The 57,671-nt window shown below is 41.5% G+C and carries 51 protein-coding genes, 1 tRNA gene and 1 rRNA gene (2 of these 53 only partly in view); 18 read left to right on the forward strand and 35 right to left on the reverse strand.

Annotated features, from left to right (window positions below):
• Nucleotides 1–1,202 (reverse strand): 16S ribosomal RNA (locus A6749_RS06190); it reaches 348 nt to the left of the window's first position.
• A 339-nt stretch (nucleotides 1,203–1,541) separates the two neighbouring features.
• Entirely contained in the window at nucleotides 1,542–2,264 is a 723-nt protein-coding gene (locus tag A6749_RS06195; protein ID WP_066386261.1) for an MgtC/SapB family protein, read from the reverse strand.
• Between the two features lie 184 nt (nucleotides 2,265–2,448).
• Between A6749_RS06195 and A6749_RS06200 the strand changes: the two genes are divergently transcribed.
• A tRNA-Ala gene (locus tag A6749_RS06200) sits at nucleotides 2,449–2,521 on the forward strand.
• 56 nt (nucleotides 2,522–2,577) lie between these two features.
• Here the strand turns inward: A6749_RS06200 and A6749_RS06205 are convergent.
• Genes A6749_RS06205 through A6749_RS06215 form a run of 3 tightly spaced genes read right to left on the reverse strand, consistent with a single transcriptional unit; the run spans nucleotide 2,578 to nucleotide 5,839 of the window.
• Nucleotides 2,578–3,684 (reverse strand): M24 family metallopeptidase, encoded by a 1,107-nt coding sequence (locus A6749_RS06205; RefSeq protein ID WP_066386264.1) that lies wholly within the window; start codon nucleotides 3,682–3,684, stop codon nucleotides 2,578–2,580.
• Between the two features lie 24 nt (nucleotides 3,685–3,708).
• Nucleotides 3,709–4,713: a proline racemase family protein gene (locus A6749_RS06210; RefSeq protein ID WP_066386269.1), complete on the reverse strand. Its 1,005-nt coding sequence runs from the start codon at nucleotides 4,711–4,713 to the stop codon at nucleotides 3,709–3,711.
• A gap of 46 nt (nucleotides 4,714–4,759) precedes the next feature.
• Nucleotides 4,760–5,839: a M24 family metallopeptidase gene (locus A6749_RS06215; protein ID WP_066386275.1), complete on the reverse strand. Its 1,080-nt coding sequence runs from the start codon at nucleotides 5,837–5,839 to the stop codon at nucleotides 4,760–4,762.
• Nucleotides 5,840–6,101: 262 nt separating this feature from the next.
• Here A6749_RS06215 and A6749_RS06220 point away from each other — a divergent pair, with 262 nt between their 5' ends.
• Complete coding sequence (locus A6749_RS06220) at nucleotides 6,102–7,772, forward strand: peptide ABC transporter substrate-binding protein (RefSeq protein ID WP_066386278.1); 1,671 nt, start codon at nucleotides 6,102–6,104, stop codon at nucleotides 7,770–7,772.
• 42 nt (nucleotides 7,773–7,814) lie between these two features.
• On the opposite strand, the gene A6749_RS29365 is transcribed toward A6749_RS06220, so the two are convergent.
• Genes A6749_RS29365 through opp3b form a run of 4 tightly spaced genes read right to left on the reverse strand, consistent with a single transcriptional unit; the run spans nucleotide 7,815 to nucleotide 12,153 of the window.
• On the reverse strand, nucleotides 7,815–8,153 hold the full coding sequence (locus tag A6749_RS29365) for a DUF3899 domain-containing protein (RefSeq protein ID WP_066386279.1): 339 nt from the start codon (nucleotides 8,151–8,153) through the stop codon (nucleotides 7,815–7,817).
• Between the two features lie 45 nt (nucleotides 8,154–8,198).
• A complete protein-coding gene (locus tag A6749_RS29265; protein WP_084797647.1) occupies nucleotides 8,199–10,202 on the reverse strand; it encodes an ABC transporter ATP-binding protein in 2,004 nt (667 codons plus the stop codon).
• An 11-nt stretch (nucleotides 10,203–10,213) separates the two neighbouring features.
• Nucleotides 10,214–11,227, reverse strand: a complete 1,014-nt coding sequence (opp3C, locus tag A6749_RS06235) for an oligopeptide ABC transporter permease (protein ID WP_066386287.1) — start codon at nucleotides 11,225–11,227, stop codon at nucleotides 10,214–10,216.
• Nucleotides 11,227–12,153: an oligopeptide ABC transporter permease gene (gene opp3b / locus A6749_RS06240; RefSeq protein ID WP_066386288.1), complete on the reverse strand. Its 927-nt coding sequence runs from the start codon at nucleotides 12,151–12,153 to the stop codon at nucleotides 11,227–11,229. The genes opp3C and opp3b overlap by 1 nt, the downstream gene beginning before the upstream one ends.
• A 319-nt stretch (nucleotides 12,154–12,472) precedes the next feature.
• Between opp3b and A6749_RS06245 the strand changes: the two genes are divergently transcribed.
• The 5 genes from A6749_RS06245 (at nucleotide 12,473) to opp4C (ending at nucleotide 18,172) form a co-directional block, all read left to right on the forward strand.
• On the forward strand, nucleotides 12,473–13,462 hold the full coding sequence (locus tag A6749_RS06245; protein WP_066386290.1) for an ABC transporter ATP-binding protein: 990 nt from the start codon (nucleotides 12,473–12,475) through the stop codon (nucleotides 13,460–13,462).
• The gene (locus A6749_RS06250; protein ID WP_066386291.1) at nucleotides 13,441–14,469 is read left to right on the forward strand and encodes an ABC transporter ATP-binding protein; all 1,029 of its coding nucleotides are present in this window, start codon (nucleotides 13,441–13,443) and stop codon (nucleotides 14,467–14,469) included. The genes A6749_RS06245 and A6749_RS06250 overlap by 22 nt, the downstream gene beginning before the upstream one ends.
• Nucleotides 14,470–14,562: 93 nt before the next feature.
• Nucleotides 14,563–16,212, forward strand: a complete 1,650-nt coding sequence (locus A6749_RS06255; protein WP_066386295.1) for a peptide-binding protein — start codon at nucleotides 14,563–14,565, stop codon at nucleotides 16,210–16,212.
• A gap of 70 nt (nucleotides 16,213–16,282) precedes the next feature.
• Nucleotides 16,283–17,233 (forward strand): ABC transporter permease, encoded by a 951-nt coding sequence (locus A6749_RS06260; RefSeq protein WP_066386297.1) that lies wholly within the window; start codon nucleotides 16,283–16,285, stop codon nucleotides 17,231–17,233.
• A 12-nt stretch (nucleotides 17,234–17,245) separates the two neighbouring features.
• Entirely contained in the window at nucleotides 17,246–18,172 is a 927-nt protein-coding gene (gene opp4C, locus A6749_RS06265; protein ID WP_066386302.1) for an oligopeptide ABC transporter permease, read from the forward strand.
• Nucleotides 18,173–18,232: 60 nt separating this feature from the next.
• Here opp4C and A6749_RS06270 read toward each other — a convergent pair whose 3' ends face one another.
• The 5 genes from A6749_RS06270 to A6749_RS06290 form a co-directional block, all read right to left on the reverse strand.
• Nucleotides 18,233–20,278 (reverse strand): prolyl oligopeptidase family serine peptidase, encoded by a 2,046-nt coding sequence (locus tag A6749_RS06270; protein ID WP_066386304.1) that lies wholly within the window; start codon nucleotides 20,276–20,278, stop codon nucleotides 18,233–18,235.
• Between the two features lie 116 nt (nucleotides 20,279–20,394).
• Nucleotides 20,395–21,864 (reverse strand): alanine/glycine:cation symporter family protein, encoded by a 1,470-nt coding sequence (locus A6749_RS06275; protein WP_066386306.1) that lies wholly within the window; start codon nucleotides 21,862–21,864, stop codon nucleotides 20,395–20,397.
• Between the two features lie 166 nt (nucleotides 21,865–22,030).
• Complete coding sequence (locus tag A6749_RS06280; protein WP_066386308.1) at nucleotides 22,031–22,978, reverse strand: proline racemase family protein; 948 nt, start codon at nucleotides 22,976–22,978, stop codon at nucleotides 22,031–22,033.
• Nucleotides 22,975–24,015, reverse strand: coding sequence for a proline racemase family protein (locus tag A6749_RS06285; RefSeq protein ID WP_066386310.1), 1,041 nt, complete (start codon nucleotides 24,013–24,015; stop codon nucleotides 22,975–22,977). Before A6749_RS06285 ends, A6749_RS06280 begins: the two co-directional genes overlap by 4 nt.
• Complete coding sequence (locus A6749_RS06290; protein ID WP_066386312.1) at nucleotides 24,012–25,184, reverse strand: NAD(P)/FAD-dependent oxidoreductase; 1,173 nt, start codon at nucleotides 25,182–25,184, stop codon at nucleotides 24,012–24,014. Before A6749_RS06290 ends, A6749_RS06285 begins: the two co-directional genes overlap by 4 nt.
• Before the next feature lie 171 nt (nucleotides 25,185–25,355).
• Between A6749_RS06290 and A6749_RS06295 the strand changes: the two genes are divergently transcribed.
• The 4 genes from A6749_RS06295 to A6749_RS06310 all read left to right on the forward strand — a co-directional run bounded on the left by A6749_RS06295 (nucleotide 25,356) and on the right by A6749_RS06310 (nucleotide 28,927).
• Nucleotides 25,356–27,026 (forward strand): sigma-54 interaction domain-containing protein, encoded by a 1,671-nt coding sequence (locus A6749_RS06295; protein WP_066386314.1) that lies wholly within the window; start codon nucleotides 25,356–25,358, stop codon nucleotides 27,024–27,026.
• A 76-nt stretch (nucleotides 27,027–27,102) separates the two neighbouring features.
• Nucleotides 27,103–27,375 carry a (2Fe-2S)-binding protein gene (locus tag A6749_RS06300; RefSeq protein WP_066386320.1) on the forward strand — a complete coding sequence of 91 codons (273 nt, stop codon included), beginning with the start codon at nucleotides 27,103–27,105 and terminating at the stop codon, nucleotides 27,373–27,375.
• Entirely contained in the window at nucleotides 27,372–27,704 is a 333-nt protein-coding gene (locus A6749_RS06305) for a (2Fe-2S)-binding protein (protein ID WP_066386326.1), read from the forward strand. The genes A6749_RS06300 and A6749_RS06305 overlap by 4 nt, the downstream gene beginning before the upstream one ends.
• Nucleotides 27,701–28,927, forward strand: coding sequence for an NAD(P)/FAD-dependent oxidoreductase (locus A6749_RS06310; protein WP_066386328.1), 1,227 nt, complete (start codon nucleotides 27,701–27,703; stop codon nucleotides 28,925–28,927). Before A6749_RS06305 ends, A6749_RS06310 begins: the two co-directional genes overlap by 4 nt.
• A 68-nt stretch (nucleotides 28,928–28,995) precedes the next feature.
• On the opposite strand, the gene A6749_RS06315 is transcribed toward A6749_RS06310, so the two are convergent.
• Nucleotides 28,996–30,270: a DEAD/DEAH box helicase gene (locus tag A6749_RS06315; RefSeq protein WP_066386335.1), complete on the reverse strand. Its 1,275-nt coding sequence runs from the start codon at nucleotides 30,268–30,270 to the stop codon at nucleotides 28,996–28,998.
• A gap of 171 nt (nucleotides 30,271–30,441) precedes the next feature.
• On the opposite strand from A6749_RS06315, the gene A6749_RS06320 reads away from it, so the two are divergent.
• A complete protein-coding gene (locus A6749_RS06320; RefSeq protein ID WP_066386338.1) occupies nucleotides 30,442–31,017 on the forward strand; it encodes an RBBP9/YdeN family alpha/beta hydrolase in 576 nt (191 codons plus the stop codon).
• Between the two features lie 259 nt (nucleotides 31,018–31,276).
• On the opposite strand, the gene A6749_RS06325 is transcribed toward A6749_RS06320, so the two are convergent.
• The 4 genes from A6749_RS06325 to A6749_RS06340 are packed head-to-tail and all read right to left on the reverse strand — an operon-like array spanning nucleotide 31,277 to nucleotide 33,870.
• The gene (locus A6749_RS06325) at nucleotides 31,277–32,446 is read right to left on the reverse strand and encodes a cobalamin-independent methionine synthase II family protein (protein WP_066386341.1); all 1,170 of its coding nucleotides are present in this window, start codon (nucleotides 32,444–32,446) and stop codon (nucleotides 31,277–31,279) included.
• 57 nt (nucleotides 32,447–32,503) lie between these two features.
• Nucleotides 32,504–33,217 (reverse strand): sulfurtransferase TusA family protein, encoded by a 714-nt coding sequence (locus tag A6749_RS06330; protein ID WP_066386346.1) that lies wholly within the window; start codon nucleotides 33,215–33,217, stop codon nucleotides 32,504–32,506.
• Nucleotides 33,218–33,227: 10 nt separating this feature from the next.
• Nucleotides 33,228–33,590: a DsrE family protein gene (locus A6749_RS06335; protein ID WP_066386348.1), complete on the reverse strand. Its 363-nt coding sequence runs from the start codon at nucleotides 33,588–33,590 to the stop codon at nucleotides 33,228–33,230.
• Nucleotides 33,591–33,630: 40 nt separating this feature from the next.
• Nucleotides 33,631–33,870, reverse strand: coding sequence for a sulfurtransferase TusA family protein (locus A6749_RS06340; RefSeq protein WP_066386350.1), 240 nt, complete (start codon nucleotides 33,868–33,870; stop codon nucleotides 33,631–33,633).
• A gap of 134 nt (nucleotides 33,871–34,004) precedes the next feature.
• Here A6749_RS06340 and A6749_RS06345 point away from each other — a divergent pair, with 134 nt between their 5' ends.
• A complete protein-coding gene (locus tag A6749_RS06345) occupies nucleotides 34,005–34,889 on the forward strand; it encodes a selenium metabolism-associated LysR family transcriptional regulator (protein WP_066386352.1) in 885 nt (294 codons plus the stop codon).
• Nucleotides 34,890–34,911: 22 nt separating this feature from the next.
• On the opposite strand, the gene A6749_RS06350 is transcribed toward A6749_RS06345, so the two are convergent.
• The 3 genes from A6749_RS06350 to A6749_RS06360 are packed head-to-tail and all read right to left on the reverse strand — an operon-like array spanning nucleotide 34,912 to nucleotide 36,615.
• A complete protein-coding gene (locus A6749_RS06350; RefSeq protein ID WP_066386354.1) occupies nucleotides 34,912–36,048 on the reverse strand; it encodes a zinc-dependent alcohol dehydrogenase in 1,137 nt (378 codons plus the stop codon).
• A gap of 17 nt (nucleotides 36,049–36,065) precedes the next feature.
• Nucleotides 36,066–36,425 carry a spore coat protein gene (locus A6749_RS06355; protein ID WP_066386356.1) on the reverse strand — a complete coding sequence of 120 codons (360 nt, stop codon included), beginning with the start codon at nucleotides 36,423–36,425 and terminating at the stop codon, nucleotides 36,066–36,068.
• 13 nt (nucleotides 36,426–36,438) lie between these two features.
• The gene (locus A6749_RS06360) at nucleotides 36,439–36,615 is read right to left on the reverse strand and encodes a spore coat protein (protein ID WP_236719766.1); all 177 of its coding nucleotides are present in this window, start codon (nucleotides 36,613–36,615) and stop codon (nucleotides 36,439–36,441) included.
• A 165-nt stretch (nucleotides 36,616–36,780) separates the two neighbouring features.
• Between A6749_RS06360 and A6749_RS06365 the strand changes: the two genes are divergently transcribed.
• Genes A6749_RS06365 through A6749_RS28580 form a run of 3 tightly spaced genes read left to right on the forward strand, consistent with a single transcriptional unit; the run spans nucleotide 36,781 to nucleotide 37,448 of the window.
• On the forward strand, nucleotides 36,781–36,987 hold the full coding sequence (locus A6749_RS06365; protein WP_066386361.1) for a hypothetical protein: 207 nt from the start codon (nucleotides 36,781–36,783) through the stop codon (nucleotides 36,985–36,987).
• Nucleotides 36,984–37,289, forward strand: coding sequence for a spore coat protein (locus tag A6749_RS06370; RefSeq protein ID WP_127488368.1), 306 nt, complete (start codon nucleotides 36,984–36,986; stop codon nucleotides 37,287–37,289). Before A6749_RS06365 ends, A6749_RS06370 begins: the two co-directional genes overlap by 4 nt.
• A gap of 15 nt (nucleotides 37,290–37,304) precedes the next feature.
• Nucleotides 37,305–37,448 (forward strand): hypothetical protein, encoded by a 144-nt coding sequence (locus A6749_RS28580; protein WP_169809855.1) that lies wholly within the window; start codon nucleotides 37,305–37,307, stop codon nucleotides 37,446–37,448.
• Between the two features lie 68 nt (nucleotides 37,449–37,516).
• Here the strand turns inward: A6749_RS28580 and A6749_RS06375 are convergent, their stop codons facing one another.
• Together A6749_RS06375 and A6749_RS06380 are read right to left on the reverse strand one after the other, a co-directional pair.
• Nucleotides 37,517–37,702 (reverse strand): AMP-binding enzyme, encoded by a 186-nt coding sequence (locus tag A6749_RS06375; protein WP_066386364.1) that lies wholly within the window; start codon nucleotides 37,700–37,702, stop codon nucleotides 37,517–37,519.
• 78 nt (nucleotides 37,703–37,780) lie between these two features.
• On the reverse strand, nucleotides 37,781–38,032 hold the full coding sequence (locus tag A6749_RS06380; RefSeq protein ID WP_066386365.1) for a hypothetical protein: 252 nt from the start codon (nucleotides 38,030–38,032) through the stop codon (nucleotides 37,781–37,783).
• 184 nt (nucleotides 38,033–38,216) lie between these two features.
• Between A6749_RS06380 and A6749_RS06385 the strand changes: the two genes are divergently transcribed.
• Nucleotides 38,217–40,745: an EAL domain-containing protein gene (locus tag A6749_RS06385; protein WP_066386370.1), complete on the forward strand. Its 2,529-nt coding sequence runs from the start codon at nucleotides 38,217–38,219 to the stop codon at nucleotides 40,743–40,745.
• Between the two features lie 78 nt (nucleotides 40,746–40,823).
• Here the strand turns inward: A6749_RS06385 and serC are convergent, their stop codons facing one another.
• From serC to A6749_RS06405, 4 genes are all read right to left on the reverse strand, one after another.
• Entirely contained in the window at nucleotides 40,824–41,918 is a 1,095-nt protein-coding gene (serC, locus tag A6749_RS06390) for a 3-phosphoserine/phosphohydroxythreonine transaminase (protein ID WP_066386372.1), read from the reverse strand.
• 139 nt (nucleotides 41,919–42,057) lie between these two features.
• Nucleotides 42,058–42,996, reverse strand: coding sequence for a homoserine kinase (gene thrB, locus A6749_RS06395; RefSeq protein ID WP_066386374.1), 939 nt, complete (start codon nucleotides 42,994–42,996; stop codon nucleotides 42,058–42,060).
• Nucleotides 42,983–44,053: a threonine synthase gene (thrC, locus tag A6749_RS06400; RefSeq protein WP_066386380.1), complete on the reverse strand. Its 1,071-nt coding sequence runs from the start codon at nucleotides 44,051–44,053 to the stop codon at nucleotides 42,983–42,985. The genes thrB and thrC overlap by 14 nt, the downstream gene beginning before the upstream one ends.
• Before the next feature lie 2 nt (nucleotides 44,054–44,055).
• The gene (locus A6749_RS06405) at nucleotides 44,056–45,345 is read right to left on the reverse strand and encodes a homoserine dehydrogenase (protein ID WP_066386382.1); all 1,290 of its coding nucleotides are present in this window, start codon (nucleotides 45,343–45,345) and stop codon (nucleotides 44,056–44,058) included.
• A gap of 663 nt (nucleotides 45,346–46,008) precedes the next feature.
• On the opposite strand from A6749_RS06405, the gene serA reads away from it, so the two are divergent.
• Nucleotides 46,009–47,652 (forward strand): phosphoglycerate dehydrogenase, encoded by a 1,644-nt coding sequence (serA, locus tag A6749_RS06410; RefSeq protein WP_066386383.1) that lies wholly within the window; start codon nucleotides 46,009–46,011, stop codon nucleotides 47,650–47,652.
• 48 nt (nucleotides 47,653–47,700) lie between these two features.
• Here serA and A6749_RS06415 read toward each other — a convergent pair whose 3' ends face one another.
• The 7 genes from A6749_RS06415 to A6749_RS06445 all read right to left on the reverse strand — a co-directional run.
• Complete coding sequence (locus A6749_RS06415; protein ID WP_066386388.1) at nucleotides 47,701–48,825, reverse strand: HAD family hydrolase; 1,125 nt, start codon at nucleotides 48,823–48,825, stop codon at nucleotides 47,701–47,703.
• Between the two features lie 137 nt (nucleotides 48,826–48,962).
• Nucleotides 48,963–50,381, reverse strand: a complete 1,419-nt coding sequence (locus A6749_RS06420) for an NAD-dependent succinate-semialdehyde dehydrogenase (RefSeq protein ID WP_066400851.1) — start codon at nucleotides 50,379–50,381, stop codon at nucleotides 48,963–48,965.
• Between the two features lie 41 nt (nucleotides 50,382–50,422).
• Nucleotides 50,423–51,790 (reverse strand): 4-aminobutyrate--2-oxoglutarate transaminase, encoded by a 1,368-nt coding sequence (gene gabT, locus A6749_RS06425; protein WP_066386390.1) that lies wholly within the window; start codon nucleotides 51,788–51,790, stop codon nucleotides 50,423–50,425.
• Nucleotides 51,791–51,895: 105 nt separating this feature from the next.
• Nucleotides 51,896–53,272, reverse strand: a complete 1,377-nt coding sequence (locus tag A6749_RS06430) for a putrescine aminotransferase (protein ID WP_066386394.1) — start codon at nucleotides 53,270–53,272, stop codon at nucleotides 51,896–51,898.
• Nucleotides 53,273–53,512: 240 nt separating this feature from the next.
• Nucleotides 53,513–54,985, reverse strand: coding sequence for an aldehyde dehydrogenase family protein (locus A6749_RS06435; RefSeq protein WP_066400852.1), 1,473 nt, complete (start codon nucleotides 54,983–54,985; stop codon nucleotides 53,513–53,515).
• A gap of 216 nt (nucleotides 54,986–55,201) precedes the next feature.
• The gene (locus tag A6749_RS06440) at nucleotides 55,202–57,328 is read right to left on the reverse strand and encodes a sigma 54-interacting transcriptional regulator (protein WP_066386400.1); all 2,127 of its coding nucleotides are present in this window, start codon (nucleotides 57,326–57,328) and stop codon (nucleotides 55,202–55,204) included.
• Between the two features lie 122 nt (nucleotides 57,329–57,450).
• A protein-coding gene (locus tag A6749_RS06445) for a biotin/lipoyl attachment domain-containing protein (RefSeq protein ID WP_236719626.1) crosses the window boundary here: on the reverse strand, nucleotides 57,451–57,671 show its 3' portion. The gene runs 49 nt beyond the window's last position; 221 of the gene's 270 nt are visible here — the last part of the coding sequence; the start codon falls outside the window, past its right edge — the gene reads right to left on this strand; it ends in the stop codon at nucleotides 57,451–57,453.

A 57,671-nucleotide genomic window follows, 5' to 3' on the forward strand; every position in this document is an offset into this window, starting at 1 on the left:
ACGTCATCCCCACCTTCCTCCGGTTTGTCACCGGCAGTCACCTTAGAGTGCCCAACTGAATGCTGGCAACTAAGATCAAGGGTTGCGCTCGTTGCGGGACTTAACCCAACATCTCACGACACGAGCTGACGACAACCATGCACCACCTGTCACTCTGTCCCCCGAAGGGGAAAGTCCTATCTCTAGGAGTGTCAGAGGATGTCAAGACCTGGTAAGGTTCTTCGCGTTGCTTCGAATTAAACCACATGCTCCACCGCTTGTGCGGGCCCCCGTCAATTCCTTTGAGTTTCAGCCTTGCGGCCGTACTCCCCAGGCGGAGTGCTTAATGCGTTAGCTGCAGCACTAAAGGGCGGAAACCCTCTAACACTTAGCACTCATCGTTTACGGCGTGGACTACCAGGGTATCTAATCCTGTTTGCTCCCCACGCTTTCGCGCCTCAGCGTCAGTTACAGACCAGAAAGCCGCCTTCGCCACTGGTGTTCCTCCACATCTCTACGCATTTCACCGCTACACGTGGAATTCCGCTTTCCTCTTCTGCACTCAAGTCCCCCAGTTTCCAATGACCCTCCACGGTTGAGCCGTGGGCTTTCACATCAGACTTAAAGGACCGCCTGCGCGCGCTTTACGCCCAATAATTCCGGACAACGCTTGCCACCTACGTATTACCGCGGCTGCTGGCACGTAGTTAGCCGTGGCTTTCTGGTTAGGTACCGTCAAGGTACCGGCAGTTACTCCGATACTTGTTCTTCCCTAACAACAGAGCTTTACGACCCGAAGGCCTTCATCGCTCACGCGGCGTTGCTCCATCAGACTTTCGTCCATTGTGGAAGATTCCCTACTGCTGCCTCCCGTAGGAGTCTGGGCCGTGTCTCAGTCCCAGTGTGGCCGATCACCCTCTCAGGTCGGCTACGCATCGTTGCCTTGGTGAGCCGTTACCTCACCAACTAGCTAATGCGCCGCGGGCCCATCTGTAAGTGTCAGCCGAAACCGACTTTCAGCTTACCAACATGTGTTGATAAGAATTATCCGGTATTAGCTCCGGTTTCCCGAAGTTATCCCAGTCTTACAGGCAGGTTGCCCACGTGTTACTCACCCGTCCGCCGCTAACTTTTGGGAGCAAGCTCCCGCAAGTTCGCTCGACTTGCATGTATTAGGCACGCCGCCAGCGTTCGTCCTGAGCCAGGATCAAACTCTCCAAGAAAGTTGATTAGCTCATAAATGTTACGTTGGCTTCATCTCATAAAGAGATGAATAATTATTGTTTGTTGACGTTTTTGTTTGTTTAGTTTTCAAAGAACAATTGAGTTGGAATTATTTTTCTTATCCAACATTTTTTCTCAATCGCTCAAAAGCGACTTCTTTAATTTATCATATCCATCTTCTCAGTGTCAACAACTTTTTAAATTTGTTTTTTTCGTTGTTTTACTCTCTCTTGAAGAGGACGAGTCTTAATATATCATGTACAACAAATGATTGCAATATAATTTTTAAAAAAATTATAGAAAAATAAAAAGCCAAGAGATCATCTTGACTTTTATCCTCAGCTCTCAATTTGAACTTTTTGAACATTGCTTAAGTCTTGGAGGTTTTCCATAATTTCAATCTGATTAATTGTATTCGGCACTTTAACTTTAAAAGTATATTTCACAACTGAACCATCCCAATCACTATTTTCCATATTAAATTTTTGTACCTCAAGTTTCTTATCAAGAAATAGCTGATTGATTAGATGGAGATTCTCTTTTTCCCTGTTAATTACAATGGAGATTAAATAACTTTCCTGGGGTACATCTCTTTTTTTGAATAATACCTCTAACTTCGTTTCCAATTTATCTAAGAATAACAATGTTGTTATTATAATAACCGTCACCAATACCGCTTCGAAATACATTCCGACTCCAACCACAAGCCCCAGCCCGGCAACTGTCCAAATGCTTGCGGCCGTTGTTAGTCCTTTTACCGTGACCCCGCCATGGACTAAGATGGTGCCCGCACCAAGAAAACCGATTCCGGAAACAACATAACTGGGAATTCTACTTGGATCATACCTTGTCGACTGTGGATGAGAATTAATAAATTCTTCAAATCCAAATAATGATAGAAGCATTAATAAACAGGATCCTACACCTACTAGTATATGCGTTCTTAGTCCGGCGGGATGGTTTTTAAGCTCTCTTTCAAACCCAATAAATCCGCTTAATAAAACAATTAAGGACAACCGAATGATGATGATTGCCATTTCATTATTAAAAATACTATGCATGCCATACCCCTCCCCAGGTTCCATATCGTTATGTAATGGGTAATTCCCGCTTTTTATAAGTCTATTCTAATAAAGGTTTAACTATTTAGGAAATACTATAAATCGCGCTGACTCCTTCTTTTTTAAATTTACCTCTTGCAAGAAAGATAAATAGCAGATATAATAACTTTTGTATCAAAGATACGGGGGCTTAGCTCAGCTGGGAGAGCGCTTGCATGGCATGCAAGAGGTCGTCGGTTCGATCCCGATAGTCTCCATACTTTCAGATTAGGAAAGCCTGTCATATATATGACAGGCTTTTTATGTTTATACATTAATCTATGCTAGTTAATTCCGTTGGATAGGATGTCAATACTTCTGCTTCACCTTGTTGGTTTATATAAACATTTTCTTCGATCCGCACCCCGCCAAATCCCGGAATGTATATCCCCGGCTCAATCGTAAATAAATAACCTGGTTCTAAGAGCATTTCATTTTTTTCATGAATCGATGGCTCTTCATGAACTTCCATACCTAAACCGTGACCAACTCGATTATTAAAATACTGGCCATACCCATTTTCTTTAATCACATTCCGGGATGCAAGATCGACGGTGGCAGCAGGCACTCCAGCCCTTACAGCATGAATTCCGGCTTGTACCGACTCCCGGACAATATTATAAATCCTTCGTTGTTCGTCGGTTTCTTCTCCCACCACAAAGGTGCGCGTAATATCCGAGCAATATCCATCCAAGAGGACTCCCATATCAATTAATAAAAATTCTCCGTGCTGAATTTTCTTCTGATCTGGGCGACCATGCGGCAAGGATGATTTGCTGCCTGATAAAACTATGGTTGAAAAAGACGGTCCTTCTGCGCCAAATTTTCTCATTAAAAATTCCAATTCAGCCGTTAACTCTAACTCTGACATCCCTGTTTGAAATCGTTTAATTCCTTCGCTTAACACTTTTTCGATTGCATAAACTGCCGTTTGAACCTTAGCGCATTCATCATGAGATTTTTTCATTCTTTCACTAGAAATAAATTCACCAATGTTTTGATAATGAAAATCACCGAAGAAATGTTTTATTTGTTCCCGCTGAAATAAGCTGATATTTTTTGTTTCCAATCCAATTGATTTTACTCCTTCTTCGACTGTATTCTTTAACACCTGGTAAGGGTTGAGATCATCTGAAATTGGAATAATTGTTTCAACCGACGAGCTTTTTTCTGCTTCCTCAAGATCGAGAGCTGGAACGAATAAAAACTTTTTTACTTTACGCAAGTCAATAATTAATGCCATAAATCGTTCATGTGGTTCTGAATTAAAGCCTGTATAGTAATAGACATTTTTCGGGGAATTAATGATTGCTAACTCTATTTGTCTTGCTTCGAGATACTGAACTAATTTAACCAATCTTGTTTCATATTGACTACTCATAATAGCACTCCTATTTCATCATGTTTATCCGAGTAAAAAACCTTGCTTTAACGGATCTCTCGGATCTACTACAAATTGATGGAATCCGGTTATAAATGCCTGACCGGTAACCTTTGGAACAATTGCATCATATTCCGCTACTTTCGTCTTTGACAGTACCTCACCAATAAATTGTCCATCCGTGATGCACTCATGGACGAAGCTTCCACCTTCTTTTAGAACACTATTTTCTACAAGAGTTGCAAGTCGGGCTGAGGTACCTGTACCGCACGGCGATCTGTCTACCTGTTCATCCGCAAAAATGGTCACATTTCTAAGGTCTGCATCCTTTTCTTTTGGATCGTCGGAAAAAATGACGCCATAAATGCCTTTTAGACCATGTTCAAGCGGATGCTTTACATCCATATTGCTTTCTATAAACTGTTTGATTTTCTTTCCCCACGCTTGTATTTTCGGTAAGTCGGTGAAATTCACCTTTAAACCGAATGCCTGGCTATTTACTACCGCATAGAAGGCTCCTCCGAATGCAATATCTACTTGAAATTCATGATTATCTATTTTGACGGGAAGATTCTTTTTAAAGACAAACGAGGGTACATTTTCGAATGAAACAGATTCAACTTGGTTTCCATTGTATTTTGCATAGGCAATAACTTCGCCTGCCGGGCTGTCGATGATAAACTTTTCTTTGCCGCCTGACAGTTCGAAAGCGCCAGTTTCAATTCCGTACGTGACAACAGCTACAATACCGTGTCCGCACATCGTACTCCAGCCTTCATTATGCATAAATAATACACCAAAATCGGCTTGTGGACTTGCAGGAGGTGTAATAATACATCCATACATCCCATGGTGTCCGCGAGGTTCATACATAAGTACCTCGCGGAGATGGTCTAAGTGCTCCATACAGTAGCCTCGCCGTTCTAATTGAGTCCGTCCTTTAATCTCCGGTAATCCTCCGGTAATAATACGAAGCGGTTCTCCGTAAACATGCATATCCACGGTTGTATACATTTTTTTGAAATTCATTTTTTCCCCTCCATTTTATTTTTGCTGAAGATTTGTTTAGCAAAATCTATAAAATTACTAGTTCTTTTGTGGATGGTGTCAATACTTCACGGCCATTTTCGGTAATTAGGATCACGTCCTCGACCCTTGCTCCTCCCATATTAGGTAAATAAATACCCGGTTCAACAGTGATCACCATGTTTTCTGTTAAGGTTTTCTCTTTTAGCACCGAGAAAAGCGGGAGTTCATGGACTTCCAAACCGATTCCATGCCCAGTGCCGGTACCAGAACGATCATTGTAACCATGCATAATAATATTTTCTTTCATTAAGGCATCTACTTCTTGATCTGTTAATCCGGGTTTTAAATTGGCAACACAATTTTTAAATGAAGTAAGAACAACATCATGAATCGTTAACAATTCGGGGGATGGGTTACCAACCGCAATTGTTCTTGAAATATCAGCCCAATAACCTTGATAGTTAGCACCAAAGTCAATGGTTATCATATCGCCATCTTCAATTAGCTTTTCACTTGCCCGGCCATGCGGCATTGATCCACGATAGCCCGAAACAACAGTCGGGGAAAAACCTGTGTTCGTACAACCATGCTCTCTGATAAATGACTCAAGCTCCCTTGCAACATCCAATTCCGATATTCCCGAACGGACAAAGTTTAAAATATGTAAAAACGCACTGTCCGTTACTTCTGCTGCCACTCTTAATTTTTCTATTTCATCTTTTGATTTTATCATCCGTAGATCTTCTATTATTCCGCTTGTTGGCACTAATTCAGCTGAAAATGAAGATTTATTTTTAACAAACATTCCATAAGATAAATGCTCTTGTTCAAATCCAAGCTTGGTGATCTTCATTTGCTTTATCTGTACAGCTGCTTCATCAAAGATTCGCCCTTTGTGGCCTGTGTGACCGGAGTGCAGCACAATCTCATATCCTGTAGCTTGTTGCTGGGCCTGCTCGATATAGCGATAATCAGTTATTAATTTCGCTTCATTTTCAGTAATAAGGATAACGCCATTACTCCCTGTAAAACCGGACATATATACTCTGTTCCATGGATGGATAATCATCATCCCATCAATGCCTAATTCACGAATCTTCTCCCTTAGCCTCTGAACCCGGTCCATTGATTTCACCTCACATTTATTTTTCAAAATTTATAAATGCAATTTTTGTGCCACTGAATTTTTATTTAGAAATTTAAATCAGGACCCAGCAAAGCTATTTCATCATTTAATTTTGTTATACACTTTCAAAATTTTTAGACAATTAACTGTCTATTTTTTTGTACACCCTTTATAAAATGGGTTAAATTCTTTTTATCTTCTATTTGGCATGCTTTTTGCAATATAAATGTCTGAATATTTTAAAAAGGGGGATGAGCAGTAGATGAAAAAGATAGCTTTTGTACTATTTTCACTTCTCATTGTTTTTAGTTTGACTGGATGTTATGGAAAAAGCACTAATTCTAGTAAACCAGTAGGAACAGGCGAAAACGAAAAGGGGCAATCAGCAAACCCTGAAACGCAAACGCTAAATTTATTCGCCGCTAATGAAATTCCAACATTAAAAACAAATGGAATTATTGACGGACTATCAGCAACTATTATGATGAATATTATGGAGGGACTTTACCGTTATGACCCTAACCAGAAGCTTACTCCTGGGATTGCAAAAGATCATGAAGTAAGTGATGATGGTAAAACCTATACTTTCCACTTAAGAGAAGATGCAAAATGGAGCAATGGAACACCAGTAACTGCACACGATTTTGTGTTTGCCTGGAAACGCGCCCTTCATCCGGATACCCTTTCACCTCATGCCTATGAATTAGACAATATTGTAAACGCAATTGAAATCCAAGACAAAAATAATAACCTATATGGAAAAGTTGATGCTTTAGGTGTAAAAGCACTTGATGACGCCACCCTAGAGGTAAAGTTAAAAGAAGCTATTCCATATTTCCTTGATAAATTGACAAATATCGTTTTTTATCCACAAAATGAAGAGTTTATTAAGTCTCAGGGAGATAAATATGCTCTCGAGCCGGACAGCCTGATTTATAACGGTCCTTTTTTACTCGATTCATGGAAGCATGAAGAAGGCTGGGTACTTAAGAAAAATCCATCTTATTGGGACGCAAACAAAGTAAAGCTCCAGACAATTAACTATAAAGTAGTTAAAGATGTATCTGCTGGTGTAAATCTTTATGATTCAAACGCAGTCGACTTCACCAATTTGTCATCTGAGTTTGTTGATTTGTACCGTGATCATCAAGACCTTCAAACAACCATGAAACGAGAAATATATTTTATACGCTTTAATACCCAAAATAAGTATTTAAGCAACCCAAATATTAGGAAAGCTATTGATATGGGATGGGATAAGAAGGAAGCTGCCGAGAAGATTCTTAAAAATGGGTCATTACCTGCATATTTCTTAATTCCAGAGGGACAGGCAGTATCCCCCGATGGTAAAGACTTCAGAAATAAATACGGCAGTTTTCACACAGAAGGTATTGAGAAAGCGAAAGAATACTGGCTAAAAGGGTTAAAAGAATTAGGTACTGACAAGATTGAACTTGAGTTTTTGAGCTATGATGACGGGCAAAGAAAAGCCGTAGCAGAATATATTAAAAATCAACTCGAGAAAAACTTGCCAGGGCTTACGGTTAAAATTAATCAGCAGCCAAATAAACAAAAACTGGCTCTAGAAGCAAAACAAGAATATGATATGACACATTCAGGATGGCGCAGTGATCTAGCAGACCCAATTGATTTTCTGTCCATTCATCTCTCAGATGGTCCTTACAACTGGCAAAGCTATAAAAATAATGAATTTGATAAGTTAATTAAGAAAGCCCAGGTTGATTTTTCAGATTTGGCTGGCCGTATCGCCGATTTACAAGAAGCTGAACGTATTCTAATAGATCAAGACACCGCAATTTCACCAATGTATCAAGCAGGTGAAGCTTATCTTGTTAAACCATACGTAAAAGGAATCGTCGCACACCAAAATTCAACCTATAGTTATAAGTGGACTTTTATTGATGGTAAATAATTAAAGTAAAACGCCTGGGTTATCAAAACCCAGGCGTTTTACTTATATAATTGATGTCATAAGTGTAAATAGAAACATAATTCCTCCCGAAATAAGGAGAGAAAACGTGATGGAATAATTCCCCCTATTTTTTACTGAAGGAGTTTGCAAATCACTAATTTGTTCGGCAACATAACCATCCACTTTTGAGAATTTCTTATTAAACTTTGTAAAACTATAAATAATCCCATTAAACATCCCCCCTTTAAATACTAACAAGCTGGCGCCAGCCATAAGCATAAATAAGGAAATGAAAAATAAATAATTTATGAATTTCACCCAAGATACATGCCCTATAATCAATGATGATATTACGGACAAAACGATTACTGAAAGGGTCATTTTTATAATATTACTGATAATTTGGTCACCCTTTTCTAACGGGATTTAAATAACCTTTGATCCTTGTTTTTTTATTTTAGAATATTCAAGTTCGGTACATGCCACCCAATGGCCATTTTTTACTTCCCTTAATATAGGTTCTTCTCCCTCGCCACTCCATGCAAATTTAGTATCAAACTTAATTCTCCTACGATGACGTTCAATATTTGGATCTGGTACCGGAATTGCGGATAGGAGAGATTTCGTATAAGGATGCAATGGATTTTGATACAGTTCGTCACTTCCGGCCAACTCAACAATTCTTCCCTTATACATGACGCCAATCCGGTCACTAATATATTTTACCATCGAAAGATCATGGGCAATAAATAAATAGGTAAGCCCTTTTTCCTTTTGCAGCCTTTTCATTAAATTGACAACTTGTGCCTGAATGGAGACATCAAGGGCGGAAATTGGTTCGTCTGCAATAATAAATTCGGGATTTACGGCTAATGCTCTTGCAATCCCTATTCGCTGGCGCTGCCCACCGCTAAATTCATGTGGATAACGATTCACATGTTCTCTGCTTAGTCCTACAGTTTCTAGAAGCTCATATACACTTTCAATTTTCTCCTTTTTATTGCTATACAGCCCGTGAATATCCATTCCTTCAGAAATAATGTCTGCCACGGTAAGTCGGGGATTTAACGACGAGTAAGGATCTTGAAATATCATTTGGATTTTCTGATTAAGAGCCTGCAATTGACTATCCGACTTTTTTCCAAAAATACTTTCGTTATTGTAAAAAACATCACCATCTGTGGCACGGTATAAACGGCTTATGATTCTTCCTGTTGTTGATTTTCCACATCCCGATTCTCCAACTAGACCAAAGGTTTCGCCTTTAAATATTTCAAAGTTTAATCCATCCACCGCTTTCAAAATTTGATTTTTTCCGCTCCGGAAATATTTCTTTAAATTCCTTATCTCTAGAAGTTTCTCTTTCGAATCCGTTTTTTTTTGAACACAAGTTTTTGTTGTCTCAGGAGAAGCAGAATGGTCTTGTATTCTCATCTTTTCTGGCGGAATAACTTGCGGCGCCTTCTCATGTAATAACCATGTTGCTGCATAATGAGTATCTGATACTTTATACATTGGCGGTTCTAAGTGATAATCGATTTCCAAAGCATATTTATTTCGGGGTGCAAATGCATCCCCAGCGGGCGGCTTTAATAAGTCTGGCGGTGTTCCAGGAATAGTAATTAATTCTTCATCACGATAATTTACATTTGGCATCGCACCAAGAAGACCCCATGTATACGGATGCCGCGGGTTATAAAATACTTCATCGACGGTTCCGATTTCAATAATTTTTCCGGCATACATTACCGCTACACGATCAGCAATATTAGCCACTACACCTAAATCGTGAGTGATAAATATAATCGCGGTCCCCATTTTTTTCTGAAGATCCTTTAATAAATCTAAAATTTGTGCTTGGATTGTAACATCCAAGGCAGTTGTTGGCTCATCAGCGATTAAAATTTTAGGATTACACGAAATGGCCATTGCTATGACAACCCGCTGTCTCATTCCGCCGGAAAATTGATGTGGATAATCAGAAAATCTTTTTGCCGCGTTTGGAATTCCAACCATTTCAAGCAGTTCAATTGTTTTTTCTTTCGCCTGTTTATTTGGCAGTCTTTGATGCTTTAAAATACTTTCCATAATCTGTTTCCCAATTGTCATGGTTGGATTAAGGGATGTCATAGGATCTTGGAAAATCATTGAAATATCAGATCCCCGAATGCTTTGCATTTGTTTTTCTGATAAAGCTACGAGATTCTTCCCTTCATACAGAATTTCCCCACAGGTTATTCGTCCGGGAGGATTTGGCAATAACCTCATTAGACTCTTGGAGGTAACCGATTTTCCCGATCCTGATTCTCCAACAATGGCAAGTGTCTCGCCTTTATTAAGATGAAAAGAAACACTTCTTACTGCTTTGACTTCACCTGCATAGGTGTCAAAGGATACTTGCAAATCTTTAATATCTAGTATTTTTTCCACAACCTTGCCCCCTATTTGCGCATTTTAGGATCCAAGGCATCTCGGAGCCCGTCTCCTGCCAAGTTAAAACTGATCATGATCAAACTAATAATAATCGCCGAAAAAGTAAGCATATGTGGATAAATCCGTAAGAATTTATAACCATCATTTATTAAGGTTCCTAAGGAAGCGATTGGCGGCTGAAGCCCAAGACCTATGAAACTCAAAAATGCTTCAGTAAAAATAGCTGTTGGAATAGTGAACATCGTTGTAATGATAATAGGCCCCAGGGAATTGGGAATTAAATGTCTCAAAATCATCCTTGTGTTCTTTGCTCCTAACGTTTTGGAGGCTAAAACATACTCCTGTTCTTTTAGCTTTAGAACCTGTCCGCGAACAATTCTAGCCATTCCTACCCATCCTGTTATAACCATTGCTAAAGTAATGGTTATAATCCCTGGCTGCAAAACCAAGATTAACAGGATTACAACAATTAAATGTGGAATACCTACTAAAACTTCAATAACCCTTTGCATGATATTATCGATTCGACCGCCATAATACGCTGAAATACCACCATAAGCCACACCGATAAGTAAATCAATGGCCGCTGCCAAGAAGGCAATATATAAGGAGATGCGTGTTCCTTCCCAGATTCGCGTCCAAAGGTCTCTGCCCAAATTATCTGTCCCAAACCAGTAATATTCAGAAACATTATTTTCTTTATATTTATCTACCCCCTTTATATCAACACCGCTAAAACCAAGCCAAGAGATATTTTCCAAGACTGGTATTTTAGGTGGTAAATTTGCACGGGATAAATTTTGTTCATCATAACCGTGATTATTGGCATATGGTCCAAATAACGCTAGAAGCAAAATGATAGAGATAAGAATTAACCCCGTTAAAGCTGCCTTATTTTTACGAAAACGTCTCCACACATCCTGCCAATATGTATTAGCAGGACGCGTGATCTGATCTGCGGAACTTCTCTTCTTTGCGGGTAAAAACCATTCTTCTGACAGCTCTTTATTTTTTATTATCATTATCTGGCCCCTCCTGATAATCTAATTCTTGGGTCGATAATTCCGTAAAGGATGTCTACAATCAAAACAATCCCAATAAATAGAATGCTATAAAACAAGGTTACCCCCATGATTACCGGAAAATCATTCGTCATAATGGACTTAACAAACTGCTCACCAAGTCCCGGCACACTAAAGATTTTCTCTATTACTAATGTCCCCGTTAATAACGATACTGCCATTGGCCCTAATATTGTTACAATTGGTATTGCCGCATTACGGAGACTGTGTTTTAAAATAATTGAAAAACTGTTCAACCCTTTTGCCCGCGCTGTTACAATATAATCTTGACCTACTACTTCAAGCATTTCTGTCCGCATGAATCTAGCAATTGTCGCAACCACAAAAACCGCTAATGAAATTGTCGGTAAAATGGAATATTCAAAGCCTTCCCAAAAGGCAACAGGCAGCCATTGGAGACGAACTCCAACCCAATATTGAAGCAATCCCGCAAAGACAAAATTAGGTACCGATATGCCTATAACCGAGATGATCATTGAACCGTAATCAATAGCGGTATTATGTTTTAGTGCAGCAATAATCCCTAAAATGATTCCAAACACTGTTCCGACTATTAACGATTGTGCCCCCAGTACAGCAGATGCCCCAATACGCTCACCGATGATATCCGAAACGGAGCGCCCGTCATATTGAAACGAAACACCAAAATCCCCCTTAAAGATATTTTTCATGTAAGTAATGTATTGCAGCGGTACAGGTTCATCCAACCCATATCTTTCATATAGCCTTTCTTTCTGTGTTTCTGATAATCTTTCATCATTAAACGGTGACCCCGGCAATGTTTGCATTAATAAAAATGTAAAAGTTGCAATTACTAAAAAAGTAACTAGCATATATCCTATTCTGCTAAAAATATACTTCAACAAAATTTCGACACCCCCGTTATTTTCATATACCTAATTACCTTTTACCTCTTGCAAATTCTATACCAACTTTTTTCTAACACTATTCTGAATGTTTTAATAATTAATCCCGGGAATGAACTGTCCAATAACCTAGACACGAATATGTATAATATTTGGAAAAATGTAAAAAAAGTTATACATCGTTTGCTCCCTTTAATATCCAGTAACAATAATGACCCTCTGTTATCTATCAAATGGCACAATTATTGCATCAGTCAAAGGTAGAATTTTTTAAATTTTTAATAAAATCATTTCTACTACAAAAGCAGCGGGGTGAATTATGACTAATTTACTTGAAGTACAAGATCTAACCACTTTTTTTGACTATAAAAAAGGAAAGGTAACCGTCGTAGAGAATGTGAATTTTGCAATCAAAAAAGGGGAAACAGTTGCTCTCGTCGGTGAATCCGGCTGCGGAAAAAGCATGACCTCCCTTTCTATCATGGGACTAGTCCCCACACCTGGGGCGATTGACGGCAATATTCAATTTAACGGAGTCAATCTATCCAAGTTAAGTGAAGATGAGATGTGCAAAATTCGCGGCAAAGAGGTCTCGATGATTTTCCAAGAGCCAATGACTTCGCTTAACCCTGTTATGACTATTGGTGAACAGCTGGCGGAGGTATTGGTATACCACCAGAAGATGAAACATTCAGAGGCTATGAAGAAGGCAATTGAACTATTAAAGCTGGTTGGTTTTTCGCGGGCAGAGGAAATCGTTAAAGATTACCCCCACCGTTTATCCGGCGGGATGAGGCAAAGGGTCATGATTGCCATGGCAATGAGCTGTAACCCGAAACTATTAATTGCCGATGAGCCGACAACCGCTTTGGATGTAACCGTCCAGGCACAAATATTAGATTTAATGAAAGAATTGAGTCAAAAATTCGATACATCGATTTTATTAATCACACATGATTTAGGGGTCGTATCTGAATTGGCTGAACGGGTGATTGTCATGTATGCCGGACAAGTTGTTGAACAAGCAAGCATTGAAGACCTATTCGATGCCCCTAAACATCCTTACACAATTGGCTTAATTCAATCGATTCCACAAATTGAGGGAGAAATCAATCGGCTTTCTTCCATTCCAGGAAATGTTCCAACTCCTGATAATATGCCAAAGGGATGCAGATTTTCACCAAGATGCAGTAAAGCATTCGTCCGCTGTTTTGAAGAAAATCCTTCTTTGAAAGATTTGGGATCACCCCATTTAGTTAGGTGTTTTTTGTATGAGGAGGAGACGGCATGTACACAGGTAAGCAATTAAACCAAAACGAAAGACCTAAGCCTTCAAGTGAACCGGAAATTTTGCATGTAAAAGATTTAAAAAAATACTTTCCGATTAAGGCGGGGATCATGCAAAAAACCGTCGGACATGTGAAAGCTGTTGATGGCGTGAATTTGACAGTTAAAAAAGGGGAAACTTTAGGGATTGTCGGCGAATCCGGCTGCGGAAAATCCACTTTTGGCAGAACGCTTATAAGGCTGTATGAACCGACCGATGGCAGCATTCATTTTAATAATACTGATATTACCAGTTTAAAAGAAAATCAGCTTAGAAGGATGATAAGACGGCAAATTCAAATGATTTTTCAAGACCCGTTTGCCTCTCTCAATCCGAGAAAAACAGTTGGTAAAATTCTGCTTGAGCCATTAGCGGCCCATCAGCTTTACAGGAGCAATAACGAAAGATGGGAAAAAGTTGAAGAACTGCTTGAAACCGTAGGACTTAATCGTACATACAAAGACCGTTATCCTCATGAATTCTCCGGAGGGCAGCGGCAGAGAATCGGAATTGCCCGAGCCCTAGCACTCAAACCGGAATTAATTATTGCAGACGAGCCTGTTTCAGCACTGGATGTTTCCATTCAGGCGCAAATCATTAATTTAATGGAAGACCTGCAATCTGAATTTGGGTTAACGTATATTTTCATCTCGCATGACTTAAGTGTTGTCCGCCATATTTCTGACCGTGTTGGTGTAATGTATTTAGGAAAAATGATGGAACTGGCAAATAAGGAGGACCTATTTGCGAATCCGCTTCACCCATATACTAGGGCACTCATGTCGGCTGTCCCTGTTCCCCGGAAAAATGGACTGGCAAAGCGGGAACGGATCATCCTTACCGGAGATCTGCCAAGTCCGGCAAATCCGCCAAAAGGATGTGTGTTCCATACAAGATGCCCACATGCCATGCCAGCCTGCCGTGAAGCAGTCCCTGCCTTTAAAGAAGTGCAGCCAAACCATTTCATCGCTTGTCATCTTTATGAATAAGACGGTTGGGCTTTCCTTAAAAGGGGGTGATGCTGTAAGCGCTCTTATCATTTCATTAGATTAGGTATGTTAAAAAGATATGGAGGGGTAAATTTGAAAAAGAAATCATCTGTATTTAGTTTAGGATCGCTATTGTTAATACTTTTCCTACTAATCACAGGGTGTTCGGCTGAAACATCAACTGACTATGGAAGCAACACGAAAAAAGACGGCACAAAGAGCGGTAAAGAAGAAGTCCAGCAAGGCGGTACCTTAGTCCTTGGAACAACCGCGTCACCTACGCTGTTTAATCCGTTATACTCTACCGACACATCCAGTTCAATGATTGAAGGATTTATCTACAGCGGTCTTGTGACAATCGACCGAGAATTCAATCCGGTTCCGGACCTGGCTGAAAAATGGGAGAACTCGGACGACGGTTTAACATGGACTTTCCAATTACGAAAAGGTGTGAAATGGCATGATGGCAAGGACTTCACGGCAGATGATGTCGTCTTTACCTATAGCATTCCATTAAGCAAGGATTATAAAGGACCACGGGGCCTATCGTTCGAAACCATTACAAAAGTGGAAAAAGTGGATGATTACACAGTAAAAATAACTTTGAAAGAACCGTATGCTCCGTTTCTGGCTTTCGTTGGAACAAGCGGGATTCTGCCAAAGCATATTCTAGGCGATGTTCCAATTCAGGATTTAGGTAAACACGAATTTAATACAAAAAATCCAATTGGGACTGGTCCATTCAAGTTTGAAGAGTGGAAAGACGGCGAATATATTAAGTTAGCCGCAAATGATGATTATTTTCTTGGCAAACCAAAGTTAGACGGGATTATCGACAAAATTGTTCCAGACTCAAATGCATTAATGGCTCAAATGCAAACGGGAGAAATCAGTTTAACGAGTATTGCACCTGAACAAATGGAATCGGCAAAAAAATTAGAAGAGCAAGGAAAAGTAAAAATACTTTCGGGTCCAAGCAACTCATGGGAGTATCTCGGCTATAACCTAAGAAACCCATTATTTAAAGACCGTAATGTCCGTATTGCCTTAACACATGCGATCGACAAGGAATCGATTGTTAAAGCCATTTTAAACGGAGATGGCACGGTTGCACATGGACCAGGAAGTCCGGCAAACTGGGCCTTCAATGAGAATATGCCGAAATTTGAATACGATGTGAATAAAGCAAAAGAATTATTAAAAGAGGCCGGCTGGGAGAAAGGTTCTGACGGCATCCTGCAAAAGGACGGCAAGAAATTTGAATTCACGATTAAAACAACTTCAGCTAATGAAACACGACAAAAAATTGCTCAGGTTGTGCAAGAACAATTTAAACAGATTGGAATTAAGGCTAACATTCAATTGTTAGAATGGAGTGCTTATGTAAAAGAAACTAGCCCTCCTAATTGGAACTTTGATGCCATTGTAGCCGGCTGGTCAATTGGAAGCGACCCAGACCCGACCTGGTTCTGGGATACAAATGAAATTGAAAAAGGGCTAAACTATCAAGCTTATTCAAATCAAAAGGTTGATGAGCTTGTTCGAGAAAATACAAGAATCGTAGACCAACAGGAACGCCTAAAAATCATGCATGAGGTGGATCAAATAGTGGCAGAAGACCAGCCAGCGACATTCCTATACTATCCAAACGGACATATGATAATAAATCCTAAGCTTCATGGCCCGATATATAATACTGCAAACACTTATTTTGAAATTGAAAAATGGTACTTTGAAAAATAATAGTCGGGGACGCGGAAGGGCAGTTCAGCCCTTCCGTGTTTCTTCAAAATCATGTTAAGGAGGAGAACCAATGCTCTCATATATAATCCGCCGTACGATGCTCTCCATTCCGTTGCTTCTCGGGATTACAATGCTTGCTTTCTTGATTATTAAGCTTGCACCCGGTGACCCGACAGCGCTTTTAATCGACCCCAGAATTAAAGCGGAGAATTTAGAAGGATTTAAGGAATTATATGGCCTAAATGACCCCATTTATGTCCAATATTTTAGATGGTTAGGGCAGATGATTCAAGGGAACTTCGGGGAATCTCTAATACGACAAGGAATACCTGTCAGCGAAATGATTATGGGCAGACTTCCGAACACTTTGTTATTAATGGGTGTTTCTACTTTAATAGCTGTGTTGATTTCCATTCCTTTAGGTGTGCTTTCAGCAACAAAACAAAATACTCTTACTGATTATTCGATTACATTTGGCTCCTTTTTAGGGCTTGCTACCCCAAGTTTTTGGATTGGCATTATGCTTATAATGGTATTTGCTGTTAACTTACCTTGGTTTCCGACAGGCGGAGTGGCTACGCTAAATGCGCCATTCAGCATATGGGACAGGATCCACCATTTAATTTTACCTGCTTTCGTTCTCTCAATCGCTGATTTGGCTGGACTCATCCGCTATTCACGCTCAAGTATGATTGAAGTGCTGCGGCAGGATTACATAAGAACTGCAAGAGCAAAAGGATTCAAAAAGCGAAAAGTCATTTTTAAACACGGACTGCGCAATGGATTAATACCGATTATCACCATTTTCGGCCTGATGCTGCCCTCTTTTATCGGCGGGTCTGTTATTGTAGAAAAAATATTTAGCTGGCCGGGGATCGGTTTATTATTTTTCGATGCCGCCTTTCAACGAGATTATCCGGTTATTATGGCCATCACCGTGATTGCCGCTGCGCTGGTCGTCATCGGGAATTTGCTGGCTGATATCTTGTACTGCATCTTTGACCCGAGAATCGAATATTAGGAGGAATTACCAATGTCTTTACCCCAAGAGAAAGTAACAGCCAATACGGCTCGCCCATTATTGGTGCCATCACAAAATATACCAAAACCGCCTGACACAATGCGAAAGATTATTTTCCGCAGCTTTATGAAAAATAAGCTGGCAGTGGCGGGCGCCGTTTTTTTGATTATTGTCATTGGGGCGGCCATTTTTGCACCGCTTTTGGCTCCTTTTGACCCAAGTCATCAATCATTATTAGATAAGCTTGCCAAACCGGGTAAAAAGTACTTACTTGGAGCAGATACGCTTGGCCGGGATACGCTGAGCCGTCTTCTATATGGGGCCCGGGTTTCATTGATGGTCGGTTTCTTATCGGTTGCAGGCTCAATATTTATCGGCACCCTTGTAGGATCCATTGCAGGGTACTACGGAGGATTCATCGATGCGATTCTTATGCGTTTTGTTGACGTTGTTATTTCCTTTCCATCCCTTTTCTTATTGATTACACTGGTAACTATTTTTCAGCCGAGCTTAACAACTTTGATCATGGTCTTCGCTTTATTTGGCTGGACAGGAACGGCACGATTAGTCCGGGGGGAGTTTCTCACATTACGGACACGTGAATTCGTGTTAGCTGCCAAAACCATGGGGATTCGCAGTTCAAGAATTATTTTTTCACATATCTTGCCGAATGCCATGGGGCCGATTATTGTTTCAGCAACGCTAGGCGTAGGGGGAGTTATTCTAGGGGAATCAGCCTTAAGTTATTTAGGATTAGGCGTCCAGCCGCCAACACCAAGCTGGGGAAATATGCTCCAGGACGCGCAAAATTTTAATATCTTGATTACTTCATGGTGGTACCCTTTATTTCCAGGCCTCTTAATTTTGCTTACTGTTTTAGCGTTTAACTTTGTAGGGGACGGCCTACGTGATGCCTTTGACCCTAGAATGAAAGAATAAATGATGACAAAAGGCACCGGACAAGGGTGCCTTTTTTTACACTATGCTAAAGATGATGTGTTAAAGATCAAGCCTCAATTCCTTAAACAAGAACGTGTACAGGTCTGTCTGTTCTTCAATAACTTTTGAAGTCGGTTTACCAAGTCCGTGCCCGGCATTTTTTTCAACCCTTAATAATATCGGATTGGTTCCGCTCTGGACCGCTTGTAAGGCTGCAGCAAATTTCTTGGCATGCAGCGGGACAACGCGATCATCGGTATCCGCCGTGGTAATGAGTGTCGGCGGATATTCTACACCTTCTTTAACATTGTGCAAAGGTGAGTATTTGAACATAAAATTAAATTGCTCGGGATTTGTTTCGGCATTGCCGAATTCAGTTGTCCAAAAACGCCCCACTGTAAAGCGGTGAAACCTTAACATATCGGTTACCGGTACAAGACAAAGCGCGGCACCATATAAGTCAGGCCGCTGGGTGATACATGCCCCAACAAGCATACCGCCGTTGCTAGCTCCCATGATGGCGATTCTTTTTGGATTGGTATATTGATTTTCGATTAACCACTCGGCAGCAGCAATGAAATCATCGAATGAGTTTTGTTTCTTTTCTAGAATCCCTTCCAGGTGCCAATCCTCGCCAAACTCACCGCCGCCGCGAATATTGGCGACTGCATATATTCCCCCTGATTGAATCCACATTCTTTGAGCAGGTGAGAAACTTGGAGTCAGGCTGATATTATAGCCGCCGTAACCGTATAGTAACACCGGATGGTCAGCTGTATAGTCGAGGTCTTTTTTATGAGTTAGAAACATCGGAATCTTCGTTCCATCTTTAGAACGATACCAAACTTGATTCGTTTCATAAGCATCTGCCTCATTCTGCTCAGCCGTTTCAAACACAGGGGTTATCTGATAATTTTTCATATCACACTTGATCATTTTAGTTGGATACAGGAAAGATGTATAGCCGGCAAACATTTCCTGAGAAGACTTCTCGCCCGTGATACCTGTAACTGTAATATAAGACGGCAATGAAATTTCCTGTTGAAATACTCCATTTTTGTCATAAACCTTTAATCGATCATAGGCATTATGCATCGAACAAACAACAAACTTGTGGTCAATTATTTTTATAAAGGAAATAGGATCCTCTTGTTCCGAAATCAGTTCCTGCCAATTTTCCATTTTCGGACGATGAAGATTTACTGAAATTACTTTTCCTTTCGGTGTATCACGATTGGTTAAAAAGTAAAAATCCACACCGTCATTTCCCAGAAAAGTATAATAAGCTTCTCCGTCATTAATAAGCGGGATAAATTCCCCTTTTCCTTCCACCTCTTGATAATAAATTCGGTTCTTCGGCTCGGTTCCATTAAATACGGTTAATAGTAAGTATTTATCATCATCAGAAAACCTAGGTGCAAAAGAAAATTCTTTGTGTCCAGGGTCTTCATAAACTAAACGATCTTCTTCCTGGTCCGTCCCGACCTGGTGCCAGTATACTCGATTGTAAAAGCTCTCCTCTTCCGGAGGAACGGTTCCTGGCTGTGGATAGCGATTATAATAGAAACCTCGCCTATTCTTGTTCCAAGCAAAACTGCTAAACTTGCACCCTTTCAATACCTCTGGGAAATCCTTGCCTGTTATTAGATCGCGGATTCTTACCTCCTGCCAATCACTTCCGTTGTAAGAAATGGCATAAACCATCTTTGAACCGTCGTCGTTAAAAGTAATATTTGTGATCGCTGCTGTTCCTTCCTCATTTAAGCTGTTAGGATCGAGGACAATTTCGATGTCATCTTTCTCCAGCGATTTAGATCGATAAAAAATTGACTGATTCAAGAGACCATCGTTTTTATGAAAATAATAATAATCCCCCTCCTTTTGCGGTAACGAATATTTTGCGTAATTCTGCAGATTTGTTAAGGTTTCCTTTACCTGTTCCCTTTCTGTAAAGCTACTTAAATATTGATTTGTTCTGTGATTCTGTGCCTCCGTCCATTCCCGTGACTCTTGTGAATCGGCATCCTCGAGCCAACGGTACGGATCTGCCACCTCTACGCCATGAAAATTCTCGACAATATGATCTTTCTTTGTAAATAGCGTCATCCTTATTCCTCCCAAAAATTATTATGTATTTACGCTTGGATTATATTTATATAGGTAGAAACGGACAGCTCAAATTTTTTTAAGCTGTCCGTATTCCTTATAAAAAACCCCTATTCTTATCCAATTGATCTATTATCTTTAGAAGCACGATCTTCTTTGCATTTTTCCTCCCAAAAATCGGCACCGCTGATTCCCACTTTAATGGGATCGAACACTGGATCTTTCCCCGCTTTCTTCTGAGTTTCATAATCTTTTAAAATCTTTAAAGTTGGCTTTGTCAGGAGCAGGATGGCTAAAAGGCTGAGCCATGCCATGGAACCGAAGCCGATATCCCCGAGGGCCCACATCATGGATGCTGATTTCACGCTGCCGACAAAGATCATCATCAGCATGACAACCTTCAGGATGGTTTTCAGCCAAGGCAGCTCCCGCTTGCCGCTTAAATATACCAACGTTGTTTCGGCAATATAGTAATAGGCCATTAAGGTGGTAAACGCAAAGAAGAAAATAGCTATCGAAACAAATCCAGGGCCGAATCCAGGAAGGGCGGTTTCGACTGCCATTTGGGTATAGGCAGGACCCGGATCGACATTTGTCAATGGCTGAATAATAGGGTCTTTACCCTCAGGTGTAACATTGTACATTCCCGTAACTAGAATCATTAATGCGGTTGCTGTACATACGACAATTGTATCAATATAAACAGAGAAAGCTTGGACTAATCCTTGCTTAGCAGGATGTGTTACTTCAGCCGCTGCAGAGCTGTAGGTGGCTTCACCACAGCCGGCAACATTGGAGAAAATCGCACGCCTTACTCCCCAGGCAATTGCTGTCCCGACAATACCGCCAAATATTTGATTGGAGCCGAAAGCACTCGAGAAGATTAATGAAAACATTTCAGGAACTTTTGCAAAATTCATTCCCAACACGATGAAGGTAACGACAACATAACCCACAGCCATAAATGGAACAATCATCTGCGAAACACTGGCGATCCGCTTAACGCCGCCAAAAATAATCGCACCTAGTAAGATGACTAAGAAAATACCAGTAATCGTCTTGTTTAAACCGAAAGCATTTTCCATACCCGAGGCAATACTGTTCGCTTGAACACCAGGGGTTAAGAATCCATAGGAGATGGTAACCACAATGGCCATGATGACCGCAAACCACTTGAGCTTTAACCCTTTTTCAATAAAATAAGGGGTTCCCCCGCGGTATTCATTGCCCACTTTGCTCTTAAATACTTGGGCAAGCGTTGATTCAATAAAGGCACTAGCACCGCCCAATAAGGCCATGATCCACATCCAGAACACGGCCCCCGGTCCGCCGTAAGCAATGGCGGTAGCGACACCGGCGATATTTCCTACCCCGACACGGCCGGATAAAGCCAAACAAAATGCCTGAAATGAGGAAATCCCATTCTCAGAACTCTTGCCTTCAAACAACAGCATAATCATTTCTTTAAAATACCGAATTTGAACGAAACGAGTCATAATTGAAAAAAATAATCCTGCACCAAGAGCAAAAACAACAAGACCAGTACCCCATACTTGATCGACCAACCAATTAATGATTCCTTCCATAGGTGAACCCCTTTCACATTTAAAGGATTTTAGGTAAACGATGTCAATATTGAATATTCAAAAAATAATGCCGATAAAATGTTTTATTTTTTGCCGGTGGCAAAGAAAGGTATGATAAAAAGGATGGTTATTCCCACCAAGGAGAAATAGCAGTCCTTTTTATCCCTTATTTTAATAAGAACCCAGCTGCTAATGGATCGGTTGGATCCAAAATAAATGTTTGCATCCCGGTGATAAAGCCACGGGTTGTCAGCTTAAATCGATAGCCACTATCCTCTTGGTTAAGTGCCTCTGCCTGCAGCTTACTTCCAAAAATACTTTCATTTACAACAATTCCGTCTGCCAAAACCGTTCCTTTTGCAACTAAACTAGCAAAACACACCTGCGTCGGAACAAAACCTGGTGACCGGACAATATAGCTGTCATGACGGAAGGTAACAGTTTTAATATGGCGGCTATCGGCTCTAGTATCATCTAATAAAACAACCGCTTTTACCCGCGGGTCAAGAGATTGTAAAACCATTTGTCCCCACCTATTGATATCTGCCAGCTCCTCAAGTTGAATATTGAACGTAAAATCCTGTTTGTTAAATACAGCATACAATTGATCCGCGTGGACTAGGGAATACTTCGTCTTGAACTGTGGATGGGATAGTGGAATATCTGTTTCCACAACATGACACAATCCGCTTTCAAGATGAACTGCCACCACTTCTTCATTTTCCATCATGGCGGTAACCGGGATCACTCCCTGAACGGTTTCAACGTAATAGCGATTGGTATCCCTAGCCTTTAGCTGCCCACACTCTAGTAAAGCGGTGATAACAGCAACAATTCCTCCATAATGGACAGGCACTGTCCCCTCATGATTGAAAAAGACAACCGCCGCATCTGCTTCACGATTTATTGGCGGAACAACAAGACAGCCGTTTAATCCGGCAAATCCGCGAGGCTCATTTAATAACAAATTTTTCTCCTCGTGAAAGACCTCCGGAAATTTTTCATATAGCTCTTCAAGTGATCGATAATGGATCAACGGTATGTTGTGAATAATCCGGAATGCTTCGCCGGCAACATGAACATCAATGGTTGAGTAAGCCTTTTCAATTTTCATTTCACATCCTCCGTTTCCTGCTCTTCCATAGGTGGGATCAGTAAAAATCCTTCTTTAAGTGGATCTTCCTCATGGTAAAAGAAGCGATGCATTCCCATCAGCCAAGCGGACCCGGAAATTCCCGTCACAACCGCCTCAACATTCTCAACATTGGTCGTTTCCAGAACACGTCCGCGGAATAACGATCCTACAATGCTCTCGTGAACAAACTCCTCTCCAATGGCAATCTCCCCGTTTGAATAAAGAACAGCCAGTTTAGCTGAAGTTCCTGTACCGCATGGCGAGCGGTCAATCCCGCCAGGTGGAACAATTACGGTATTTTTCACATCCGCTAATTTCTGGGTTGGCTCGGTATAGAATTCGACATGGGTTAAGCCCCGGATAAACGGATATTTCGGATGGACAATTTCCGTTTTTTCATTAATTGCATTTCGAATGGTAATCGCCTTATCAATGATCGTTGAAGCATTCTCAGGCACTAACTCTAGTCCAACTGATTTCGCATCGATTATGGCATAAAAATTCCCGCCATAAGCAATGTCAGCATAGACTCTGCCAATCCCTTCAACCTCAACAGAAACACTTTTCAGCAGAAAGGCCGGGATATTACAAAAAGAAACCTCCTTTGCCTTGCCGCCTTCTACTAATATATCAACTTCCACCAGTCCCGCCGGTGTATCCAGCTTTAATGAAGTAATCGGCTCCTGAACAGGAATCAGCCCCGACTCCACTAAGGCTGTACAAACGCCAATCGTATCATGCCCGCACATTGGCAGGTATCCGCCGGTTTCAATATAAATCACACCGATATCAGCATCAGGATGACATGGTTCCGTCAGCAAGGCTCCCGACATTACATCATGTCCTCTTGGTTCATTCATCAGCAATTTGCGAATCCAGTCATACTCCCTTTTCATATAGAGCATTTTCTCGGACATCGTTTCTCCGATTAACCCCGGGAGACCGCTGATCACAGTCCGCGTTGGATTTCCGCCTGTATGTGTATCAATGGTGGTAAACACTTTATGTGCCCTCATCTAGTTAACACCCTTTCCTTAAATCGGTCGTAACGGAGCGGTTCAACAGGAATACAAGTTTCTGTTTCATTAATCAGTTCCTCAATCACCTTTCCGGTAACTGCAGCAAGACTGATGCCGTCACCCTCATGACCAGCTGCAATATAGAAATTAGGAATTCCCTCCACGCGTGAAACAATTGGTAAATGATCTTCCGTCCATGGTCTAAGTCCAGCGTAGGAGCGAATCACCATCATATCGGCCATTTTTGGATAAAAACGGATGGCACGATTTGCAATGCATTTAATGACCTCGTTGTTTACTTTCGTGTTAAACCCGACAAATTCACGGCTTGAGCCGATTAAGAAGTTTTGACTTTCAGTAGGTTCAAAAACTAGGGCTACACCGTATTTTTCCGTTAACGGGTCAACCCTGCGCTTCCCGCCGAATTTGGAAATTAAGTAGCCGAACTCCATCACTTTACGGCATCCGACATGCTGCTGCCTCGAAGCAACAACGATATGGCCTTTTCTTGGTTTGATTGGTATAGAAAGCTCCAGCATTTCTCCAATCCTTGGTGCCCAGACACCCGCTGCGTTAACCAGATGATCGGCCGTAAATACTCCATTTGATGTATTCACGATAAATAAATTGTTTTCACGCTTTATTTCTCTTACTTCTGTTTGTTTAATCGCTTTTGTCCCCTGCTTCTTAGCTGTTTCTAGCAATCCAAATGCAAGCAAATACGGATTAACCGTTGAATCCGTCGCACACTCCAATCCACCCAATAAATCATCTGCAAAGAATGGAGATTCTTGCCGGATATCTTCACGGTCCAACATTCTAAACGGCAGTCCGGCACCCTTTTGACGGTCTACCCATTGCTTGGCGGCCTCCATTTCCTCATCGGATTCACAAACAAGAATGCTGCCAGGTGCACGATATTCAAACTTATAATCTAGTTTTCTGCTTAAATCATCCACTAAACGCTGGCTGACCAACGACATTTGACTATCAAAGCCAGGATCTTTATCAATCGCCAAAATATTGCCATCGCAGCGTGAGGATGTCCCGCTGACAAATTCCCCTTTTTCAATGATGGTCACATCCCTGCCGGCTTTTGAGGCGTAATAGGCAATGGAACAGCCGATGATTCCCCCGCCGATCACAAGAACATCACAATGCTTCACAGCCCATCCCCCTTTCATAAAAAAATCTCATATTCTTTTAATGCAAAAAGCGTGCCAAGAAATTTGTAAGTTTTGTTTCTATATTAGTATAAATATTTAAAATTTTTAGCCATTAGGTGTATAATTATATTTACAGTGTTTAGATTTTTTTACATTTTAAGGAGGGGTTTTATGGGCTTTACGATCCAATCGGCAAAAGAAATTCTGAAAAGTTCATTGGGGAAACCAGCTGCTGTTAAAAACCTGATACAACGGAACGAAGATTTTTTTTACCAAACAGCCGAGAATGCGGCTTTGATTCCTTGTAAAGCCGTAAATGAAGATGTTTCAACAGAATCGCTGATCCAAGCATTTAAGCATCATTCTGTCATTGTCCTGCTGGATCAAAATAAGCAGCCTTCAGCGTGTATAACCGCTGCTCAAATGATTGATTTTCTTTATAACACCTATAGGCAGTTACATGCTTTTTACGACACCATTATAAATACTTCTGATGCCTCGGTAACGGTTATCGATGCGAATGAACGTGTCCGAACCTGGACAAAAGGGGCGGAAAAAATCTTCTCAGTCCAAGAAGAGGAGATTTTGGGCCATCCGATCACCAAATTTTTTGACCGCAGCAAGCTGGAAATATTGCAAACATTACATACTGGAAAAAGAATTCATGGACAGTACCATCAGCCAAGGTCGGACCTGTTTGTGTTAATTAACTCTAACCCCGTTTATTATAAAAATCGGATTATTGGGGCAGTGGTTTCAGAGACGGACATTACCAATCAAGTTTTGCTTAACGAAAAGCTGTTTAACATGTCGCATGAAGTTCACCGTTTAGAGCAAGAGGTGGCCCGCTATAAACATTCACAGGACCCGTTTTATATCATTAAAGGAAAAAGTTCAGCAATTCAAACGACGATCGAATTGGCGAGAAAAGTATGTACCGTAAAGTCCACGGTGTTAATTTTAGGCGAAAGCGGAGCTGGGAAAGAGGTCTTTGCCAAAGCGATTCATGATGCCAGCGAAGAGCCGAATGCCCCTTTTATTTCCATCAATTGCGGGGCAATCCCGCCTTCCTTATTTGAAAGTGAATTATTCGGCTATGAACGCGGGGCCTTTTCGGGGGCTGATTACAAAGGAAAGAAAGGAAAAATTGAACTAGCAAAAGGCGGCACCTTATTTCTTGATGAAATCGGCGAAATGCCGCTCGATATGCAGGTAAAGCTGCTAAGGGTGCTGCAGGAGCGAAAATATTATCGTGTTGGCGGTGAAAAGGAAATCGATATTGATTTCCGAGTAATTGCCGCAACGAATCGTAATTTACACGAATTAATGCGGGAGGGGAAGTTTCGTGAGGACCTTTATTACCGCTTAAATGTTGTTACCCTAAACATTCCTCCTTTACGTGAACGATATGAAGATATTATTGAACTAACGCACTATTTTTTAAATGAATTTTCCCAGCGATACGGACGCCCGATCCATGAAATTTCACCGGAAGTGCTCCAGGAAATGCTGCAATATGAATGGCCCGGCAATATTCGAGAGCTTCGAAATATTGTTGAACGGCTGGTTGTTTTCGCTACCGATGGGGTCATTAGAAAAGAATACCTATTATTTTCTGCGAGCAGGACCGCTGCTTTAAATAATCAGCTATTACCTTCGATTGAAAGTCAGGAGAAGCAACATATAATCCTGTCACTGCAGGAAGAAATGGATCGGCACGAGCGAAAAATCCTCCAGCGGGCATTAAAGATTGTCAATGGCAACAAGTTGGAGTGTGCGAAACGGCTCGGTATCACTAGAGCCACTTTATATAACCGCCTAAAACGACTCGGATTGGACTAATTTTTCCTCCTCCTCAAAATGTTGGTACGATTTTTGCATGGTAATTTTATAGAAGTTCATAGAGGAGGAAGGCAAAATGACAAAACATGATGATTTAGTAATCTGCAGATGCGAAGAAGTTACCTATGGACAATTGCTGTCAACGGCACATGAGCATAAATGTACAGCAAGAGAACTGAAATTACGAACTAGGGCCGGAATGGGCTTTTGCGGCGGCCGTACCTGCCGGATGGCGGTGGACAACATTATTGAAAGTGTAATACCGAATATTACACAAGCTGATATTCCATTAAAATACCAGCCTCCCATTAGACCGGTGACATTTGGATCGGTAGGTGAAATAAAATGAGCAGAATACTAGACCATCCAGTGTTAGGAAAAATTGAAGATCGAAACAAAGTTACCTTTCAATTTGATGGGAAAACATATGAAGCTTACAAAAATGAAACGATCGCTGCTGCACTTCTTGCAAACGATGTCAGAAAATTAAGGGTGCATGAAGAAAGCGGTACACCCCGGGGAATCTATTGCAATATCGGACATTGCATGGAATGCCGGGTGACCGTGAACGGGCAGGCAAACATTAGAGCCTGCTTAACAGTAGTTGAAAAGGATATGGAAGTGGAAAGCGGCAAGCAGCTTCCGAATATCGTCAAAAGGATGGTGGAAGAGGCATGAGTGATGTCATTGTAATTGGAGCGGGACCTGCAGGATTGGCAGGCGCCATTGCCTGTGCCAAAAATGGGCTGCGTGTCACTGTTCTTGACGAATTTATCAAGCCGGGTGGAAGATTGCTAGGCCAGCTTCACCAAGAACCCTCAGGTGAATGGTGGAATGGTATTAAAGAAGCCGAACTTCTTCATCAAGAAGCAATAAAATTAGCTGTCGATATTCGCTGTGGTGTGTCGGTATACAACTTAGAAAAAGAAGACCAGCTTATGAATGTCCATACAAATGCCGGGACATTCACGGCCCGCTTTGTCCTTGCCGCTACCGGAGCTGCTGAGTATCCAATCCCTGTTCCCGGCTGGACACTTCCGGGGGTCATGTCGATCGGGGCAGCACAGGTTATGACAAATGTGCATCGCGTCCAAGTCGGCAAAAAAGGAATTATTATTGGAGCAAATATTTTAGCGTTTGCGATTTTGAATGAGCTTCAGCTGGCGGGTATCAATGTTGACCGGATTATCCTGCCAGAAAAAAGTCCGTTAAGCCAGAAAGCCGGTGAACCTGACGAGGTAATGAAATCACTGCTTCATGCGGCCCGTCTTGCCCCATCGCCGCTCCTGCGATTCGGAAGCCGGTTGATGAAACAGGATTGGTTCAGAAAACTGGGAATGAAGTTTTATCCTAAGAACGGTGTAAAGATAAACGGCACACCAATGCAGCTGCGAAAAGCTGCGCTTGAAATCATTGGTAAGGATCAGGTTGAGGGAGTACGGGTGGTGGATATAGATGTTAATGGCACAATCATTCCCGGCACCGAAAAGATTTATGAAGCGGACTTCGTTTGTATTGCCGGTGGATTGTATCCTCTCGCAGAGATTGCCGCAGTTGCGGGCTGCCCGTTCCAATATATTCCTGAACTTGGCGGACATGTTCCATGCCATTCAGAAACGATGGAAACGCCTCTTGAAGGTCTGTTTGTCGCCGGGAATATTACCGGGATTGAAAGTGGAAAAATTGCTATGGCTCAGGGGACGATCGCCGGGCTGGCAATTGCCAAAGCTGCCGGAAAAGGAACTAATCAATCGCTGCAGCAAGCAGTACAAAACGTCCGCATCGTCAGAGAGAAAGCCGCGATTCAGTTTAATCCGGAGATTGACAAAGGCAGGATGAAGATGAAAGAGCTTTGGGATGAGCAGTACGCAGACTGCAAAAAAGCTTATAAAATTGGATAATAAAACTCAGCGGTCAGCAATGCCGCTGAGTTTTATTGCTTTTATCATACATTTGATTTCAATAATGATTATCTTTTTGATTTTCTCCTGGATTCCGTTTTGGCATTCGTTCTTTTTTTATTAAAGGTTTGTGATGATGTATTCCTTCGTTTATTTTTTACCGTGCTAGGCTTTGTAGTACGTTCTTTCGTTTGTTGTGTATTCTTTTGATTATTATTTTCCTGCTCTGCATTTCCGGCACTTTGTTTTTGAATGCGAATATTGAGTTCTTTTTCAATTAGGTCCAGTGTTGGTCTGTTTGCCGAAGAATAAAGGGTGATTGCCATTCCTTCCATTCCAGCCCTGCCAGTTCGTCCGATTCTGTGAATATAGCTTTCCTTATCCTGAGGAATGTCATAATTAATCACATGGGTAACACCCTCCACATCCAATCCTCTAGCCGCAACATCGGTGGCAATTAATAATTGAATCTCTGCATCCCTAAACCTCTTCATTACCCTCTCACGTTTTGCTTGGGTTAAGTCTCCATGCAGCTCATCACAGGAAAAGCCCTGTCCTTTCAGCGCCTCATAAAGTTTGCTCACCCTGCGTTTTGTCCGGCAAAAAATGACCGCCAAATAGGGACGGTAGGTTTCAATTAACTGGATTAGCGTTGCTTGTTTGGCTCGATCGGTTGTATGAATAGCAATCTGCTTTACATTTTCGGCCGGACCTTGTGTTTTTTCAATTTGAATATATTCAGGTACCCGCATATGCTTCTTGGCTAATGCCCGTACTTCGGGGGGAATCGTTGCTGAAAACAGCATAGTCTGCCGATTTTCCGGCGTTTCCTTAATGATATCCTCTACTTCTTTAAGAAAGCCGATGTGCAGCATTTGGTCAGCTTCATCTAAGACGAGGAAGGAGACGTGGTCTAATTGAACGGTTCCCCTTCGAATATGATCGAGGATTCTTCCCGGTGTCCCAACTACAATTTGCGGGTTTGTTTTCAATTTTTTCAGCTGTTTTTCGACGTCTTGTCCTCCGTACATAGCTAGCACCTGAACATGGCTTAAGTTGGCGGCCAATTTATCGATTTCTTCGGTTATTTGCAGCGCTAATTCTCTAGTTGGAGTCACAATGAGGGCTTGAACATGTTCTGCATCTCGGTCGATTTTTTCAAGGATTGGCAAGATAAACGCAAATGTTTTACCTGTTCCCGTTTGTGCCTGTGCAATAATGTCCTGCCCTTTCATGATGACTGGAATCGCTTGCTCTTGAATGGGAGATGGGTTAACAATCCCATTGCTGCGTAATGTATCAATTAAAGTCTTTGAAATTTCTAATGACGAAAAATCTATCAAAAATATCCCTGCTTTCTAAATGTCCTTCTGTTTATATTGATTGTTTATCCGGCAATTTACAATTATTTTTTTAAATTAATTGCCATTATTGTTGGAAAAAGATATAATCAACTCAATACCAAGTTTATTAATCGGATTAGTATAAATTAAATTTAATTGGAGGGGATCAGGTTGAATAAACGGAACTTTCTTATTCTGCACGGTTTAGGGGGAAGTGGTCAAGACCATTGGCAAACATGGCTGGCTGAAGAACTAGCGGCCCGAAATTATCAGGTGTTCTATCCCGTTTTTTCTAACTTTGATTCACCGAATAAAGAGGTTTGGTTAAAGGATTTAGCTTCCACTTTAGACTTGATTCCTAAACACCAGCCATTGACTGTGATTACCCATAGTTTAGGCTGCATCTTATGGCTTCATTATGCAGCGCGATTTAAGAGAAATATTGCTAGCCGGGCAATTCTTGTCGCACCACCATCACCAAGAGTAATTCTATCGGAAGCACAATCGTTTTTCCCTGTTCCGTTGGATCGGAAATCATTATATGTCGCAGCCGAAGAAACGTTATTTGTCCATTCATCCAATGACCCTTATTGCAGTCTGGAGGATACCATTTGTTATAAAAATATTGGCTTGCCTTCAATAATTTTTCCAAACATGGGGCATATCAATGCTGCTTCCGGCCATGGGGAGTGGCCATGGATCTTGGAGCAGTGTTTGATGACAGAAACGAGAGCAGTAGGTGTTTAAGATTCTTTGATTGGCGGGTGAAAGCTGTTGAGGAGGGCTCAGCGGCTTTTTGTGTTTTAGAAGAGTCTTTTTACCACCCATACCTGGTTCCACTTCTACTCGGGTAAAATCAGCTCTTTATTTGACCGGACGTACCCTTTTCCACCTCCACACGGGCAAAATCAACAGCTCATTTTGACCATCACCCTCTCGTTCAAGTGCACACCGGTAAAAATAAAAAGTGCCTGACACTAATTCAGCAAGTGTCAGGCACCCCAAATTAAACTACTATGATTTCCCTTAATTTCTTTGCTGCTTCGGACATGACTTTTAGCTTTTCGACTGCTATTTCGTCGCTGTTCATCGGGCGTTGGGCAAAGGTACCGAAGCCGCAGTCTGGATTTAAAAAGATTTTATCATCCGAAATGTATTTCCTTACTTCCTGAACACGTTCCACAATGTCATCCACTGTTTCAACAACTTCAGTCCGTGGGTTTACAATTCCAAAGCCGATTTCTTTGCCGCCAAAATCTATAATCGCATCAATTTCTCCAGCACGAGGGGTGGCATATTCCAGAATCAGCTGATCAACTTGAACTTTGGACAGGTAAGGAATTAACGGATGGTACGGGCCGCGCAACAGGACGTCCTCCTGTGTGCTCCAGTTACCGCGGCAAACATGAACGCCGATTCGCGTCCCACGGTCAAGCATGCCTTCTGTCACCTGATTCATCACATCCAGCGCAAAGGCAATTTCCTCTTCTGCATCCGCTTTTGCAGTTAAAGCCCCGCACATAAAGGTACGATTGGCATTTTTCTGCGTGAACACAAGCTCTGTCAATACGGGTTCGTCGAATTGAACAAATTCAACTCCCGCGGCAATCAAGTCCTCTAATTCTTCCCGCAGTACCCGGACAATATCAATTGCCAAGTCTTCTTTCGTAGGATAAGCATCCATTGATAGTCCTTCTACCCACATTGCCCTGGTTAATAAATAAGGACCGGGCAGTGCAACTTTAACCGGTTTATCAGTATGCTTTTTCAAAAATAAATAATCGTCCAGAGCGAGCGGCTTTTTGCGGCTGATTGTTCCTGCAGCAGCGGGATTCGACAATGAAAATGCAGGTACATCCAAGGTACCAAGAATTTCTTCGAAGCTTGCTTTATCTTCTACGTATTCTAGAAGCTCCGAAACCGACAGCATCCGGACATTGTTTAAATGCTCCGCAACAAAGGAAATGAAATTGTCACGGCGCTGTTCACCATCGGAAACAATATCGATCCCCGCCTCTTCCTGCCAATTTAAAATCTGCAAAATTGCTTGATTGGCAATTGCTTGAAATTCTTCTTCTGTTATTCTCCCGGCACGCTTGTCACGCATCGCTTTTTGCACGTCATTTGACCTTGGCCAGCTGCCAATTACCGTGGTGGGAAACATCGGTAATGTCATAATTGTTATTCCCCCAGTTTAATATTGCAAGATTTATACCGATTGATACCTTCAAGGTTAAAATACAATTGCAAGCTTTATATCAATTGGAACAGCTCTTATAAGAGTTTGATAGATGGGAGAACGGTCCAATGTATTACGCCAAAGTTCTTCCAGAACCACTTCATCTTCAGAAGATGATACATAAAACTTTCCGGCAATCTGTTTCATCCTTGCGCTCCCTTCCTGTTCCAACTCCAGATGGTATAACACATTTTCCAGACCGCCTTTTAATGAAAGTTCAAGATGATCAATCTCAATGTTCTTGCGCGAGGCCTGGGCTTTAAAGCCCACAGTCAAACACGAAGCAAGCGCCCCCAAGAGATAATCAATGGCACTTGGCGCGTTGACTCTTGGACTGAAATCTGCCGGCTGCCCGGCAATGAAACTATGATTTCGCGAATGAATTTTCGCCGATAGATCTTTTTCACCTTGAACACGGACACTCCATTGATAGCCTTTGGCCGCTTGCAAGTCCTGTTCTAATTCTTCTTGGGCTGCTCCTTTTGAAATAAAATAACGTGTCGTATTTTCACCAGGTTCTGAACCCAAAAATTGATGGTTAACCATCCGGCACCAGGCTGGCAGATCCTCGGCAACCGTTCGTTCTCTGCTTCGCACTTCTAAGATTTGCCCGCCCTCAAGCGGGTCCATTGCTTTTTTAATGATTAATAAAAGACCTGAGCCGCAATCTAAATCGCCGCCATCACAAACCGCATGTGGGTTAACCATACCTATCACCTTAATACGTAATTGATGCGGCACCTTGGCTTAAGAATTCTACTAATTTGGCGCCACCGACAATGACTGCCCCTTCTACCAAGTTTTCCTCGTCTAGGCCGCGTTTTTTAAAGCAGGGGCTGCATACCCAGAGTGTGCCGCCTGCTTCGACGAATTGCTCCATTAACTGCTTCAATGAGGCAAAACCTTCCTCATGGATGTCGTCGGCATACCCTTTTGAAGCAAGATACGCACCTTCCACATTTAAAAATACAACCGTTTCTTGGCCTGATGCCACCGCCGCATTTGCAACAACAAAACCAACTGTTGCTTTATCAGGATTATTTTTTGCATTTGTTAAGCTAACTAAAAATTTTCCAGCCATGATTCATTCCCCCAATAGATTTTTATGTAAAAGGCAGTGTTTAACCTTTTTCAATATAGTAATGACTTGTTTTGCCAAAATCCTGACGTTCAAGGAGAGTATTGGTTTGCAGCCGGCACCATGCGGGGATGTCCTCCCTTGCACCTGGGTCATATGAAATCACCTTTATGATTTGTCCGCTCTCCATTTTTTTCATGGTTAGGAACAAATTCATGATTAGTTCACCACAGCCTGTCGGGCCTGCATCATAGAGTAAATCTGCTTGATATTCTTGGGCCATCGGTTCCCCTCTCCTTTTTTTAAAATTGCAAGTCAATTTCATTATAAAAAAGTGGTACACTAGAAGAAATTCAATTTATCTATTCTATCAATTACTACTAATCGATTATACGAATATAAAAGGAGAAAATTCGGATGGATTTACACCAGCTGTATGTTTTTACAAAAGTGGTTGAACATAAGAGCTTTTCCAAAGCGGCCGAGGATGTTTTCTTAAGCCAATCAACCGTCAGCTCCCATATTCAAGCATTGGAAAAAATGCTTGATGTAAGACTGTTCGACCGGGTTGGGCGAGAAACGATTGTTACACCTTATGGAGAACGATTATATCAATGGGCATTAAAGCTATTATTGATAAAAGACCAAGCTTTACTTGATTTAAAGCAGGGGATGAATGATTTCCGGGGAGTCATTCATATTGCCGCAAGTTCCGTTCCGGGTCAGTTTTTACTGCCTAAAATGATAAAGAAATTCAGGGAGAAGTACCCTAATGCCATTTTTCAAATCAATCAATCTTCATCCAAAATTGCGGTGGAAAACATTTTAAATGGGAGCACAGACATAGGCATCGTGGGGAATCAATATGAAAGTGACAAGCTGCAATATATTCCTTTATTAAAAGAAAAGCTTGTACTCATTACATCTACTCAAATGGATTTAAAGGGTCCCGTCAAGATTGACGACATCCTCCAATACCCATTTATTATGAGAAATGCCGATTCAGGGACAAATGCAATGTTAGAAAGATATCTGAGGAAAAATAATATTTCAAAAGACGAATTGAATATTATAGCCTATACGGATTCCGGGCAAAGCCTGATGCAGTTTGTGATGCAAAATATCGGGATAGCTATTATCTCAGAATTTGCTGCAAAAGAATATGCACAGCACAACCTGCTGAAAATCCATGAAATAAACGGTTTTGAAGATGAACGATTTTTCCATCTTGTTTATAATGTCAATAAAACACAGTCTATTTTATCAAAATTGTTTATTGAACAGGCAAGAAAATTGATTTAGGAGGGCTGAAGCTTCAGCCCTCTTAAGGTTTCAACACCACTTTAATACAATCCTCTGTCTTCGTATCAAACACTTCATAGCCATGCTTTGCTTGATTCAGCAGCAGGACATGGGTAATAATGTCGCTCGGATCAAATTTCCCTTCATTCACCATGTTATACAATGCTGGCATATATGGAATAACCGGCGCCTGACCCATTTTCAGGTCAACATTGCGCTGGAAAATATCCCCAAGCGGGAAGGCATTATACCGGCCGCCATATACACCTGTTATTTGAATCGTTCCGCCTTTCCTGACACATTGGCTTGCAATCACGATCGCACTCATCGCTCCGCCGTGGAGTTTCATACCGGATGCGAGAAATTCGAGCGGTGTCATCTTCCCATCCATCCCAACGGCATCAATCACAACATCAGCACCGCCTTGTGTAATTTCCAGCAGAAAATCACCGACATTTTCATGGTCCTCAAAATTAACAATTTCTACTTTGTTCGTCCGTTTGGCATGCTCTAAACGGTAACCGACGTAATCAACCGCAATCACCCGCTTTGCCCCTTTTAACCATGCAAATTTTTGAGCCATTAAGCCAATCGGGCCGCTGCCAAGGATGATAACAGTGTCTCCACTTTTCACCCCGGCATGATCCACACTCCAATATGAAGTAGGCATCACATCGGCAAGAAGCACTAACTTTTCATCTTCAACTTCACAATTCTCCGGAAGTTTAAACGGGGTAAAGTTACCAAACGGTACCCTCATATATTCCGCTTGGCCGCCAGCATAGCCGCCAGTTGTTTCGGAATAACCAAAAAAACCTGCCCCCTGACCGTGAGGATTACCGTTATCACATTGGCTCGTCAATTCATGAGTGCAATACCAGCAATGACCGCAGCTAACGTTAAATGGAATTATCACACGGTCACCTTTTTTTAATTTTGTAACCTCTGGTCCCACTTCCTCGACAACCCCCAACGGTTCATGACCAATCACGTAATCAGTCGGCAGATTGGGAATCATCGCATGAATCAAATGTAAATCCGAACCGCATATTCCGGAGGTGGTAATTTTCACAATTATATCGTCTGCATTTTTGATTGTTGGGTCCTTTACCTCACGAACCTCCACATTTTTAATTCCTTGATATGTAACAGCTTTCATCGTTGGCCCCTCCTCCTCTATTGGTTCGGTGTTGCAAACATGCCTTGGCGGTCAGTATCATTTGGAAATAGATTTAACTCTGAAATTTGTATGGCCGTTTCAGCAGCCTTTAAGTCAACAGGGACTTGTTCTTTTATATTGTGAGGGTTCAGCCAGCCTTTTTTTATCATTAAATTGGATATTTCCGTATGCAGGTCAATGGCTGCTTCCATTTGCCGGTGCATAATCCTTCTAAGTTCCGGATGAGCCGTTTCGCTAATGGCAAAACCATAATTGCGAATCCCTGTTTTAATTCCAAGCAAAAAATCCATTGCAATTGCTGAATCTGCTAAATTTGGCATTCCTTCTGCATTTCTTGGATCTAAAAAATCCTCCATCCATTTCACCCCATTATTGTAATAACTGGCTATCTTTATAAAACTGCATTAATTCATTGATATCTTGTTTTGATTGCTGGACATCTTTTTCCATTAGAGCTTTAAGCTCGTTATCAAAACAGATTCCCTGCATTAGTTTTGATTTCAATAAACAGACCGTTTTAAAGTTAATCATCTCATGTGTCTCCATTGTTTCATGCAATGCTAAGTGGTCCAATACACACACCTCCATATACATTCCTGCCTTATTTTCCCCCTTAACTATTTTTATTTATGCAGGCTAACTAATGAATAATTAATAAGGGCATTCGAAATGATAAAAGTGAAAAAAGTACCTATAGCGGAGGCAGACTAGATGGTAAAGCATTTGGCACTTCATGAAACATTGGATTTACATGAATTATTAGCATTTAAGAACCTTTGTTTAACGAAAACAACAACGATGAGCAAATTGGCGGAGGATGAAGAATTACAAACGATAATGGAAGCAGATGCTGCTGCGGGAATTCAGCATATCCAGCAAATCCAAAAGTTTTTAACGAATCGGGGTGATATGGTGTGAATCAATTAATCCAGAACCTTGTGGGAATGGGCGGCTTGACTGACCAGGTGATAGCGACCGATTTTCTTATATCAGCAAAGGCAGCTGTGAGAAATTATACTGTCGCCATTACCGAAACGGCGACACCGGAATTAAAAACTGCGTTACGACAACAGTTAAATGATGCGATTGCAACTCATGAGAAAATTACTAATTATATGATGGCAAAAGGCTATTATCATCCACATGATTTAAGTGAACAGCTGCAGCTTGATTTAACAGCAGCAGATACTGCCATCAATCTAGCCCAAAAACTACAGTAGAAAGAAGGTATAAAAATGGCTGAGAAATGTTTTTACTGTTCGAATGATCTTGAAGAAAGGCAAATGCATTATGTCTCATTTGTTGCCTCCAACCAGGAGAGAGATGAAACACTTTGCAGCGAATGTTATCAAGAGTGGCTACATGGGATCAAAGATTAAAGTTTCACTATAAATAAATAGCTGTATACAATTCCTATACCTGAAATTGTATACAGCTTAGTTGTGGCTTATACTTTGCAGTGCATTTCCTTTAGTTTCTTTTTATCAATTTTTCCAACATGAGTTTTAGGAAGTTCTTTTACAAAAATGAAACGTTTTGGTATTTTATAGCGTCCCAGCTTCTGGCTGCAATAGTCTTTTAATACCTCTTCGTTCAAAGAGGCATGCAGTTTAGGCACAATAAATGCTGCCACTATTGTTCAGCTCTTCTTCGCGAATATAGCGGTCCATTGTTGCTATATAAACAGATAATTCCATTCCAAACTCCTTGTTTACCTGACGGATAGAATGGATAATATAAGTAAGAAAGGGAAGGATGTCATCATCCATTGAGGGGAGAGAATACCAGCAGCCTGGAATTTTTTCATCCCATAAATAAAGCAAGCGCGGTACTTTTTCCGAAACCGGCAGTCAAAGGGAAATTCGGGAATTCTTTTCATTTTCTTCGTGAGCTTTGCCCTTCTGATAAAATCATCCTTTATCGCAGGAATCCGCAGTTTAGTTTGAATAAGCGGGAACTTCAATCATATCCCCCTTCCCTTTTTCATAATATTTACACTATTTTACCATATTACGTCTAAATCGGGTACGAGCGTAAAAAGAAAACAATAACAATCAAGATATGAAGCGAAATTTTTTCTATGTTAATAAAAATATCTTTATTCAAAAAAAATAGATAGATAAGAAAGCTGTTGGGAGTGTGGGGAATTGTCGCTTAAGAAAAAGATTCCATTAATATTCTGTTTATTAGTATTTTTCATCTTGCTAACTAATAATGTCTTTCATTATATGCGTTCGAAAAATCAGCTGCTAGATTACAATAAAAAAATAATCAAAATGATCGTGCAGGAAGTTTCCTACCAAGTGAAAAACACTAAGAATAGCAGCCTGTACGTTGAAGATATCCTTGGCAGAGACTTACGAACAGCATCATTAGTTATAAAGAATGCTCTTCCACCCCATTATCAGGATATAACCAATGAACAGCTTAAAAGGCTGGCGAAAGAATCCGGGGTCTCCCATATTACCTTATTGGCGAAAACGAAAGATGACATTGTCGGAGTAAGATCGTCTGACCGTCAAGAAATCGGAATGGGCACAAACGGCTGGGGTTATTGGTATGACGCCTATATGCAGCTTTTTGCTTTGAAACCGGTATCTGTTGGAAAAGGGCTCACCCTGCCAAATTATTGGACTGGTCCGATTGAAGTCGCTTCTTCCAACCCAAATCATATTGATAAATGGGGCTATTATTATGACGGTTCCACGAATTATATAATCAATCCCTATTTTCGCGATAAAGTAACTGATTATGAAAAACGATTCGGTCCGTGGAAAATCATCCGTGATTTTACGAAAGAAGAAGGGATATTAGAGATTACCGTATTTAATCCAAAAAATTTTGGAAAAAAAGAAGAAATCGTTCATTTAAACGGAAATAAATATATTCGAATTTCAGCCCAGCCGATATGGTATGGAAAATATCAATATCAAAACATTGCCACCGACGCTGCGATGGTCAAAAAAGCCATTAATTCGAAAAAAAATCAAACTTATCAAGGATATCTTAAAGGCAAAATGATCATGAAAACATTTGTACCTGTGTTTTCAAAAAATGATCTGCCATTTGTCATCGGTCTTGTATACGATTATGGGTTAATTCAGGAGGAGCTGACTCATGAACTTTTTGTCCATATTCTTCTCTCTATTGTTATTATGATTATCGTTTTAATTATCAGCTTTATTTTTTCCAGATCGATTACTCAGCCAATCGGGTATATCGTGGACCAGGTGAATGAAATTGCCCAAGGGAAGTTTGGGAAAATCTTAAACTTGAAACGTAAAGATGAATTAGGTCTTTTGACAGAAAACGTAAATGCAATGTCAAAACATTTACGCAGCTATGTAGAGGATTTAAATCGAAGTAAAGAACTGATTGAATACCAGGCCTTTCATGACCCATTAACGGGGCTGTTAAACCGACGCTATTTTCAAGAAAAATTGAAACAAATTATTGACCATGCAACTGAGACAGGAGAAACGGTGTCCGTTTTGTTTATTGATTTGGATCGATTTAAGCAGGTGAATGATTCATTTGGGCATAACAAAGGGGATGAAATTTTAAAAATAGTTTCCGATCGGATTAAGGATTGTTTTCCAAATGACAAGAATGCCATTTTAACGAGACAGGGCGGCGATGAATTTATTATTTTGCTAAAAAACCGTACACTAGCTGAAACTCAGGCAGCCGCCGAAAGATTGGTGAATAATTTAAAACGACCCTATTCCATTAACGATAATGAAATCTATCTCAGTGCAAGCTGCGGAATTAGTATGTATCCGGAGCATACAGATAATATCGACACGCTCATTATTTATTCTGATGTTGCGATGTATTCTGCGAAAAATAAAGGCGGCAATAGAGTCACCGTTTATTCCCAAAAGTTAAATCCATCTGAAATAGAAAGGCCACGATTAGAAGCACATTTGAGAAACGCAATAGAAAATGAAAAAATTGAGGTTTTCTACCAGCCAAAAATTAATGCGAAAACGGGAACTATTTTTGGAGCGGAGGCTCTTGTAAGATGGACCGATGAAGAATTCGGGGTTGTTTCACCGGAAGTGTTTATTCCAATAGCGGAAGATACGGGGCTGATTCAGCCATTATGGGATTTTGTAATGAAACACGCTTCCAAACAGGTAAGTGACTGGAATTCGAACCTCTCACAGCCGTTAACCATTTCGATTAATTTCTCGGCGATGCAATTTCAAGAGCCTTGCGTAATGCTCCAAAAAGTAAAGGACATACTGGCTGAAAGTAAACTTCCACCCGGGCAATTAGAAATTGAAATTACCGAGAGTATTCTTTTATCGAATTCAAGTGAAATTGTCCATACTCTTAAGTCCTTACAGGATCTCGGGATCGCGGTTTCGATTGACGATTTCGGAACAGGATATTCTTCTTTAAGCTACTTAAAAGATTTACCTATTAACACCTTAAAAATTGATCAGTCATTCATTCAAAATATTGACAAAGACCTTAGAAATACGGAGATTCCTGAGGCAATCATTAATCTTGCCCGCAGTCTTCATCTTGATGTCATCGCGGAAGGTGTCGAAGAGGAATACCAGAAGGAATTTTTACTTTCCAAGGATTGTATGCGAATGCAAGGCTACTTATTTAGCAAACCACTCAGCAAGGTTGATTTTGAGCAATTTTTAAAAAAATACCATTGAAATGTAAGGAAAAACTGCCCGCCAACGGGCAGTTTTTATGAAGATATCAAAAATTAAAATAGTTTCAAGGCGTTTCTTTTATCCGTTGCCTTTTTGGAATTGTTTCATGAATTCGCTGAACGCTTTGCAGGCCTCATATGGAACAGCATTGTAGATAGATGCACGGCAGCCGCCAACGGAACGGTGGCCTTTTACACCAACAAACCCTTCTTGACCCGCTTCAGCCAAGAATTTCTTTTCTAGTTCCTCACCCTTCACTCGGAAGGTAACGTTCATAAACGAGCGGCTGTCTTTTTCAGCATGCCCTGTATAAAAGCCGTTACTTTCGTCAATTACATCATAAAGCAATTTAGCTTTTTCTTCATTTCGCTTAGCGACTTCTGTAATCCCACCAATGCTCTTAGCCCAATTTAACACTTCACCAAGCATGTAAATACCAAAAGTAGGAGGAGTATTATACAAGGAATTATTATCCGCATGTGTACTGTATTTCAGCATGGTCGGAATATTTTTATTCGCTTTTTCGATAAAGTCCTTACGAACGATCACAACTGTGACACCTGAAGGTCCAAGGTTTTTCTGGGCACCAGCATAGATTAACGAAAATTTGCTGACATCCACTGGTTTTGACAGGATATCACTTGACATATCACCGATCAAAGGAACATCTACGCTAGGGAACTCCTTCCATTCGGTACCGAAAATGGTATTGTTAGAAGTTAAATGGAGGTAGGCATCATCGGCATTATAATTCAATTCATCCAGCTGTGGAATCCGGCTATAATTACCTTCTTTTGTGCTTGCTGCTTCATAAGGATTTCCAAATAACTTTGCCTCTTTGAAGGCTTTTTCTGACCAAGAACCGGTCAGGATATATCCGGCTTTTTGCTCCGGCTTTAAGAAATTCATTGGAATCATTGAAAACTGCAGGCTTGCCCCGCCTTGGAGAAATAGGATTTCATAATCCTCCGGAATGGACAGCAATTCTTTCAAAGAGTCCTTTGCCTGATTGTGCACTGCTTCATAATCGGAACTGCGATGACTTAATTCCATCACAGACATGCCAGTGCCGCGAAAATCAATAAATTCCTGCTGCGCTTTTTCCAACACTTCAAGTGGAAGGGCAGATGGGCCGGCATTAAAGTTGTAAGCACGTTTTACTTGCAGATTCATTTTACTTCACTCCCGTTTTAACGTTTTACACCATTAAATTATAACATTGTTAAGAAAAAATATATTTCAAAAATAAAAAATTACCCAAAATCCGAAACTATTGGGAAAAGGGCAGCAATAGCGCCGCCCTTCCTTATGCTTAAACAAGTTTCTTTCGTTGAAGTGAATATTGTTCTTTACAATCTTCCACAATACTTCCATAATAATCAATTTCTAGCAGCTTTATTGCCATTTCCGAAAAACTCTGCTGCAGGCTACGAGCAAGTTTTTTACCTTTACCCTGCTCCGTAAAGCAAATGACAGTTGGACCAGCACCACTTAGGGCCGTACCAAATGCACCATTTTTCTTAGCGGCTGTTTCTACGTCCTGATAAAATGGTATAAGCGGCCTCCGGTATGGCTGGTGAAAACGATCGCACTCCATCATTTTACCCGCTAATGCCCAATTTTCGCTTAACAATGCCGCAACCAGAAGATTCGCTGTCGAAGATGCTTGGATGGCTTCACTTCGCGAAAAAGTATCAGGCAGGACACCTCGCGAATCTTTTGTTAATAAAGTTTCGTTTGGTATAGCCACAACAACCTCAATTGGTAAGTTTGTAAAAGACAACATATCGACTTCGTTCTGTTGATAGCAGCCGACGACAAGACCACCATATATGGAAGCACCGACATTATCCGGATGGCCTTCAAGCTCTGTTGCTAACAGGAGCTTGTCTTCTTTCGTTAAATTCAGGCCACAGCCCAAATTGGCAAGTTCAATCCCGGCAACGATGGCGGATGCGCTGGAGCCTAGCCCTCGTGCCAGCGGAATTTCACTTTCAAGCTGTACTCTAAATGGGGATAATTCTTTTCCATATTTCTTTGCAGCCCCTAGAGCCACTTGCGCAATAAAATGCTGTTCGCCATTTGGAAGCTCTGCTAGTTCCTGATTGGAAGAATAAAATTCCCATCGCTCGCTTTTTTCAACCTCAAGGGTTAAATACAAATTTAGAGCCAGGCCCATAGAATCAAATCCGGGTCCTAAATTAGCAGTACTTGCTGGAACCTTAATCAGCAGGCGATTATTTTGAGCCATTGGCTACAACCCCTCGAATATGGTCCGCCACCGCTTTTTCGTCGTTTGGCAATTGGGTTGGTGTCACAAGACTGCTATTGATGGCAGTATCCGGATCCTTTAGGCCATTACCTGTTAGGACGGCAACAATTTTTGATCCCTTGGTGATTTTGCCATTTTGGAGACTTTTATAAACGCCCGCAATGGATGCACATGAAGCAGGTTCAGCAAAAACACCTTCGGTTGAAGCTAGTTTTTTATAAGCAGCAACGATTTCTTCGTCTGTCACCTCATCAAACTGCCCATCAGATTCTTGAACGGCATTGACAGCCAAATTCCAGCTTGCCGGGTTACCGATCCGAATTGCGGTAGCAATGGTTTCCGGATTTTCAAATACACGATTGTGAACGAGCGCGGCAGCCCCTGCAGCTTCAAAGCCAAACATTCTTGGCAGCCCTGTCTCTTTTTTATCGTTATATTCTTTAAACCCTTTCCAATATGCGCTGATGTTACCGGCATTTCCAACCGGAATCGCCAAGATATCCGGTGCAAAACCTAACTGATCGCAAACTTCAAAGGCGGCTGTTTTCTGTCCTTCAAGTCTAAAAGGATTAACGGAATTAACAAGTGTAATCGGTTCTACATCACTAATGTTGCGAACCATCTGTAATGCCTGATCAAAGTTTCCCTCAATGGCGATAATTTCCGCCCCGTACATCATCGCTTGAGCAAGTTTCCCCATTGCGATTTTTCCTTCAGGGATGACAACGATACAGCTGATTCCTGCGCGTGCCGCATATGCAGCGGCAGCGGCGGATGTATTTCCGGTGGAAGCACAGATGACGGTTTTACTGCCTTCTTCAACCGCTTTGGCAACCGCCATTACCATCCCCCTGTCCTTAAAGGAACCGGTCGGGTTGGCGCCTTCCACCTTTACATAAAGATCAACTCCCCATTCCTGGGACAGCCTATCAAGCTTAATTAACGGTGTATTCCCCTCATTTAACGTAAGTTTAGGAGTCTGTTCATTGATTGGTAAATATTCTTTATATGCTTCTAATAATCCTGGCCATCTCATCATTATTTCCTCACAACCCTATATGTGCTTTTTACTTTTTTGACTGCTTGTAAATCATGTAATTCTTGTAAAATCTGTTCGTAGCTTGTTAGTGATGCTTGATGTGTTACTAATACAATTTCAGATGTTTCATTTTTCTTAATTGGCAGCTGAAGGATTTCTTCAAAGCTTACCCCATGTTTCGCAAAAATAGTGGTGATTTCAGCAAAGACACCTACTTCATCCTGCACATGAATCCGCAAGAAATATTTTGAATACTTTTCGCTGTCTTCCTTTAACCGCTTCGGATATTGCGGTGTTACCGCACTCTTTCCATTGACACCGATTCGCAAATTTTTGATAACCGCAACTAAGTCGGAAACAACAGCCGACGCGGTTGGCAGACTTCCTGCTCCCGGTCCGTAAAACATCGTTTCGCCTACTGCCTCACCATATACATATACGGCATTATATTCATTCTGGACAGAAGCTAGCGGATGATTGTTGGACAAGAATGTAGGCGCAACGCTGGCCTCAACCTTTTCGCCTTCGCGATGGGCATAGCCAATCAGCTTCATTGTGTAGCCTAGCTTCTTACCATATTTAATATCCTCTTCGGTTACATTCGATATACCGCGTACTTGTACATCATCTAAATCGATATGCATAGAAAATCCTAATGTCGCTAGGATTGTCATTTTACGAGCCGCATCCAAGCCTTCGACATCCGAAGTTGGATCAGCTTCGGCAAATCCAAGTTCCTGCGCTTCTTTCAGAACTTCATCATAGGATCTTCCTTCATTCGTCATTTTCGTTAAGATGTAATTAGTAGTTCCGTTGACAATTCCCATCAATTGCGTGATTCGGTCCGATGCCAGCCCATCAACCAATCCTCTTAAAATAGGGATACCACCGCCGACACTTGCTTCATAAAACAAGTCACAGCCATATTCGGAAGCAACAGTCAGCAGTTCGGAACCATGCAGGGCCATTAAATCTTTATTGGCCGTAACTACATGTTTTCCCTGACGGAGCGCCGTAATCAAATAGTCTTTTGTTGCATTAATTCCGCCCATTACCTCGATTACAACATCAATATCCTGATCAAATAAAATATCATCAGCATTTGAAGTTAAAATATTTGGGTCAATTTCAACTGGTCTCTTTTTATGTACATTTTGTACTAGGATCTTTTTTATTTCTACCGGGCATCCTACTTGGTGCATCAATTGATCCTGATGATTCTTAATAATTTTAACAACACCCGTTCCGACAGTACCTAAACCTAACAAACCAATCGAGATTGATTTCATCCTTTCCCCCTCCTCCTTAAGTGTCCTCCCACTGTGTACAAATGTATTTCTGTTGTAGACATTATATGATTCTCTGAATCTTTTTACAATAGGTATATTTCGAGTTTAAACTTGGTGTAACCGCTTACCACCTCACCGCTCTTGAGTTTCATTGTTACAGGGAAAATTTTTCTCGAAAAATGTATGAAATTTTTTATCTTTTGCCCCTTTACATTACGGATTAAGGAATGTAGAATAATCCCTATATTTAATAATTTTGAAATTTCTATAATTTCATTTTATAAAATAATAGTGATGATGAAGACGGCATTAAGAATTGGCTTCAGAGAGCCGGTGGCCGCTGAAAACCGGTGTCAATTCTTAAGTGAGAAGGTTTTATGCAACTTACGCTAAAGCTTGATCTTGCCCAGCCCTTCTGAACTGGCTGCTGAACTGTGAATAGTAGGCAAGCCCGGTTGAACCCGTTACCTGATCCGAGGCCGTGTATGTTACTTTGCGGCAAAAGAGGGTGGCACCACGTTTATTCACGTCCCTCATAACAAGACCATTATGTCTGTTATGAGGGGCGTTTTTGTTTTTAAAGTAATAAGCAGCATGGGAGTATCATTAAAGTTATAAGAAGGAAGATCGATCATTAATAAGAGCTGGGAGGATTAGAAGGAAATGTATAAAGTACTTGTTACAGACGGAATTAGCCATACTGGTTTAAAAAGTTTGTTAGATCACCCGCATTTTATCGTAGACCGTCAGCCAACCCTGAATACAGAAGAATTAAAAAATATTATTGGTACCTACGATGCCCTAATTGTCAGGAGCCAAACCAAAGTGACGGAAGAACTGCTTCAAGCTGCAGACCGTTTGCATGTTATTGCCCGTGCAGGGGTCGGGGTTGATAATATTGATGTGAATGCCGCCACTAGAAAAGGAATAATTGTTATTAATGCCCCGGGAGCCAATACTATTGCCGCCACCGAGCACACACTGGCGATGATGCTGGCATTGGCCCGAAAGATTCCTCAAGCACACCAAAAAACAGCGGCCGGTGAGTGGGACCGCAACTCCTTTAAAGGGGTAGAATTGTACAAAAAGACACTCGGTGTTGTCGGCATGGGGAAAATCGGTACAGAAGTAGCCAAACGAGCAAAGAGCTTTGGCATGAATATTTTGGGCTTTGACCCTTATTTAACGGAAGAGCGTGCGAAAAAGCTGGGCATAACAAAGGCTGGCCTTGATTTAATCGCCGCCGAGTCTGATTTTATCACTGTCCATACCCCGCTCACCAATGACACAAGAGGAATTATTAATGATGAGTTTTTAGCCAAGACCAAGAAAAGTGTCCGTATTGTTAACTGTGCCCGCGGCGGGATTATTAATGAAAAAGCTTTGGTTCGGGCGATTCAATCAGGTCATGTAGCCGGAGCGGCGCTCGATGTTTTTGAAAAAGAACCAGCTGCTGACCCTGAATTACTGCAAAACCCAAATATCATTGTTACACCACATTTAGGGGCATCGACGGTTGAAGCACAGGAAAAAGTGGCCCAGGAGGTCAGCAAGGAAATTATTGATATTTTCGAAACACAATCCATTCAACATGCTGTGAATATGCCACAAATGTCCGGTGAAACCCAGGCAAAACTGCAGCCATATTTACTGCTTGGGGATCAAATCGGCCAGCTGGTGATTCAATTATTGAAAAGGCAGGCACCCGGAAAAATTAATATCCATTACTATGGTGATTTAATAGATGAAGACACTGAATTACTGACTCGTACATTACTGCGGGGAATATTATCCTATCATTTAAGCGATTCTGTGAATCTCATTAATGTACTTCATCTTCTGAAGGAGCAGGGCGTTTCCTATAATGTGCAAAAAAATGCCACTAATAAAGGATTTGCTAACTATATGGAGCTATCCGTATCCCAAGGTACCGAAACAGCACGCATTGGTGCCACCGTCTTAAATGGTTACGGTGCACGGATTGTGAAAATTAACGAATACCGAATTGATGTAAAACCGGAAAAATACCTATTATATATCAAACACCAAGACGTGCCGGGCATGATCGGAAAGGTCGGCTCCTTACTAGGGGACTATCAAATTAACATTGGGACAATGCAGGTAGGACGGGCGGAGATTGGCGGTGAGGCGATCATGGTGCTGACTCTTGATAAAGGCCTAGGTGCCGAGGTGCTGCGTGAATTAACTCATATCGACGGTTTAGAGGAAGCACAACTGCTGGAATTAACCAACATGGATGCTCTTGAACCTGGGCATGGGGAACCGCAGAAGGTGGAAAGTATTTAAGGTTATATAAAAGAGGGATTGCATTTGTCATGCTATCCCTCTTTTTTGTTATAAAATCGTTTTTACATCAAGAACAGAATCTAAAATATAATCCGCCTTATGCTTCTCAAATTCTGCGCGGGCAGCTTTTCCCGACAGTCCTGTTAAGACTGCGGCAAACTGGCAGCCCAATTGTCTTGCTGCTAAGAGATCTGCCAATGAATCGCCGACAATAAGGACAGTTTCACTATTTTCTATCGGCAGAGCTGTTTCCAAACATTCCTTTACAGATGCACCCTTTCCTTTAAGCCCCATGATATATGTAAATGGATGCGGTTTAGACAACGAAGACTGATCAGCATTTTCTTTTTCCGCCTTCAAAACATCATCAGCAGTAACAATTCGGCTCACATCGAAATATTGCAGCCATTGTAAATGTTGAAACGGCTGAATCGTTTCCAGTTCAGGCCTGCCCGTTCCAATTCCGATCGTATATCCAGATGAAGACAGGAACTGAAACAGCTCGGCAATTTCCTCTTTCGGAGCTAATGTGGTTTCGTTCGCCAGAAAGCCCTGTTTACCGGTTTGTACCGAAGGCCTTCCGGTTGAGGCTAGAACGTGCTCGTCACCGACATACCATTCCTGAGAAACATGCTCGCAGACAAACCAAAGCTCTCCTTTTTCAAAAATAGAGGTCTCCACACCCAGCTTCTCCCTCACAAGAACATTAAGGTGCCCAAGCAGCCCATCCTTCATCGCTGTCGACTGTTCAAAATCCGCTATAAACGAACTAAAATCAATCTTAACTTCGTATTGGGCGAGTACCTGGCCAATTTCCACTAATACACCACGATTAATTGGTGCCTGACACCATTTGGTTATTTTATCCAACTCATTTACTTTGATTTGTGCAAGTAAGGTGATGAGCTGGTGGCTGAAGGAAAGATAGATCATGTCCCAGTTGGCGTTTAAGCCGCGGGATTTTTGAAACTTTAGAACCTTATCATTCTGGAATACAGTTTCTCTGATATCCTTTATTTCCTTTTCGCTGGGGTTCGTGTTAAATTTCTTAGGGGAAAGCCCCAAGTAGTTTGGGCTCATCAGCATTTCCCAAACAGTCAGTGCGGATGCATCAAAATAGCGTTCCTCACTCAACAAAACTCCATCAACATCAAACATAATCGTTTTAATCAAAGTCCTGCCCCCATTTCCAAAGCAACTCTTTTTCACTTTATCGTAACACAGCAGTATTACAAATATAAAGTTATTTCAGGTAAACAAAAAGCCGCGGCTATAACTCTTTCTCAGCCGCGGCTTTGTTAAAGATTAAATTATTCCAACCCAATTGAAATATATTTCACTTCTAAAAATTCATCAATTCCAAAATGACCGCCTTCCCTGCCAAGACCGCTCTCTTTGTAGCCGCCAAACGGTGCCTGAACGACTGATGGCAGAGCGTCGTTTAAACCGACAATTCCATATTCCAGCTGCTCGGTAATTCTAAAGGAGCGGCTTAGATTTTCGGTATAGACATAAGCAGCTAATCCGAAGCGTGAATTGTTTGCCCGTTCAATAACTTCCTCTTCTGTTTTAAAGGTTGAAATCGGTGCAAGCGGTCCGAAGATTTCATCACGCATACATTCCATATCGTCATTAATATCCGTTAAAATTGTTGGCGCATAGAAAAAGCCGTTTATATCCTCAGGCTTCGATCCGGTATAGACAACCTTACCGCCGTGTTTAACCGCATCATTAACAAGCGCTTCAACTTTTCGATATGCTGATTTATCGATTAATGGACCGATATCTACTCCCTCATCAAGTCCATTACCCACCTTTAGTTTCTCTAATTCTGCTTTGAATAGATTAGTAAACTCCTCTGCCACGCTCTCTTGGACATAAACACGATTTGTACAAATACAGGTTTGACCTGCGTTGCGGAATTTAGACTGCACAAGTCCAGCCGCGGCTTTAGCTAAGTTGGCATCATCCATAACGATAAATGGAGCATTACCACCAAGCTCGAGCGATACCTTTTTAACATTCTCAGCAGCCCCGCGCATCAAAGTTTTACCAACCTCGGTTGAGCCTGTGAAGGTAATCTTCGTCACGCGTGGATCATTCAGCCAAACATCCCCGATTTCAGATGATTTACCAGTAATAATATTTATAACTCCGCTTGGAATCCCCGCTTCATGAGCAAGCTCAGCCATTTTTAAGGCAGTGAGCGGTGTCTGGTTCGCCGGTTTGACCACACATGTACACCCTGCAGCCAGTGCAGGTCCTACCTTTCTTGTAATCATGGCAGCCGGGAAGTTCCACGGTGTAATGGCCGCCACAACCCCTACAGGCTCTTTACGAACGAGGATCCGCTTATTCGGATGGGATGCTGGAATGGTTTCGCCATAAACACGTTTCGCTTCCTCTGCATACCAAGAGATAAAGCCATTAGCATACTGTACCTCGCCAAGTGCCTCTTTCAACGGCTTGCCTTGCTCAATTGTCATAATTCTAGCAATCTCATGTTTGTTTTCGTCTATCAATTGATGCCATTTCATAAGTAAACGGCTGCGTTCTTCAGCGGTTTTCTTCGACCACGTTTTAAAAGCACGGTGCGCCGCATCAACCGCCTGCTTTGCCTCCGTTGCCCCGCCAGTCGGAATGGCTCCTACTACTTCTTTTGTTGCTGGATTGATCACTTCGGTAAAAATTTCATAATCATTGCCGACCCATTTTCCATCAAGATACATCGGATAAATTTGATACCCTTGATTCACGACATCCAATTTCATTACCTCCCAGCAAGTATAGTTACATTTTTATCATAAACGACTGAAAAGGCTTCTTCAAGTATTTGGAATCCTTCCTCAAGCTGTTCATCTGTAATGGTAATCGGCATCAGAAGACGAACAACGTTTCCATAAAGCCCGGCACTTAATAACAGCAGTCCGCGCTCACCTGCTGCTCTTACCAGCCTTGCTACCCCTTCTTTATCAGGTGTTTTCGTCTGTTTATCCTTGACGATTTCCATCGCACACATGGTCCCTAAGCCGCGGATCTCGCCAATACAGTCATAGCGAAAGCTAAGCTGCTTCATTTTTTCAATCACTCTAGTACCGAGCATTTCGCCCCGTTCATTGAGTTTTTCGCTTTCGATAATATCCAGCACCGCTAGCGCCGCCTTACAGCCAAGCGGACTTCCGGCATAAGTTCCACCGATTTCACCAATCTCTGCGGCATCCATAATCTCAGCTCGTCCAATTACACCACTGATCGGCACTCCTGCCCCCATCGACTTTGAAATGGTCATTAAATCAGGGACAACGCCAAAATGATCAATGGCAAAGTATTTACCTGTCCGGGCAAACCCCGTTTGAATTTCATCGGCGACAAAAAGAATTCCATATTGCGTACAGATTTCTCTTACTCTTTTAACAAAAGCTATATCAGGCACGATAAAGCCGCCTTCCCCTTGAACAGGCTCCATAACAACAGCGGCAATGGTTTCTGGGGCAGCTTCAGCAAGTAAAAATTGTTCAAACTGTTCAATGATCATGTCGCTGTATTGCTGTTCGCTCATCCCTTCCGGACGGCGGTAAACGTACGGATACGGCGCCTTATACACTTCAGGAGCGAAAGGACCGAAGCCGAATTTATAAGGCTTTACCTTGCTTGTCATTGTCATCGTCATTAAGGTTCTACCGTGAAAGCCTCTCGTAAAAGAAATAATTCCCTGCCGTTTCGTGTATTTGCGGGCAATTTTCACGGCATTCTCTACAGCCTCCGCGCCGCTGTTAAAAAAGGCCGCTTTTTTAGCAAAATCGCCAGGTGCCAGCATGCATAGCCTCTCTGCAAGATCAATATAGGATTCATACATCATGACATTAAATCCCGTATGAATAAACTGACTTGCCTGTTCTTGGATAGCCTCGACCACTTTTGGGTGGGAATGACCGACATTTATCGTTCCAATAGCACCAGCAAAATCAATATAGAAATTACCGTCAACATCTTCAACAACCGCCCCCTGTGCCCTTTTTACAAAGGAATGGCAATTATTGCTGATTCCCCTTGGCACATATTGCTTTCTCCGCTCTAATATTGCTAATGATTTTGGTCCCGGTATGGCTGTTTCCTGCTTAACAAATCGATCGTCCAATTTTGATCTCCCCCAGTAATATATATATTTTAAATGTTTGATTTTAGTAGGAATGAAAGCAATCGGTAACATGTACCGATTGCTTTTTAGAAAAAACTTGACTGATTATACTTCCTTTACTTGCTCCAATACTTGTTTGAAGGTGTTGACCACTTTGTCGACTTCTTCATAGCTGATGGTTAAGGCCGGCTCAATACGGATTGTTTTGGAATTGATGAGAGTACCGGCAACAAGGACCCCATGATCAAACATTCCTTTTGATACTTCATATCCAATTTCATCCTTATGAAATTCGATCCCAATCATTAGACCTTGACCGCGAATTTCCTGCACCTTATCTTCATGTTCCGCCGCCGCTTTCTTCAGCTCTTCAAGGAAATATTCACCAACAACAGCCGCTCTTTCCGGCAGGTTTTCTTCAATTAATACACCAATTGTGGCAATTGCTGCAGCACATGCCAATGGGTTGCCCCCAAATGTAGTTGTATGCATGAATGGATTCGGGAACCAGCTCTTGAACACATCCTCCTTCGCAACAATCGCCCCGGCTGGCATCACGCCGCCGCCAAAGGCTTTGGCAAGACAGATAATGTCTGGCACCACATCATATAATTCCGCTGCAAACATTTTTCCAGTACGTCCCATTCCTGTCTGCACTTCGTCAAAAATCAACAATGCGCCATATTGATCACAAAGCTCACGGACTTGTTTTAAATAGCCTTCAGGAGGCAGAATAATTCCGCCTTCACCTTGAATCGGCTCTAAGATTACAGCCGCCACATCCTCACCGACAAGCGCACACGTTTCAAACGTTTTCCGCATCATTTCAATATCGCCAAATGGTACATGACGGAAGCCAGGGATTAACGGCAGGAATGGCTTGCGGAACATTCCTTTTGCCGTACCGGATAATGCCCCGAGGCTCTTTCCGTGGAAGGCGCGGGTTGTTGAAATAAACGTCGTCCGCTCGCTGTACATTTTGGCAAGCTTCAATGCCGCCTCAACACTCTCCGTGCCGCTGTTAGTAAAAAAGGCATATTTTAAATCGCCAGGAGTAATGTCAGCTAAAATTTTTGCCAGCATCGCTCTTAACGGGTCAAGCAAGTCTTGGCTGTGGAGCGCCTGCCGCTTTAATTGATCCGTCACTGCCTTCACGACTTTTGGATTGCGGTGCCCGACGTTATAAATTCCAAAGCCGCCGAGACAGTCGATATATTCTTTTCCGTTTACATCTTTAAAGCAGGCACCATTATCGGACCATTCAACTGCCGCAAATTGACCGCCTTCTGTAACCGTTTTGCGGTACTCAAGGAAACCAGGATTAACATGTTCACGGAAGCCGTCAACTGTTTCCTTCGTAATCCATGCTGCATCTTCCTTCGTAATTTGTTCCTTTTCTACTAAACTTAAAACCTTGTTAATATATTCGGTCACATTTTGCAGCTGCTCATTCTTAGTCTCTCGTGTTAAATCGATACTCATATTAATCGCTCCTCATTTATTATTAGGTTTTAATCGTGTTTTAGGGTTTGCGTTTAGTTTTTTCACACCAATTGTGGCGATATCTACATTTCCCTACAGATATCTACAATTTTTCTCCTAATATCTACAAAAACTATGACAATATCTACAGTTTTTTTAATATATCTTCAAAATCTATAAAAATATCTACAATTGAGGTAAAAAAGGTCAAGCCCGCTTAAAACAGTTCCAACCTTATTTTTAGTTTTCAAACCAGCCAACAGGCTCAACCTGCAGATTGATATTGATTTGCTTAATTTCCTGAAATTCCTCAAGGCCGAATGTTCCGAGGCTGCGGCCGATACCGCTCTGTTTGTAGCCGCCCCATGGTGCCTCGTTATAAGTAGGATGATAGGAATTGATCCAAGTAATCCCGGCACGGAGCTTTTTAATGACCCGTAACGCCTTGGCTCCATCGTTTGAGAAAACTCCTCCTGCCAACCCGTAAACCGTATCATTGGCAAGCTTCACGGCTTCTGCTTCATCCTTAAACTTTTGAATGACGACAACAGGACCAAAAATTTCTTCCTGAACGATTCGCATATCCTGCTTCACATCTACAAATACAGTCGGCTCTACAAAATAACCGTTTTCTAAGCCATTACTTACGATGCGATTCCCGCCGCAGGCAATGGTTGCCCCTTCCTGTTTTCCAAGCTCAATATAATGAAGCACTTTTTCCAAATGCTGCGCACTTACAAGCGGCCCCATTTCTGTAGCTGGGTCATTTCCTGGGCCCACCTTAATTTGTTTTGCACGCTCGACAAAGCGGGCTGCGAATTGATCATAGATGCTTTCTTCAACAAGGATTCTTGAACCGGCTGAACAGACCTGCCCGGATCCTGCGTAGATGCCGAATAAAGCATAATCGACAGCCACTTCAAAATCAGCATCAGCAAAAATGATATTAGGCGATTTGCCGCCTAATTCCAGCGACACTTTTTTCATCGTGTCAGCGGCGGTCTTCATGATATGCTTTCCTGTTTTAGTGCCGCCGGTAAAGGAAACCATATCTACCTCTGGGTGGGAAGCGATTTCATTCCCGACCACTGGACCAGCACCCATTACCATATTGGCTGCACCTTTTGGAAGACCAACTTCTTCAAAAATTTCAAACAGTTTTTTCGGTGTTACCGGGGTCACTTCTGATGGCTTAAACACGATGGTATTGCCTGCAGCAAGCGCAGGGGCAATTTTCCAAACACTCATTAACAACGGGTAATTCCATGGGACGATAAGACCACATACACCTACAGGCTCGCGGACAACCATTGCTTGCATGGGATCGCCCACATGATAGGTTTGACCATCCGGCGCTTTAATCAATCCTGCATAGTAACGGAAACAAGCCGCCGCGTCGGCAACGTCAAAACCGGCTTCCCTTAAAGGCTTCCCATTATCCATTGTTTCAAGTTGTGTGAATTCATCGGCATATTCATCAATTTTGTCGGCAATTTTTAATAAATAGGAGGCTCTTTCTTGTGCTGATAATCCAGACCATACACCTTCATCGAAAGCCTTGCGGGCTGCATAGATAGCGGCACGGGCATCTTCGATTGTTCCTTCAGGAGCATAAGCAATCACTTCACCGTTTGCCGGATTTACGACGGGACGCGTTTCCTGATTTGCGGCATCCTTCCAATCGCCATCAATATACATCTTCAGATTCATCACTTTCGCTTTTACTTCAACCATTTTCGATTCCTCCTTTTAAATACCTCACTATCTATTGTTGCAAGAACCATGCCAACTTAGAAAAGCGGAAGTGCCTGCGGTTAGATCTTTAAATTTATGCAATTTTGCATAATAGTATTTTTCCCTGCATAAAGCGAAAGGGTGTCAGGCACCATGTGAAAAATTCACATGGTGCCTGACACCCCTCTGCATTTTTTATATTTCTACCGTCATGTTTTTATCGTTTAGGATTTTTTGATATTTTCTGCTTACGGATGATTGGCTGATTCCTAAGGCTTTTGCTGCCTTTGTGGTTGTTTTGTATTGCTTCATTGCCATCATAATTAGCTGTTCCTCGACATGATCAATGGCTTCCTGTAGTGGAATGACTCTTGTAATCACGGGCTTCATTTTCTTATTTTCATAGCCCAATGATAAGAATTGGCTGACGAATTCTGCATCTATCGCTGGATGATCGGCCGTCACTACTAATCTTTCAATTATATTTTGCAGTTCCCTGACATTCCCCGGCCATGAATAAAATTCAAGAACATTAACAGCATCGGGTGTTAAATGGTAATTCCGGTTATACTTCTCATTTAACTGCTGCAGAAAATGGAATGCCAGCAGGGAAATGTCCTCGGTTCGTTCCCTTAGAGGCGGAATTTGAATTGGAATTACGTTTAAGCGATAGTATAAATCTTCTCGAAAGGTGCCTTCCTCGACCATTTTGGCTAATTTCTTATTGGTCGCGGCAATGATTTGTACATTTATTTTAAACGGCGTTGTACTTCCTACAGGAATAACTTCCTGTTCCTGCAGCACTCGCAGCAATTTAACCTGCAGGTGCATTGGCATTTCACCGATTTCATCAAGGAACAATATCCCGCCATCTGCCTGTTTAAAATAGCCGTCTTTGCCGTTTTTATCGGCACCGGTAAATGCACCCTTAGCATAGCCGAACAATTCGCTTTCCAATAGGTTTTCTGGAATCGCTCCGCAATTTAATTTCAAAAACGGCTTATGTGAACGTCCTCCTAGATGGTGAATTGCCTGTGCAATAACCTCTTTCCCCACTCCGGATTCCCCATTTAACAGAACTGTTGAGGAAAACTCCGCAATCTTTTGTACCTGACTCATGATTTTTTCCATCTTCGGACTGCAATATATCAGCTTCTTTAAAAAACGGTCTTTGCTTTTAAAATTATCTAATTCCTTTTTATATTGTTCGGAAATCTTTTTCATTTCCTGCAATTCGCTTTTCAATTTTGTTGTTTCGGTAATATCCCGCGATGCCACAATAATCCGGTCCAGTTCATTCTTTTCATTAAATACCGGGTTGCCGACCGCAAGAATTTTCCGGCCGCTTTTTGTTTCTTGAACAACTGACACCTTTTTCTTCTTTTCAATTACCAGCCTTGTAACAGATGGTGTAAACAGTCCCTGGTCCTCGAGTTCAAGAACATTTTTGCCTATAAGCTCCTGCAAATCCACATGCCAGAAATCTTGAATAATGTTTTCGCTGTAGCGGATTAACTCTCCTTTTGCATTGACCACAAGAATTTCGTCATAAATACTAGAAAGAATCGCATTTAAATCTTTATTAAGGTCCTTAATATATTCAATTTCCATCGCCATTTCTTCTACCATTGGCAGGTCCTGAACAACAATAACCGCCCCTTCAACCCGGTGGTCATACCCAACAATTGGGCTGTAATCAACGAGAACACCAACACCGTTCGTAAATTCAAGGTGATTCAACAGGGTTTTACCGGTAGAAAAAACATTGTTCAGGTGATCCACACTGAAAATCTTTTCTGCTGAAGAATTTAACACCTCATCCGCAGAGGATCTTATCATTTTCAAACCAGATTCATTACAATTAATAATCTGCTTTTCTCTATCCAATACAAAAATCCCCATGGGAATCGAAGTAAGCAGAATTTTGAGCAGGTCCACACTCTTATTTTCCTGCTTAAAAAGCTCCGCCAAAACATCCTCCCGGCTTATGTATCCTTGTGAACTGCCGTCTTCCGATTTTATAAGGGCAAACGGTTCCCCAATGATTTGGAATAAATCAGTAAATGAAATATGCCCGCTAAGGCTGCAAATGCTTTCAATCGGTTTTGTGTATTCAAGGAGTATCTCCTGTAAATAGCCTTCCTTCTCCAGCTTCATTTGCAATTGTTTATTCAATGCCGCATAAGCAAATAATTGGTCTTGTTTTTTTAAGAAAATAAATGGTTCTTTAAGGTTTCTTAAGGTTGAACGGAAAACTTCCTTACTTTCATCAACGGCGACTGATATTATCGGCTTTATCTTTTCCTTTGCGACGGAAAACATCTTTTACTTCCCCCTTGTAACCTTATTATTTCTATACTACCATCAGTTTCTGAATTTTTATAATAGTATTCTAAAAAAAAGAAGACATGGTCCCATACGCACCACATCTTCCCATCTGCCACTTAATCACTGCCGGTAACAAATAAATCCTCTTTTACGTAAGCGAGTACCATTCCTGGGATGACATCATCCCCTTCCTGCACTTCAATTGATTCAATCTTTCCACTTAAGGACGTTTGAACCATTTCGTAACTGCCATCTTCCCGTCTAATCGTGAATAATGGTTCCCATTCGTAAATTCTGGCCGAATTTTTAACTGGAATCGATTCTACTCTTCCATAAC

This window comes from Neobacillus mesonae (genome assembly GCF_001636315.1).
GTDB classification, from domain to species: domain Bacteria; phylum Bacillota; class Bacilli; order Bacillales; family Cytobacillaceae; genus Neobacillus; species Neobacillus mesonae.

What these genes read in the sequence shown, in the direction of transcription:
- A6749_RS06250 (WP_066386291.1), top strand. Translation starts at nt 13,441, where the DNA reads ATGTACACAGGTAAGCAATTAAACCAAAACGAAAGACCTAAGCCTTCA.
- A6749_RS06325 (WP_066386341.1), bottom strand. Translation starts at nt 32,446, where the DNA reads ATGACATTACCGATGTTTCCCACCACGGTAATTGGCAGCTGGCCAAGG.
- serA (WP_066386383.1), top strand. Translation starts at nt 46,009, where the DNA reads ATGTATAAAGTACTTGTTACAGACGGAATTAGCCATACTGGTTTAAAA.
- A6749_RS06220 (WP_066386278.1), top strand. Translation starts at nt 6,102, where the DNA reads ATGAAAAAGATAGCTTTTGTACTATTTTCACTTCTCATTGTTTTTAGT.
- opp3C (WP_066386287.1), bottom strand. Translation starts at nt 11,227, where the DNA reads ATGATAATAAAAAATAAAGAGCTGTCAGAAGAATGGTTTTTACCCGCA.
- A6749_RS06430 (WP_066386394.1), bottom strand. Translation starts at nt 53,272, where the DNA reads ATGAGTATCGATTTAACACGAGAGACTAAGAATGAGCAGCTGCAAAAT.
- A6749_RS06245 (WP_066386290.1), top strand. Translation starts at nt 12,473, where the DNA reads ATGACTAATTTACTTGAAGTACAAGATCTAACCACTTTTTTTGACTAT.
- A6749_RS06300 (WP_066386320.1), top strand. Translation starts at nt 27,103, where the DNA reads ATGACAAAACATGATGATTTAGTAATCTGCAGATGCGAAGAAGTTACC.
- A6749_RS06405 (WP_066386382.1), bottom strand. Translation starts at nt 45,345, where the DNA reads ATGAAATCAATCTCGATTGGTTTGTTAGGTTTAGGTACTGTCGGAACG.
- A6749_RS06420 (WP_066400851.1), bottom strand. Translation starts at nt 50,381, where the DNA reads ATGTATCTTGATGGAAAATGGGTCGGCAATGATTATGAAATTTTTACC.
- A6749_RS06355 (WP_066386356.1), bottom strand. Translation starts at nt 36,425, where the DNA reads ATGGAGGATTTTTTAGATCCAAGAAATGCAGAAGGAATGCCAAATTTA.
- A6749_RS06205 (WP_066386264.1), bottom strand. Translation starts at nt 3,684, where the DNA reads ATGAGTAGTCAATATGAAACAAGATTGGTTAAATTAGTTCAGTATCTC.
- A6749_RS06345 (WP_066386352.1), top strand. Translation starts at nt 34,005, where the DNA reads ATGGATTTACACCAGCTGTATGTTTTTACAAAAGTGGTTGAACATAAG.
- A6749_RS06295 (WP_066386314.1), top strand. Translation starts at nt 25,356, where the DNA reads ATGGGCTTTACGATCCAATCGGCAAAAGAAATTCTGAAAAGTTCATTG.
- A6749_RS06335 (WP_066386348.1), bottom strand. Translation starts at nt 33,590, where the DNA reads ATGGCTGGAAAATTTTTAGTTAGCTTAACAAATGCAAAAAATAATCCT.
- A6749_RS06215 (WP_066386275.1), bottom strand. Translation starts at nt 5,839, where the DNA reads ATGGACCGGGTTCAGAGGCTAAGGGAGAAGATTCGTGAATTAGGCATT.
- thrC (WP_066386380.1), bottom strand. Translation starts at nt 44,053, where the DNA reads ATGAGATGGCCAGGATTATTAGAAGCATATAAAGAATATTTACCAATC.
- A6749_RS06360 (WP_236719766.1), bottom strand. Translation starts at nt 36,615, where the DNA reads ATGGAGACACATGAGATGATTAACTTTAAAACGGTCTGTTTATTGAAA.
- opp4C (WP_066386302.1), top strand. Translation starts at nt 17,246, where the DNA reads ATGTCTTTACCCCAAGAGAAAGTAACAGCCAATACGGCTCGCCCATTA.
- serC (WP_066386372.1), bottom strand. Translation starts at nt 41,918, where the DNA reads ATGAATCTGCAAGTAAAACGTGCTTACAACTTTAATGCCGGCCCATCT.
- A6749_RS06310 (WP_066386328.1), top strand. Translation starts at nt 27,701, where the DNA reads ATGAGTGATGTCATTGTAATTGGAGCGGGACCTGCAGGATTGGCAGGC.
- A6749_RS06340 (WP_066386350.1), bottom strand. Translation starts at nt 33,870, where the DNA reads ATGGCCCAAGAATATCAAGCAGATTTACTCTATGATGCAGGCCCGACA.
- A6749_RS06330 (WP_066386346.1), bottom strand. Translation starts at nt 33,217, where the DNA reads ATGGTTAACCCACATGCGGTTTGTGATGGCGGCGATTTAGATTGCGGC.
- A6749_RS06260 (WP_066386297.1), top strand. Translation starts at nt 16,283, where the DNA reads ATGCTCTCATATATAATCCGCCGTACGATGCTCTCCATTCCGTTGCTT.
- A6749_RS06195 (WP_066386261.1), bottom strand. Translation starts at nt 2,264, where the DNA reads ATGCATAGTATTTTTAATAATGAAATGGCAATCATCATCATTCGGTTG.
- A6749_RS06365 (WP_066386361.1), top strand. Translation starts at nt 36,781, where the DNA reads ATGGTAAAGCATTTGGCACTTCATGAAACATTGGATTTACATGAATTA.
- A6749_RS06285 (WP_066386310.1), bottom strand. Translation starts at nt 24,015, where the DNA reads ATGAGGGCACATAAAGTGTTTACCACCATTGATACACATACAGGCGGA.
- A6749_RS06210 (WP_066386269.1), bottom strand. Translation starts at nt 4,713, where the DNA reads ATGAATTTCAAAAAAATGTATACAACCGTGGATATGCATGTTTACGGA.
- A6749_RS29365 (WP_066386279.1), bottom strand. Translation starts at nt 8,153, where the DNA reads ATGACCCTTTCAGTAATCGTTTTGTCCGTAATATCATCATTGATTATA.
- A6749_RS28580 (WP_169809855.1), top strand. Translation starts at nt 37,305, where the DNA reads ATGGCTGAGAAATGTTTTTACTGTTCGAATGATCTTGAAGAAAGGCAA.
- A6749_RS06275 (WP_066386306.1), bottom strand. Translation starts at nt 21,864, where the DNA reads ATGGAAGGAATCATTAATTGGTTGGTCGATCAAGTATGGGGTACTGGT.
- A6749_RS06350 (WP_066386354.1), bottom strand. Translation starts at nt 36,048, where the DNA reads ATGAAAGCTGTTACATATCAAGGAATTAAAAATGTGGAGGTTCGTGAG.
- thrB (WP_066386374.1), bottom strand. Translation starts at nt 42,996, where the DNA reads ATGGCTCAAAATAATCGCCTGCTGATTAAGGTTCCAGCAAGTACTGCT.
- A6749_RS06270 (WP_066386304.1), bottom strand. Translation starts at nt 20,278, where the DNA reads ATGACGCTATTTACAAAGAAAGATCATATTGTCGAGAATTTTCATGGC.
- A6749_RS06440 (WP_066386400.1), bottom strand. Translation starts at nt 57,328, where the DNA reads ATGTTTTCCGTCGCAAAGGAAAAGATAAAGCCGATAATATCAGTCGCC.
- A6749_RS06305 (WP_066386326.1), top strand. Translation starts at nt 27,372, where the DNA reads ATGAGCAGAATACTAGACCATCCAGTGTTAGGAAAAATTGAAGATCGA.
- A6749_RS06280 (WP_066386308.1), bottom strand. Translation starts at nt 22,978, where the DNA reads ATGAAAATTGAAAAGGCTTACTCAACCATTGATGTTCATGTTGCCGGC.